Below are 56,319 nucleotides of genomic sequence, written 5' to 3'. Positions count from 1 at the left end.
CGGTCCACAGAGCCGCTCCGCTCAGCATCGGGCGTCTGCGCCGCCGCTCGGTCGACTCGGTCACCGGCCTCTCCTGTCGTCCGCGTCGTCAACGGGTGGCCAGGGAAGGTTGCCCGGCAGGACGGTGACCCCGACTGCTTACAGTGTGAAGTATCTCCGATACGCACGGTGATGAACATCCCTCATGCGGGGGACGCGGCGGCGTCGCGCGGCGGCGACCCGGGAGCTCTCCCCTCCACATCACTACACGTGTGGGTGGTCGTCCTTCGCAGATCGCGCCTCTCCCGTGCCCGTCCCCTCAGGCTTGGACAGCCGACGCGGAAGAGGCGCCCGGTGACGGGAACCCCGGACGCGTCGCGCCACGTCCCCGATTACGCCGGACGCTCCGTCGTGTCCGCGTGGAAGGAAGCAATATGAGCAGCCCGCATCTCCTCCTCGCCGGAGAACGGCTCGCCCTCGGCATCCCCCGTCAGGAGACGCTGACCGAATACCACATCTGGGAGAACGACCCGGCGACCATCCTCGGCCGCGGCAACCGCTTCCCGCAGTCGTGGGAGGTACGCGCGGAAGCCTGGGAGCGTCAGCTCGACGACCGGGACCACGCCACGTTCGAGATCGTGCGCCTGAAGGACAAACAGCCCGTCGGGATGACCACGTTGCGCATCCAGCCACGGCTGCGGGCGGCCGAGTTCACGATCGTCCTCGCCCCCGCCCAGCGCGGCAAGCGCTATGCCGAGGAGGCCACCCGGCTGACCCTGGACTGGGGTTTCCACCTGGGCGCGCTGAGCACGGCGTGGCTGAGGGTCCTGGAGCCGAACCGGGCGGGGATCGCGGCCTTCGCGAAGGCGGGCTTCCGCTTCGCCGGACGCCTGCGGAGGACCGGGCACTGGCTCGGCCAGAGTGTCGACGTCCTGCTGATGGACGCTCTGCCCGAGGACTTCCCGGGTCCGTCCGCGATGTGCGTCGCCCTCGGCAGCTGACGCCTGGGTGCGGGGCCTGGGTGCGGGGCCGCCGCCCGCTCGGGACCGGTGGCCCCGCACCCGCCACCGGCGCCGCGCCGCGGTCCCAAGTCTTCTTCAGCAGTCGAACGGCAGGGCGTTTTCCGACGTTTTCCGGCCGCTGTCCGACGGGTTTCCGTGAGTGAGGCCCTCCGGTGCCGCCGCAGGCCGGCATCCGGGCCGTCGGTCACGGCAGGGCGCCGGCAAGGACGACCATGCCCGTGCGGTGGCCGGCATCCGGCCACCAATTTGATGCGCCCCTGACAATTCACGGCTTCCGTGGGACCCTCCCTCACGCACCTCGTATCCGCACCGCTCGTCTGCCCGGACCGCACCCACGCGGTCCGGCCCCCCACCGCCCGCGCGATCCCTCGCGCGGCCAGGGCAGAAGGAGTACGCGTGAGACGTCCCCGCCGTACCGCCGCCGGAATCCTGCTGGCCGCCGGCGCCCTGCTCACCGCAGGGCTCCAGACCGCCACGGCCCATGCCGCACCGGCCACCGACCACACCGCCGCGACCCACACCGCCGCGACCACCGCCACCGCACAGCAGAAGGCCCGCGCCTTCTGGACCCCGGAGAGGATGCGCACGGCCACCCCGCTCGACCTGCCGGGCATCAACCCCGGTTCCCTCGCGCGGCCGGAGTCCCACGGCGCCCCCGCCGCCGTCGCACCCACCGCCCCCGCCGCCGACGTCAAGGACTTCCCGCAGGCAGGCGGGGCGTGGACCGGCAGCGGCGCCGTCCTGAAGACCACCGGCCGGGTGTTCTTCACCTTCCAGGGCCGTACCGCCTCCTGCTCCGGTGACGCCGTCACCAGCCAGAACGGCAGCACCGTCCTCACCGCCGGACACTGCGTCAAGTACCAGGGCACCTGGCACACCAACTGGGTATTCGCCCCCGCCTACCACGACGGGCAGGCGCCCTACGGGGCCTGGACCGCGTCCAAGACGATGTCCACACCGCAATGGGTCGCCGGCGAGGACATGAACTACGACGTCGGCGCCGCCGTCGTCGCCCCGCTCAACGGCCAGACCCTCACCCAGACCGTCGGCGCCCAGGGCCTCCAGTTCAACGGCGCCTACAACCAGTCCCTGTACGCCTTCGGCTTCCCTGCGGCTTCCCCGTACGACGGGACCAAGCTCATCTACTGCAGCGGGACGTCGTCCAAGGACTTCCTGCTCACCCACGACCACGGGCTGTCCTGCAACATGACCGGTGGGTCCAGTGGCGGACCGTGGTTCGCGAGCTTCGACGAGGCCACCGGCTCCGGGCTCCAGGCCTCCGTGAACAGCTTCGGCTACGTCTTCCTGCCGAACACGATGTTCGGCCCCTACTTCGGCGACGACATCAAGACCCTCTACGAACAGGCGCAGACGACCTGACCGTCGCGGAGAGCGGCAGGGCGGGCAGGGCGCGCACGGCCGTGTCGCGGCGGTGCCCGGCGCGTTGGGCCGGGCATGCGACTCGCTTCCATGGCCTCGAAGTCCCTGACCGTCCTGACCGCTCTCACCGCCCTGGCCCTCCTCGCGAGCGGACAGCAATCCCCCGTCACGGCCGCGGCCATGAGCACGGTGGCGCGCCCGCGGCCGCAGGCCCGTACGGAACCCGGCCCGCCGGAGCGCCTCTTCGGTTCCACGAACCGGAGGATGCGCACCACGGACCGGGTGGTCGCCCTGACGTTCAACGCGGCATGGGACGACGCCGGGGTGGACACGGTCCTCAAGGTGCTGCGCGACCGGCACGTGCCGGCCACGTTCTTCCTGACGGGGGAGTTCGCCGAGCAACAGCCCGCGGCCGCGCGGGCGATGGCGGCGGAGCACGGCATCGGCAACCACTCCTACGACCACCCCTACTTCGCCGACCTCACGCCCGCGCAGGTCGGTGACCAGGTGTTCCGGGCGGACCGCGCGATCCGGAAGGCGACCGGGAAGGCGCCCCTGCCGTTCTTCCGCTTCCCCTACAGCGCCACGACCCCGCAGGGCATCGCGGAGGTCAACGCGCTCGGCTTCGCCGACGTCGAATTCACCGTGGACACCTGGGGATACAAGGGCGACGCCGGTGGAATGACGGTCCGGCGCGCCGTCGACCGGGTGCTGGCACACCTGGTCCCGGGGGAGATCGTGCAGATGCACGTCGGCGCCGACGTGGCCGAAGGGCAGTACTCGCCGCTGGACGCCGAGGCACTGCCGCGGATCATCGACGCCGTCCGTGCCCACGGCTACCGGATCGCCGACCTCCGCACCCTCCTGCTGCCGCACCCCCGTTGAGGCCCGCGCCGCGCCGTCAGCGGCGCCCGAAGAACTCGACCTCGGCGATCGCGAGCCGCCGGTCGGGCCGGGTGCCGAAGTCGGTGCGGTCCGTCAGCCGGACGCGTACGACATCCGAACCGCGGATCCCGAACGTCTGCTGACCCGGCTGGTCCTTGAGGTTGATCTCCTTCGTGCTGCGGTGTCCGTCGGAGGAGACCAGCGTCACGGTGATCTGCGCCGGGCGCGCCGTGGTCAGGAACTCGTCCTGATTGGCCGAACTGCCCGAGGTGATCAGCAGCTCCCGCAGCCGTACGGGTTTGTCGAAGTCGGCCTCCAGATACTGCCCGGTGGCCTGTCCGGTGTCCGCGGGCGCCCAGTAACGGTTGCTGAAACCGTCGAAGGCCGACCCCGCCGGGTGACCGGGAGCCTCGCTGGAGCCGCGGACGTCGGTCGGACGCAGGGCTTCCGGCTTGCTGGTCCGGTCCTGGGTGAACGTGAACACGCCGGGAAGCCCGGAGCGCGCGAACCAGACCGCGCCGATCACGAGCAGCAGGGTCACGGGCAGCGCCAGGCGTGGCCTTCGCCAGGCCCGGCGCCGCGGCCGCGTCCCCGCCGCCAGGGGCCGCTCCGCGCGCCGGAACAGCCGCCGCCACCAAGGGACGCGCGTCCGGCCGGGCGTGGGGGCGGTGTCGAGGAGGGCACCGCAGTTCCGGCACAGGCGACGGCTGCCCGGATTGCGCTTCCGGCACCGCGGGCAGGGGCGACTGTCCGCGCGCGCCCCCTCGTCGACCGCCCGCTCGGGCCCGTCACCGGAATCCTCCGGCCCGCTGTCGGGCCCCCTCGCCGGCCGCTCCCCGGGCCGCCGCGGCCCGGCGGGTGCTCCCACAGGCGGGAAGGAGGGTAGTGGCGGTATGGCGGGTACGGGATCGGGGGTGGGCGCCGAGGCCGGTGGTGAAGCGGGGGCGTGCGGCGGGCGGGACGGTTGTGCGTCAGCGGGCCTTGCGCCGGTGATCGGCTCGGCCGGTGGCGCTCCGGCCGCTCCGGCCCCCGCAGCCGGTGCCGTGGCCGACAGGTCTCCTGTAGGCGCTGCGGGCCTCGGCGTCCCCGTCGCCCGCCGCCCGTCCCCCGATGCCCCGTCCCCCGGCCGTCGTCCGCCCCCTTCTCCCTCCCACTCCAGGAACGCCTGGCACGAGCCGCAGAACCGGGCGTCGGGCGCGTTGTGGTGGCCGCACTCGGGGCAGGTCATGGCGCGGGCTCCTCCGTGGTCGGCAGGATCTCGACCCGGTACGCGACGTGCGCGGGCACCTCGTCGGCGACGAGCTGTTCCAGCCGGGCCAGGTCGTGGCGCTCCGGGTCGCGCACCCGTAGCCGTACCGTCACCCGCGGCACCGCCGAGCCGGGCAGCGCGCCGCCCGGGGCCGGGGACCAGGACGCGCCCCCGCTCTCGTCGATCTCCGGTTCGGCGCCGGTCTCCAGCCGTACCGCCGCGGCCAGCCCCTGCAGTGTGCCGCGCAGCCGGTGCCGGGTGACGGCCTCGGCGACGACCGCGCGCCGCTGGTCCTCGGGGCGCTCGGCGTCGGCCTCCACCGCGAGCCAGCCGGCCAGCCACGCCACGAAGTCGTCGGGCGCGGTGCGCGGGTGCAGATACGCGGGCAGGTTGTCGAGAGTGAGCAGCACCGGCGCGAGCACCTCGTCGAGCGCGCCCAGGAAGCGCTGGAGGAAGTCGTGTTCGAGGTAGAGGGCGGGCAGCCGGTGCAGCAGCGGATGGGGCGTCGGCAGCCCGGGAAGCGGCCCCCGCACGTCAGGACTCCCGGACCCGGAGCCGGTGTTCGTAGCTGAACGCCAGCGCGTGCCGGTCGAGCGCGATCCTCGTGGTCGCCTCGCCGCGCTCCCCGGTCGTCGGGTCGGCGGGGAAGAGGCGTACGTCCTCCACCAGGTCGACGCCCGGCACCTGCTGGAGCACCGCGAACACCTCGCCGGAGTGGATGGGCCGCCCGAACGGCCAGCCCTCACCGGCCGGGCCGCCCGTGAGCGGGTTGAAGTAGCCGTAGAGCGCGGCCAGCGCGGCCTCCCGCAGCCGGTCGACGGCGGCGCCGCGGCCCGCCCGGACCGAGGCGACCACGGTGACGCCCTGGTAGTAGGGGGGTTCGACCACGAGCCGGGTGCCGATCGGGCGCCGCTCGTCGAGATACGAGGCGATCATCGCGAGGGTGCCCGGCGGCGGGTCGAGCTCGTCGAAGTCGATGCGGCCCTGCGCGTCGCTGCGCCCGGCGGGCACCACCAACAGCCGTACGCCGCCGCTCTGTTCGTCCGTCCCCTCGGCGTCGGAGCGCGGGTCGCCGGCCGGTACGCACTTCACGCGAGCCGCGTCCGGCGCGACCTCGCGGGCGAGCTGTTCGTAGTCGTGCGGGACGACGGCCCGGTGCAGGGTGCGCAGGGTCAGCGGGCCGCGGACGCGCGCGTTCTCCACGCTCTCGCCGTCGACGCCGCCGAGTGCCGGACGGCGGTTCTGCACCCGCGCCACGAACGGCAGGGAGCTGCGCAGGATCCGCAGCGCGCCCCGCGCCACGTTCCCCCGGCGCCCGCCCCCGGTGCGGTAGGCGCGGACCCGGACCGGGCAGCCCTTCGGCGGCACCGCGCCGTACAGCCGCAGTCCGCCGCCGTCCTCCCGCACCGCTGGGCCGAAGTCGACCTGCCCGGAGGTGGGGTCAAGGGTGACGTGGCGGTCGGTCACGGTGGAGTGGGCGAAGTCGTCCACCCTCGTCCACTCGACCCAGCCGCTCCCCTCGGCCACCTCGATCACGAACGGTTCCCCGCCCGGCACCACCGGCGGGCGGGCGACGCGGAAACCCTGCCCCGGCACCCCTTCCGACAGGCCGAGGAGCTCTTCCGCGACCGTCTCGGCATGGGCCGCCTCCACCGTGCCGCCGATGGTGAACGCGGTGACCTGCCTTACGGTCGGCGACGCGATGTACGTGGGCTGACCTGCCGTGGCCTCCCGCAGCCGGCAGCGCAGCCAGCCGCCGGAGTGCCGGGCGACGACGGACGCCGTGTGGGTGGCGGGCATGTGGAGGATGACCTCACCGGCCTTGTTGAAGCCGCCGGTGTCGTCCTTGTCGACCTCGCACCCCACCCAGGCGCCGCCGTCCCACGCCTCCCAGACGAGCGGAGGGCGGCGGGGGTCGACGCCCACACCCTCCACCCGGCAGTCCAGGCGCAGCACCAGCGCGCACCCGGGCACCGGCCGGGAAAGGCCGAGGTAGAGGCAGTCGCCGGGCACCGGGGCGGCGGCGAAGCAGGGCACGTCACGGCCGAGGGCCAGCTCCTGCGAGCGGTCCGTGGCGTCGCCGCCGACGGGCCAGGTGACGAGACGGTCGAGGGAACACGGCGGCACCGCAAGGTCCTTGCCCGTGGTGAAGACCACCGCCTCCTCCGTCTCGGTGCGCACGGTGGCGACCTCCGTCCCCCTCCTGATCCGCACCGTGTCCGGCTGCGGCGCGGAGAGCCAGAACGTCACCTCGGTGCGGGCCGCCGTCGGCGGGAAGAGCCGCACCCCGATGAGGTCGAGGAACGCCAGGTAGTTCTTGTCCGGCACCCGGTTCAGCCGGTAGACGAGCTGGTCGACCATGGTGGCGAACGCCTCGATCAGGGTGACGCCCGGATCGGAGACGTTGTGGTCGGTCCACTCCGGGCAGCGCTGTTGCACCAGCCGCTTGGCCTCGTCGACCAGCGCCTGGAACCGCCGGTCGTCCAGGTTGGGGCCGGTGAGCGTCATGCGCCCTCCTCATGCCGGGGGATCACGTAGAACGGGAAGACGAGGTTGCGCGGGTCGTTGGTGCCGCGGATCGCGTAGCCGATGTCGATGTAGAGCACGCCGTCGTCCGCCTCGTCGAAACGGACGGCCACCTCCGCGACCTCGACGCGCGGCTCCCACCGCTCCAGGGCGAGCCGCACCTCGTACGCCAGCTGACCGGCCGTCCCCGCGTCGGCCGGCGCGAAGACGTACTCGCCGAGGGCGCAGCCGAACTCCGGCCGCATCGGCCGCTCCCCGGGCGAGGTGCCCAGGACCAGCCGGATCGACTCCTCGATCTCGCGCTCCCCGCCGACCAGGGCGATGCTGCCGGTGGCGTCCGTACGGGGCGGGAACGCCCAGCCCGCGCCGATGAACTGCTGTGCCACGCTCACCCTCCGATCAGCACGGTCGGGCAGCCGGAGACGATCGGTGACCCGCAGCCCGCCGTGTCGCCGACCCGGGCCGCGGGTCTGCCGCCGATCAGCACGCTCGCGCTGCCGGGCGGAGCGATCGGGGACGCGGTGTGCGCGGCGGGCGAGGCGCACTGGTGCGGTGTGCCCACGGTGGCCGCGGGCCGCCCGCCGATCAGGACCGTGGGTTCGCCGGGCGGCCCGACGGTACCGGGATGTCCCGTGGGGTCGCCCACTCGAGCGGCTGCCGGCATGTGCGGGGTCCACCTCTCTCAATTGATCTTCACCAAGGGGGCGTTGACGGACACCGTGCGGCCGCCCTTGATCTCCGTACGCGCGGAGCCGTTCACCGACACCTGACCGCCCTGCACGTCCAGCGCGCCGGACGTCGCCAGCCGCACCTGACCGCTGCCGCCGTCCACCTGGACGCCGCTGCGGGCCGTCAGCTTCACCGAGCCGCCCGCGAGTTCCAGCGGGCCCGTGCCCGCGTCCAGGGCCACCCCGTTCCCCGCCCTGATCGACACCCGCTCCTTGGCGTCGATCTCCACCGTGCCGTCGCTGTGCAGCACGATCGTGGTGCCCTTGCGGTCGAGCGCGATCTTCAGCTTCCCGTCCCCGGTGACCAGATGGACGCCCTGCGGGCCGTTCGCCGCATCCAGCAGCTCCAGTTTGTTGCCGCTCCGGGAGCCGAAGGCCTTCTTGTTCACGGCACCGCTCGTGGGGTCGACGGCCTCCGCGCCCTGGCCTCCCGACGACGGCCTGTCCTGCCCGTTGTGCAGCGCGGCCAGCACGTACGGCCGGTCCAGGTGCCCGTGCTCGAACCCGACCAGCACCTCGTGCCCGACCTCGGGGATGAACGCCGGACCACCGCCCGTGCCGCCCGCCTGCGCCGTACGCGCCCAGTCGCTCGCGTACTCGTCCGACAGCCACGGGAAACGCACCTTGACCCGCCCCAGCCCCTCGGGGTCCTTGGTGTCCGTGACCGTGCCGTTGACCAGCCCCGAGCAGCGCGAACCGGCACCCGGCCCCTGACCGCCGGAGCCACCCCCGGTCAGCCCGAACAGCGAACGCTCCTGCTGCCCCGACACCGAGATCCACGTCTCATAGCCCCGCACCGCGTCGAAGACGTGCCGCGAGGAGGTCACCGTGTACCGGCCCTCGAACGGCTTGCCCACCCCGGTCAGCGTCACCGCGCCACCCGCCCGTACCGCCGGATTGCCCCGGACGATCGCCTCCAGCTCGGCGAACGACCCGGCGATCCGCTCCGCCAGCGCCCCCGCCGCCTGATCCACCTCCGCCTGTGTGCCGTACGGGGCGTCCGTGACCACGAAGCTCGCCTCGCCGAACGGCGCCGCCACCTGAGCCGCCGTCACCCCCAGCTCCAGCGTCCGGGACTTGCCCGCGGCCGCCCGGCCCACCAGCGGCCGCTTCGCCCGGACGTCCCAGCCGCGCACCTCCACCGACGACACCTGCTCGGCCGCCGACACCCCCGCCCGGCAGCGCAGCAGGTTGTCGCCCATCTCCAGGACGAGGGGATGCCGGTCCGCGCGGACCGACACATCGGGCGCACCGTCCGCCCCGGCCGGCTTCGTGACGTTCAGCGCGCCGTCCGCCACGTACACCTGCGCCCCCGCCTCCTCGGCGAGACCGCGCACGAACTCCCAGTCGCTGACGTTGGGCTGCGCCACATGCTCGAGCACCGGCCCGGCCACGTCGACCTTCCCCGGGCGCAGCCCCGCCCGCTGCGCGACCCGGGCGCAGATGTCGGCGAGCGTCATGTTCTGGTAACTGGCCACCCGGCGGCCGCGGAAGAGGCGGTACGACTCGTCCAGCCCCCGCACGACCGTGAAGGTGCCGGTGTCGTCGATCTCCACCTCCAGCGCGGTGACACCGCCCGTCAGCAGCGGCTGCGGGCCCGGGCCGCCGCCCGCCCTGGCCAGCAGCCGCACCTTCGTCCCGACGGCCAGCCCCGCCTTCTCCAGCAGCACCCGGGCCGGGTCGCGGAAGCGCAGCACGAACAGACCGGGCAGCGTACGGCTGTCGTCCACATAGCCCTCGACCAGGGTGTTGGTCAGGTCCGGTGGCAGCGGACGGCCCGCCACCTCCACCACCAGGGACTTCGCGACGCTCTGCTCGACCACGCCACCTCACCTGCCCCGGACCGTGGTGGTGTCGCGCAGGTGGTCCAGCTCGTCCAGCGCGGGGATCAGCAACTCCCGGCCGGTGGCCAGCCGCATCGGGTCGTCGATGCCGTTGGCCTCGGCGATCACCCGCCAGACCGTGGGATCCCCGTACTCCCGCCAGGCCAGGTGCGGCAGCGTGTCCCCGGTCTGCACCCGGTGCACCCGCCGCGCGTGCAGCGCCCCCGACGTCGGGTTCTGCCCCGGCGTCTCCCCGCTGATCTCCTCCATCGTCACCTGGCACACCGCCCGGATCGGCACCCCGGACGTCGTGAACAGCGTGTACTTCACCTGCACTTGGCTGACGTAGCCGGGAAAGCCTGTGAGCCCGCCCCAGTGGAACACCACCCACGGCGGTGACGACCGCTGCTGCTGACGCGTCTCACTGGTCGGCACACAGCACGCGAACAGCCGCTCCACCGACTTCACGACACTGGTGTCCTGCGTGTCGCTCGCGTCGAAGAACATCTCGACCGTGAGCTTGCTGGGCTGCGGCCCCTGGTACTCGGGCGGCCCCGCGCTCTTCGCCCCCTTGGCCGGGCTCCGCTTCCAGGCCGCCGCCTTCGTCAGGCTCAGCTCCTTGGGGTTGAACTGGAAGTCGATGCGCCCGCACGGCCCGCCGGGCGTCAGACTGCCGCCGTGCGGTGGCGTACGCAGCTCCAGATACGCGTGCTCCAGCTTGGGCCGGGCACCCCCGCTCCGGGGTGCGGCACCCCCGGTGCCCGCCGCGCTGAACGCCACAGGTGTGCTCATCGGGCCTCAGCCCTCCATCACAAAGCCGTGATGGGCGATCTCGATCGTCTCCGTGGCCACCTTGGGCGATTCCGGATTGAACGTCGGCCCGGTCCAGCGCACCGGCACCACCTCCAGCAGCCCCCACTGCGCGACCTTCCGGCCGTCGCCCGTACGGGCCTCGATGTGCGCCGTCCGCCGCCGGAAGCCCGTGGTCATCCCGGCGAACCACTTGGCCACCTTCTCCGTCTCACGGGTCAGCGGCCGGGACAGCTTCACATTGGGGTACTTCAGCCGCGTGGGCAGCTGCCACAGATGACCGTTGTTGCCGCCCTCCTCGCGCTGCTCCAGGACCACCTCGCAGCCGAGGCCCTCGCAGGTGTTGAACGAACCGAGCTCGATGCCGTCGACGGTGACGACGAAGCAGACGCTGACCGCGGGGTCGTCGGTGAGTGCCATGCCCTGACCCGCCTTTCTCTCTTCGGACTTCGGACTCTTCGGAAACGGTCAGTGCCGTGTGTCGATCAGGAATCCGGCCCGCTCGCGCTCCAGCCGCAACTCGGCCTTGAGCAGTCGGCTCAGCGGGGCGAACAGGGCACGCACCAGCTCGTCGGTCACGGCCGGCTTGCCGTCCTTGGGGGCGGTGACAGCGCTGTGGGTCGTCTCGCCGTGGCCCGCGGGCGCGGACGGCGCGGGCTCCGGTTCGGGCCGGGATTCGGGTGAGGGTTCCGGTGGCGGTGGATGTGGGGGCTCGGGCGGTGGTGGCGGGCCCGGTGTCGACGGTCCGTCCGACGCTGCTTCGCGTTGTACGGACTCGCGTTGTACGGCTTTGCGCAGTGCGGCTTCGCGTGGTGGTGGCCGGAAGACCACCGACCCGTCGGCCATCCGCTGGGCGACCCCGGCTGCGACAGCCACCGATCCTGCGTCCGGGACCGTTGTGCGCCGGAGCGGTGCGACCGGGGCCGGCGGTTCGTACGAGGATGTGGGGGCCGGAACGGGGGTCGCGACCGAACGCTGCACGGGCCGCGACCCTTGCGTACTGACCCAACGCACGGGCACGGCGCTCGGCACGGGCGGTGGTGGCGCACTCGGCGGAGGCAGTGCCACGGAGAAGAGCGGTACGGACCGCTGGGCCACCAGCGGCACCACTGGACGCGCCGTCTGCTCGGGCGGTCGCGCGATCGGTGTGCCGTCCGGAGCGGCGCGTTGCAGCGGCACCGGTGGCCTCGCTTCGGAGCCGAGTGGGGTGTCGCCGCCTTGAGGCCGGGGTGTGACCGGATCATGCTGCTCGGCGGTGCGGGGTACGAGCGGGTCGTCACCGAGCAGTGGTTGTACGGGGAGTGGGGCTGGAGTGTCGTCCGATTCCGATTCCGACAGGTGGGGTGGGTCCGGGACGGCGGGTGCCGAGCGGGGACCGTCCACGGCGCGGGCCACGGTCGGTGCGTTCGTACTGGATGTTTCGGAGGAGGCGTCGGAGGCGGCCGGGAGCTCCGCCGGAACCGGGCCGGTGCCGGTGCTCGCCGCCGGTGTGCGCTGGGCGGTCGGCGGCAGCGAGGGGAGGGGCGCGCCCAGCCCGAGTCCGCCGTGCGGCCGCGCCGGTGCGGTCGTACGTTGCACGCTCTCGCGGGGCGCCGGCTCGCCCGGCTCCCGGGAGCTCGGGTCAGGGGCTGTGGTCTCCGGCTGGGGGAGCGGGACCGGCGGGGAGATCCAGGGTTGTACGGACGTCTCCACCGGGCGGGCTGAGACCAGGGATTCGCCCGCCTCGCCGACCGCCCGCTGTACGGGCACGGCCGCGGGCACGGGCACGGCTTCCGCCTGGCTGTCGGCGGCGTGATGGTGCGCAGGTGCTCTCAGAGCCGCTCCGTCGCCGACCGGCTCGCGCACCAGTCGGCTCACGGTCGGCGGGCTGCTCGGCCCGCTGCTCGGCGTGGCCAGACCGTGTGCCAGCCCGGACGGCGCCTCCGAGCTGACCAGATGGCCGAGCGGGGTGGTGAACGAGACGCTCCGCCACGTGCTCAGGGAATCCTGGAAGCCCTCCGGCGCGGACACCAAATGCGGTGCGGCCAGGGTGCGTTGGACCGGTGGCAGCTCCTGCCAGGCGGGTACGGACACCGGTCCGGTGGGCGCGGGGGAGCGGCCGGGGTCGGCGGGCGCCCCGGCGCCCCGCCGCAGCCATGACAGCAGTCCCATCAGTCCTTCGGCCCCCTCGGCGCTCGCGCGTCACCTGCCGGTGAAGCGGGCTATCCGGTCGACGTATCCGAGACGGTCGGCGTGCTCCAGATCGAGGATCTGGTCGAGCGACCAATGGAAGTGAAAGGCGAGGTACGCGACTTCCTCGTGAATGCGGTCCGCCGCGTACGTCACGATTCCCCCAGGCGACCACCACCGGAGAGGTCCACCGCGAAATTCTCCTGGCACGACGGGCAGGTGACGGCGGCGCGGGTGTGCCCCTCGGCATTGATCCGGCGGTAGAAGTCCTGCAGAAAGGCGAGGTCCGAGGCGAAGAGGTCCTCGACGATGCCCGGGTGGATGTCCTCGATCGTGCCGAGCCGGGTGAGCACGCGCGAGATGAGGACGACGGAGAGGTACGCGGAGTTCTCCCGGACCCGGTCGTCCCGCAGCGGGACCAGTTCGTCGCGGGCCGTCGCCAGCCGCATCACACCCGTGCGGTGGACGGTGCCGGAGTCGTCCACGTACCCCCGCGGCAGTTCGAAGGGGAATTCCGTACGCAAGCCCTCCGTACGGTCCGTACCCTCCTCCGTGCGGGGAGCCGCGGCCATGGTGCGGCGCATCACTCGACTTCCAGGCTCTCGTAGGTGATGGCCAGCTTCTCGGTGAGGACGGAGGTGTCGCCCGCCTTGAGCGTGCTGATCTCCAGCGACTTCGGCCAGGCGTTGACCAGCTTGTAGCGCTTGATAGGGATTCCCTCGTAGTCGTACACGATGATCGAGCCGTTGCGGCGGGCGTTGTTCATCCGCCCGAACCGCGAATCCTTTATCCATTTCTCGAAGCTGTGGTCCTCCGTCAGCCCACGGGTGACGGTCACCTCGCCGGCCTTGGGGCGCCCCGGCAGCTTCTTGATCGCGTACTTTCCGTCGGCGGTGTTCTGCTTCAGCTCGATGACGTCCTGCTCCATCTTCAGCCCGGTGACCTCGGTGATCTGCCGGATGAGGACGCTGTCGAATTCCAGCCCGAAGGAATGCCCGACGGAGCTGTCCAGATCGGGGAGTGGCATACCGGCCTCCTTGAATCAGTTGCTTCGGTCCGCGGTCCCGCGGCTACTCGTCGACCGCGCCCGTGCCGCCGGAGAGCTGGGCGAGCCGGAACACCACGAATTCCGCGGGCTTGACGGGGGCCACACCGACCTCGCAGATGACCTGCCCCGCGTCGATGCTCTCCGGAGGGTTGGTCTCGCGGTCGCACTTCACATAGAAGGCGTCGTCCGGTGTCAGCCCGAACAGCGCGCCCCGACGCCACTCGTTGACCAGGAACGCCGAGATCGTACGCCGGACCCGCGCCCACAGCGCGTCGTCGTTCGGCTCGAACACCACCCACTGCGTCCCCGCCAGGATCGACTCCTCCAGGTAATTGAAGAGCCGCCGGACATTGAGATACCGCCAGGCCGGATCGGCGGCGAGCGTACGGGCGCCCCAGACGCGGATGCCCCGGCCCGGGAACGCCCGGATGCAATTGAGCCCGATGGGGTTGAGCAGGTCGTGCTCGCCCTTGGTGATCTGCGTCTGGAGGGCGACGGCGCCCCGTACCACCTCATTGGCCGGTGCCTTGTGCACTCCGCGCGACTCGTCGTTGCGGGCCCATACCCCGGCGATGTGCCCACTGGGCGGGATGAACGCGTTGCGCCCGGCGCCCGGGTCGAAGACCTTGATCCACGGGTAGTAGAGCGTCGCGTACTTCGAATCGAAACCGGCGCTCTCCTGCCGCCAGGAGCGCACCTGCTGCGGGCTCATTCCGGGCGGCGGATCGAGGATGGCGATCCGGTCGCCCATCGCCTCGCAGTGGGCGATCAGACCCTGCTGCACCGAGACCACCGTCTCCAGGTCCAGCACCCCGCGCTCGTAGGCGCTCATCAGGTCCGGCGCCGCCACCATCGTGATCTCCTCGACGGCCTCCAGCCCGCCGAAGCCGGTGCGCTGGTCGGGGTCGCCGACGTACGACTCGGCCGACAGGACCTCCGGCAGCGCGGACCCGGGCGGCGCCTCCTCCCCGGTGCTGCTCTGCGGCGCCGCGACCAGCGTCACCGAATGCGACACCGGCCGCGCGGGCGCGGCGCCCTTGCCCGGCTCCTCCAGCGAGATGAACCGGGAGCGGGCCGCCACCTGCGTGGCGACATTCTCCTTGCTGCGCTTGGTGGTGACGGCCGGATAGGTCTCCACGACCTCGCCGTCACGCTTCACCAGCAGGCGGAAGACGTCCTGCGGCGGATCCTCGCCCTCCGGATCGGTCACCTCGACGGAGATCTCCCCGGAGACCCCCGGCAGGGCGCGCACGACGTACGGACCGAGCTGCGCCCGCGGCGCGTCCTCCGCGTTGCCTCCTGCCGTCGGGGTATCCGTCCCGCCGCCGATCCGCACCACGTAGCAGATTCCACCGCCATTGGCGAAGAAGCCGTAGACGGAGGTGGAGAGATAGGCACCCTCGACGAAGTCGCCGAAGACGCCCACGAACTGGGTCCAGTTCGTGATCAACGTCGGCTCGTGGAACGGCCCTCTCTCGGCGAAACCGACGAAGGCGGCGACCGAGGTCCCGACTCCTTCTATCGGCCGCGACCCGGACTCCATCTCTTCGACATAGACGCCCGGGGACAGGTACGACGGCATACCACTCTCCTTGACCGGGGAAACGGAAGCGATTCTTGTCAGCCGGAAGGATCAACGGAAAGGACTTTGGGCCGCCCTGTCGTGCAGACCCCGTTGCCCTGACGGACATGCCGCCGTGCACGGCATTTCGTGCCCGGGGCCCTCCGTAGGGCCTCTCGGTGCCACGCATCCTGGCTCGCATGTCGGGGACGTACGGACAGGACGTGCGGACAGCGGGCGAGCGGGGCCACCGGGTGAGGCGGTGAAGGCCGCGCCGGAGAAGGAGCATCCCGTACGGAACACGGCGGGTGCCCCGACGCACCCCGCCGTTTCCGAGCCCTCTCCCGTTGCCGGCAGCCGGGCCCTCGACCGGCTTGGCCCGCGCGATATCCAGCGACTGCAAGGGGCGTCCGGAAACGCCGCCGTCTCCCGGTTGGTGGCACAGCGCTATGCCGAAGTGGTGCGGACACCGCCGGCGCAGGCTCCGGGGTTCCACGAGGTCACGGCGGACATCGGCGCGAAGAAGCGGACGGTGGCGCAACACCCCCCGGCGGTCGGCGAGTCGAAGTCCGCGCAGGACGCGGCAGTCGCCCCGCCGGACGACAAACAGGCCCAGGGCAAGGCCGCCCAGGCCGAGAAGATGAACGCGGCGAAGCCGGGTGAATTCGACAAGGCGGCCTTCATCAAGGCGGTCAACGACGCGATCGCCGCGCAGGCGCCGAAGAATCTCGAAGAGGCCGACAAGTTCTCGGATTCCGGCAAGGCCGAGAAGGTCAAGGAACAGGTCGACGGCAAGGTCAAGACCGGCAAGGAGTCCTCGGCCAAGGACATCGGGACCACGACCAAGGCGGCCCCCGACACTTCGGCGGCCAAGGAGAAGCAGGTCGTCCCGATGACCCCGGACCGGCCTCCGGGAAATCCGGGCGCGCCGAACGCGGCCGGGGCGGTGCCGGCGAAACAGCCGGACGCCGTGACGGACTTCTCGGAGGGCCCGAAGGAGAACGACAAGGCGCTCGCCGACGCCGACATCACCGAGCAGCAGTTGGCGAAGGGGAACGAGCCCGAGTTCGACCACGCCCTGTCGGCGAAGAAGAAGGCCGAGGCGGATTCCGCGAAGGCCCCGGCCGAGGGCAGAGCGGCGGAGAACCGCCAACTGACGGACGCGAAAACGAACGCGGCTGCCGCCGGAACCCGGGCCATGGCGACCCTGACCGCCACGCGCGTGGCCGCGGGCAAACACGTCGACGGCGGCAAGGGCGAGACGAAGTCCAAGGACGAGCAGAAGCGCGCCGAGGTGACGGCCAAGCTGCAGAAGGTCTTCGACGCGACGAAGAAGGACGTCGAAGGCACGCTCTCCGGCCTGGACAAGACCGTCGACGAGCAGTTCACCAGAGGAGAGAAGGCGGCGCGGGACGCCTTCATGGCGGACCAGTCACGCCGGATGAAGGCGTACAAGAAGAAGCGCTACTCGGGCTTCACGGGAAAGCTGCGCTGGGTCAAGGACAAGTTCAAGGGCCTGCCCGAATCCGCGAACCAGCTCTACCAGGAGTCCCGCAAGCTCTACGTCCAGCAGATGCAGGGCGTCATCTCCGGTATCGCCGACACCATCGGCACGGAACTGGGCAAGGCGAAGGCCCGGATCGCTCAGGGGCGGGCCGAGCTCAAGGCGGAGGTGGACAGACTCCCCGCCGATCTCAAGAAGTTCGGCGAGGAGGCGGCGAAGGACTTTGCGGGCAAGTTCGACGACCTCGAATCCGAGGTCAACGAGAAGTCGCAGCAGCTCGTCCAGGAACTCGCCACCAAGTACACCCAGGCCCTCAACAAGATCGACGAGGAGATCAAGAAGCTCCAGGAGGCCAACAAGGGCCTGATCGACAAGGCCAAGGACGCGATCGTCGGCGTCATCAAGACGATCATGGAGCTCAAGAACCTCCTGATGGGCATCCTGGCGAAGGCCGCCGGCGCCATCATGAAGATCCTCAAGGACCCCATCGGCTTCCTGGGCCACCTGGTGCAGGCCGTGGGCGCGGGCCTCAACCTCTTCATCGCGAACATCGCCGACCACCTCGAAAAGGGCCTGGTCTCCTGGCTCCTGGGCACCGCGATGAAGGCCGGCCTCCAACTCCCCGCGAAATTCGACCTCAAGGGCATCATCCAGATCATCGGCTCGCTGCTCGGCCTGACCTGGGACAACATCCGCGCCCGCGTCATCCGCAAGGGCGTCCCCGAAAAGGCGATGACCACGGTCGAGAGTCAGGTCCCGGTCGCCCAGGCCATGCAACGCGAGGGCCCCGCGGGCGCCGCCAAAGAAATCTCCGCCGAGACGGGCGACCTCAAGTCCTCAATCCTGACAAAGCTGAAGAGCTATCTGATCCCCACGGTCCTGATAGCCGGCATCACCTGGATCCTCTCCCTCCTGAGCCCGGCCTCGGCGTTCGTCAGAGCGGTCAAGGGAATCATCGACGTCGTCACGTTCGTGGTGACGCAGGGCGCGCAGGTCGCTGATTTCGTGAACGCGGTGCTGGATGCGGTCGTCGCGATAGCGAACGGTGGGCAGGCGGGCGTTCCGAAGATGGTGGAGGGGGCGCTGGCATCGAGCATCCCGTTGCTGATCGGGTTCTTGGCGGCGCTGGTGGGGGTCGGAGGCTTGGCGAACAAGGTCAAGCAGGTATTTCATGCGGTGTCGCGGCCGGTGAATCGGGCGATCGACAAGATCGTCGATTTCATCGCGAAGAAGGGCAAGGCCCTTTGGGTGAAGATCAAGAACAAGATTCAGGGGGGCGACGACTCCCCGACGGGCAAGCAACAGCGGCTCGACAAGGCGATGCGCGCCGCAGTGAGGGCTCTGGGGAAGTTCAAGGATCGCCCCGTCGGTCGTGCGGCGCTGCACCCCATTCTTGCGGGTATTCGGCGCAGGTACGGACTCAAGGGTCTTTCACCCGTGCCGAGTGGACGGTATTGGGCGGTCCGTGGCGAGATTAACCCGATACGGCAGCAGGGTACGTCGGCGCCGGTCGGCGAGCATTCCGACAACGAGAGCAAGAAGGAGCCACTCCCCGAGGACATTGCTCAGGCGATCCCCGAAGCGGGTCGGATATTTATTGCAAATTTCGTTCATCCGGCCTGGTCCCGCGTGATCGCGAAGCCGAGTCTGGGGTCGGGGAAGCTCTGGGATGCCGCCACTCTGAACGGAACCGAGGGAAAGGCGCTGAAGTTCCTCGAGGGTGATGCCGCCTCCCTTGCGAAGAAATTTAGGCAGGATCATCTCAATGCCAAACCGAACAGCTCCTATGATTCCATTTTCTGGCAGTATTTCTTCGGTGTGAAGGGTCGGGCTCGACAGGATGTTCTCCGTCTGGCGGGAGGGAGGGAAGGCGCCCTGCCTCGACTCAAGGCCGTGATGGATAGGGATGAGGTCAGGGCAGATACGGGCCTACTGGCCGTTCTTGACGAAATGGATTTCCACCCCGGTTCCCGCACGCACGCTCCATACGGATACTGGGATCCGTTCCCATCGGCTGAGAAGGATGCGGACGCCAATCTCGTGGAGGCGATCAATGGTCAGGGGAAACCGCGGATCATCAACTTTCTCCGGAAAATGGTTCTGCATGAGAAAGTTGGCAAAGTTGACTGGTCGAAATTCGTCGAGCTCTGGGACAACGACAGTGCGAGTCGAGATTTTGTAAAGAACCGATTCCGCAGCGTGGATGATGGGAAGCACGAGTGGATTCCGACGGACCAGATCAAGGACGTGCTTGAGAGTGCCATCACTCACCACAAGAAGTCCGCTGTGCGCGATGGCACGAACGACGCACTTGCCTGGATCGCGCTACATCATGCGCTTCGGTCGAGTACGAATCGCGTAATCTGGCGAATCGTCGATGGGCAGGGCAACCTTTCGCCCGGCGCGCACGTGGGTACGTTCTACGATGAAAAGGGTAAGGCCGCGTTCACGGACGGCACCGTCGACTTCCATGACAGTCTGCGGAAAATGCACGATGAGCATAAGAGAGGAAAAGCTTCCGACTTCGTGGCGGTTCTTATCGATATTCTTGATCAAGACAAGGAAGCTTTGCCAGGCAGTGTTCGCCTGCTGTGGTCCGGAAATATCACCGGTCTCTCCAGGGGTGAACGGATCGGGGCCCGGTTCAGGGCGGGTCGTGGGAACCTGCAGGAATTAAGCCTGGGTGAGCTTGCCGACCGGCAGGAACGGGCCTTCAATGAGATACGTGCGTCCTTTGTGGCCGTCAAATCGGAGATAGAGAAAATTGAGCAGGAGGGGTGATGGTTGCTGCTCCCGACCCTCAGATCGCGCGGGCTGTTTCGCTGGAGGTGGATTCGCAGAAATCTCCCGGAGCCGCCGATATTTCTTATCTGAAAGTAAGGCATGCGCGGGCGTACGCCGGTCTGGAAGAATGCCGGGCGCTCAGGTTCCTCATCCTGGTCGGATGTGGTGCGTCAACGATTCCCCCGCTTGAGCCGCATCGCAGCCTGATTCAGCTGGCTGTCTCCGATAGTGACCTGCGTACAGTCGGCGGAATCGAGGTGGCGCAGGAACTTCACACCCTGGATCTCCCACGGAACTTCATCGAGGATCTCTCCCCGCTGCTTGGATGCCCGCAGTTGCAGAGTCTCGATGTCAGAGGAAACCCTCTCTCGGATGAGACGTATCGAGACGTCCTGCCGGAACTTCAGCGGCGGGGTGTGAAGATGGTGGTGCCTACAGTTCAGGAGCGCGATCTGATGGTTCGCATGCGAAGCATCAGTCTCCCCTACTCCTATTACCGGATGGAGGAAAGCTACCGCTTGTCCCGGCCAGGCCTGGGCTTGACCGACATGCCGGAAGCGGACCACATTAAGATCGGTCCTGATGAACTGAGTCGGCTGGTGGCAGCCGATCGCGAAGCTCTGGCCAGCATCTTCGAGCGCAAGGACCTCATGCCTACGCTGAGGAATCCATGAAGCCGGTCACGCCACCAAGCTCCGTGCAGGCATGTGTTCAGAGCAGTAGGTTCGCGATGGCGCAGCCGCCAGCAATGCTCGACATTCGAGCCGCGCTGGCAGCGCTCCGCGTCGTGATCGCAGGCAATCAGTCCACCCGCGCCGGCGAACTGGTGCGCTCCCTGAGTCTGCCCGCCGACGCCATCGCCACCTCGGGTGAATGGGGCGTCGCCAAGCCGGACTCCGAGTTCTTCACCCGTGTGATCGAACTTGCGGCGGCAGCGCCTGATCGAACGGTCTACGTGGGGGACTACCCCACCAACGACTGTGCTCCCGCGGCCGCCGCGGGACTGCGTACGGCCCACGTGCGGCGCGGCCCGTTCGGGCACCTATGGGCGGCGAGCCCGGAGGCAGCGGCAGCCGATTGGAGAATCCACTCCCTGACGGAGCTACCCGGCCTCCTCCTCGGCTGAGGACTCCCATGTGCAGAAGCCTGCCAATGACGTCCAGTTGGGGCAGTCCAGCCGCGCGAGTACGGATCGCAGAGGACGCCTCGCAGCACACCCGCGGACGCCGAGCAGGTCCGCGAGGACGCCAGAACTCTCCGATGGCTCAAGCGCGCCGATGCAAGGAGCTCACTGCCTTCGCCTGGCAGCGTCCGACTGAACGGTCTGCGTGGGGGCCGTCCAGCCAACGATTTGTGCCCCCGCGGTGGCCTCCGGGCTGCGCACTGCCCTTCTGCGGCGCGGTCCACTCGCCACCTGTGGGCCGAGAGCCCAGAGGCAGCCGCCGCTGATTGGAGAATCTTGTCCTGATGGAACTCCCCGGCATCGGGCCGACATCCACCTTGCTGGAGCATCACGGCTGGCTGACCATGTGTTTGAAGGGATTTCCACGGCACCGCATTCGGCGCTGTTCTACGCGCATCCATGAGGCATCCATCGCGGTGAGTCTCAGTGGCGACCATGTTCATCGGGCTCCCCACGCGACGGGCCGCATATGTGTGCGACATGGAGATCGGCCCTCTTTTGTGAAAGCATTTGTTAAACTCGGCTCATGGCAGACGAGCAATCGGCACCAGGCATCGGCGAGGGCCCCGCGAAGGCCATCAGCGTCTCGCTTCCTGAAGGCACCGTGCAGGCCCTGCGGGCGAGTGCGGGTGGGCGTGGGGTGTCCGCCATAGTGGCTACGGCCGTCGAGGAACATCTGCGGAATCAGGCGACGCTCGCGTACCTCGATGAGTTCGAGCAGGAGAGCGGTGCCTTCACTGCGGGAGAGAAGCAGGCAGCCGCGGACATCTGGGCGCAGGCCGAGGAGCGGGAGGGGCAGTGGCGCGAGGCCGGCTGACGGGTGGGGGCAGTCTGGTTCTCGACAGCCAGGGACTCTCGCTCTACATCGAGCAGGACCGTGCGGTGATGAACATGGTGCGGTCGGCAGTGGACCGTGGTGCCGATCGAGTAGTCAGCGGCGCGACCCTCATCGAAGCTCAGCACGAGCGGATCAAGCGTGCTCGCTGGAGCTACGTCCTTTCTCAGCTTCGCGTGGAGCCGCTGAGCGTGGGCTGGTCCAAGGAGGCTGCGCTGTTGTTGCAGGATGTAGGGCTGCACGGACACAAGTACGCGATTGACGCGATGGTTGCGGTTACCGCCATGCATCAGCCTGGACCTGTCGTCATGCTCACCTCGGACGTGGACGACATGGCCAAGTTGTGCGGTACGCGGGTGATATTCGTAGCCGTGTGATCGGCGTCCGGCTCACGACAGCGACCCCATGACGGAGGGGGCCCGCTTGTCCGGATGCTGGAACGAAAGTCCCCACCGGCGCGGGTACTTGCCCACCCCTGCTCGGTCAGCCGCAGCCGGTACAGCCTGGTGATCAGCGCACCGCCGCAACGTCCTCGCGGCCCCGCCCCTCGATCAATGCGGGCCACCGCCCGCATCCGCAACGCTTCCTGCGTCGGCGGCGACAAGTGCCGCGCATCCCCTGCCAGATCATTCACGCAGCGATCAACGACTCAGAGCCTCAACCGTTTGATCAATAGAGAGCGCGTTTGCTTGATCAGTCATTGAGGTCGAGAACCATGGAGTCGTACACCGGCGCCTCGTCCCAAGGCTGAGTCCGTCCGATTTTTCTGTATCCCCAGTTCGCGTAGGCCACCTGCGCTGGCGCGGCCTCGGGCTCGGGTCGCATCGTCAACGTAACCCTCTCGGCTTCCAGCCCTTCCAGGAGGCGGGTGTGGAGTTCGGTGGCCATGCCGCGCCGACGCCATGGTTGCCGGACGGCTAACTCGATGATGACGAACGTCCGCTTTCCGGTTTCCTGGGTGAAGTGGTCCGGTTGCGGTTCGAAAAGCCCTTCCCACCATCTGGTGTCCGCAGGGAGGAGGTATCCGAAGGCGAATCCCAAAGTCTCCGTGCCGCCGTCGAGGGCGAGTGCCAGGCGGAATCCAGGGCGTTGGGCCTGGCGGTGGAACCGCTCGATGAACTCGGCGACGTCCCGAGGGCCCTCGCAGTACGGGGGCTCGACGTACACCTCCTCGTAGGCCGACAGAAAGCGGTCGAGCTGGTGGGCTGCCTCTGCCCCGTCCCACCTCTCGTACGTCACCTCGACCATGGTTTTCCCTTCACTGGACGTACTCGGTCAGAGCTGCGGCCGACTCCCTGGCGCTCACGGCGTCTGTGCCGTCGAGCAGATCACGGACCTCGGTGAGGCGGCGCACAACCCGGCCGGATTCGACCTCGGCGAGGTGGTCGAGGCTGGCGACGGCCTCGGCGGCTCCTTCGTCGACTTCGCCCGCCTGCACCAGGCTGCGGGACAGAGTGAGGCGGTACAGAGCGCGGTTGCGGCCGTAGGTCCGGTCCTGGTGAGCCAGAGCGGCGCGTAGGAACGGCACGGCTGCCTTGTGGTGCCCTGCCTCGGTGTAGAGGAGGCCCTGCGTGAACTCCAGCTCGGCGTGCCCGTGGAAGGCCGCCCACTCGGGCGTCGGCCGACCGCTCTGGTCGGCCAGGCGCATGGACTCCGCGAGCCTGCTCCGCGCCGCACCATGGTCCCGCATCCCGGCCAGAGCGCGCGCCTCGCGGGCTGCGATCAGAGAGAGCAGGGCCGGTGATCCCAGAGCAGCGGCGCGGTGACGGGCGGCGCGCGCCAGGTCGTAGCCATCACGCGGCCGGTCATCGTGGATGGCCTGCATACTGAGGCTGGCCAGGACCAAAATCTCCAGGCCGTCGTCGCCCAGGACAGTGGCTGTGGTCAGTGCCTCGCCCCAGTACCGGCGTGCCGTTTCCTGGTCGCCTGCGTCGTAGTACAGCCACGCACATTGCTCCGCGGTTTCCCCCGCGAGGAGTTGGAGCTGACGGCCGATGGTATCCGCGTACGTCCCGGTGTTGATGATGCGGCGGACTCGACGCAGGTGGCGGACCGCCAGAGACCGGACCGCGTCGCCTCCATAGGCGTCGTCGAGGGTGTAGAGCGAGCGCAAGCCCTTACGGAGCTCAGTGATATGCAGCGTACCGATCGCGGTCGACGGGACGAGCGCCAGACCGGCGGCGGTGCCGAGAGCATCAGCGACGAATGCGCGTCGGTCCACACCCACCACCTCCTGACTGCCCGTTGCCTCCACCCTCGCATCCGGCTCCGGCCCTGGAAAGCCCAGTGCGAGGGGGCTCATGCCGAACATCGCATGCAGCACCCGCCAGGCTCGGGCACGTGGTCGCGGTGGGCCGGGCTGACGCCATCGGCGTAATTGCCGGTCAGTGAGGGCCACCTGCTCGCCGACCATACGGGCGGTCTCCCGGAACACCCTCAGGAAGACCGCCGGCTGATCCCACCCCCGAGCCGCGCACTCGCGTGAGAACGGCGTGAGCTGTTCCGTCATCCATACCCCCGATGCGCCTGTCGGTACCGACCGTAGCGACTGAGGCCGGTCCTGGAAGTCCGCTTCGGAGGAAGCCTGTTCAAAAGTCCGGCGCAATGTCCGCCACCTCTCCCGCTCACACGGTTGTCTCGCTATGGGACCTGAGCGAGAGAAGGCGAATGCATGTCCATCACCCAGCACAACAGGGCAGCCGACCAGGTCGGCACCGCCTACCGACTCGTCGGCATTCGCCGAGTCACCGTACGGCCGCCCGGCTGGAAGCTCACGGCCCCACCACTCGGCCGCTACAGAGCCGACCGCACCTGGGTCCTACCGCCCACCGTCCTCCTCGGCGCGCCCTGGACCGCACTCACAGATACCGAGCACCCGCGTGAAGCCCTCCAAGCCACGCAAGCGACAGAGGTGCCGCGGTGTCCGTGACGCGCCCCGCTCGCCCCCACATCGAGCATCACTGCAGGGTCGGCCAGCACAGGAAATGCCCCGGCGTCACGTACATCCGCCGGGTCGGAGCGCCGCCTCACACAGCCCGGACCGAATCCCTCACCTGCACGTGCGCATGCCACCGGAAGACAGGGACGCCATGACCACCACCACTCCACCGTGCGACACGCTGAACGTCGGGGCGATCACCCGAGACATCAGCCGCGGACTCGCACCCCGGGGCGAGCCTGCCTTGCGGGAACTTGAGGATCAGCTCCGCACCCACATCGAAGCCTTGATCCCGTTTGTGGAGGAAGAAGGCAAGAAGAGGGGCGGCAGGTTCGGGGGTGCCGTACAGGAGAGCGCAGCGATGCGCGGCCGTCGGCTCCTGAGCAGTCGGACGATCGATACCGACCCTTCTCCGGCGCCGGAACGGGTCGTTTTCGCGCTTGCCCACGCTGCCCGTTCGCTCCTGCTCTTCGCAGGCCTGCGATGAAGCCCCGATCGAACTGGCCTGCCGTCGACGCGGGCGCCGCGGCCTCCGAGTGGCTGTCCCAGGGGCTGCTCGTCCCCAGCAGGAGGGAATGGCTTCGAGGCGATCCGGCGCAAGTGCTCACCGGGGTACTCTTCGACGCCGTGCAGATCCCCGTTGAGGCGATCCACTCTCAAACCGGTTCGGCCGACCGGGATGCCGTCGAGGCGGTCTTCCGGTCGGCCGCGATCGACAGCGCCGTCATCGTGTACGGCTGGTACTACGCCTTGGTGCCCGCAGGTACCGCGCGGTTCTGGACCGTGCCCTGCGAGTGCCTCGGGCTGTCGCACAGCATCGGCGTACCCGCACCCCACCGCGCGGATCCTCCCGGCGCGTATTGGCTGCTGACGCCTCCAGCCGGCGCGGAAGATCTGTGCGACCCGATCGGCTTGGCGCGGCTGATCACTTCCGCAGCGGACCCGGAAGACGACTTGAGCCCCTCTCACGAGCACGCGCGGGCGGCCGCACGCCTTCATTCCCGTGAAGTGGAGTCGACCGGGCGGGTAGCACCGATCATCAACCCGACTACGAAGGAGCATCCCATGAGCGGACAGCACGGCGGTGGCTCCGACGAGGGCGGCAACACGTCCGACGGCTCCGGCCCCTCGACGGGTAAGTAGGGACACGTGAGCACACGCACAGAAGAGGCGGGCCCTTCGGGGCTCGCCTTCGTGCTCGTTGAAGCGGGCGCGCTGAATTCCGATTGGCTGCCGACGTCCGAGGCGGTGCCACGCGAGCTGTTCGTGCCTGACCGCATCTGGCCGGGCATCGCGGACGGCACCGAGCAGACGGCGTTGGTGGATCGCGCCAAGGACCCGGACGCGTGGTTCAAGGCGGTGTACTCCGACATCCCTCTCACCACGCAGTGGGACGACGGACGGCACACCGGGGACGGGCTGGGAGCCACGCCGACAAGCTCCAGTTCCATGCCGCGCATGGTCTTCTCGACGCTCGCTGACTTGGACGTGGAGGAAGGGCACAGGGTCCTTGAAATCGGCACTGGCACCGGCTGGAACGCGGGTCTTCTCTCGTGCCGGCTCGGCGGCGCGAACGTGGTCAGTGTCGAGTACGACGAGGACGTAGCCAAGGGGGCGGGGGAGAACCTCCGGCACGTTGACCTGTCGCCTCTGGTCATCGTAGGAGATGGGCGCTCGGGCCACGTAGGCGGCGCCCCGTACGACCGGGTCATCGCAACGTGCTCGGTCGGGGAAGTGCCCCGGACCTGGATCGAGCAGACCCGCCCCGGCGGGGTCATCGTCGCCCCGTGGGGAACGGACTACGAGGGCGAGTACATCGTGCGCCTGGTCGTCGCCGACGACGGTACGGCCAACGGTCCCTTCACCCGTTCCAGTGCTTTCATGCGCCTGCGACAGCAGCGCACGGAACGACCGCCCTTCGACGCCTACCTCAAGGGACGGGAGTGGCCCGCAGACGGCACCAGGAGCACGACCGCGCTTTCCCCGGCTGACATCGGCGGGTGGCTCGAACAGTTTGTGATCGGGCTGCGGGTGTCCGGGGCGTTCTGGCGTGCCGAGCGATACGAGGACGGCTCCTACACGCTGTGGACGTACAGCACCGATACCCAGTCGTGGGCGTCGGCCGACTATGAGCCGGGGTCGAGTGAGTACGTGGTGGTCCAGTCCGGCCCGCGCAAGCTGTGGGACGAGACGGAAGCGGCCTACCGCTGGTGGGCGGAGAACGACCGACCCGGCTTCGATCGCTTCGGGCTCACCGTGGACGACGACGGCGAACGGGTCTGGCTCGATTCCCTCGACAACCCGGTACCGCTCCGGAGTGCGTAACTTCTCCCTCTACGGCCCCGGTTGGCGATCTCCCGCGAGCGAAGGGTCCAGTACGGCGGCCTCCCATAGGACCCGGCCGTCGGCGAGGGCCGGGTGAATGTCAGGTCAGGACGCCGACGCGGGCAGCGAGGCCGCGGAGTTCGGTGGTGGTGCGGCCGGAGACCAGTAGGCCCGAGACGAGGGACTTGACCGCCGGACGGGCGTGGGTCTCCTCGGGCGCGTGGTGCTCGGCGGCAAGAAGGGCGCGGATGCAGTCGTCGCGGCGGCCCCACCGTCCGTACGCGGCAGCGATGTCGGTGTAGTAGCGGGCCCGTCGTTCGACGCTGGGCAGGCTCTGCGGGGCGACGGCCCGGGCGGCCACGAGCGCGGTGGCCGGATCACCGGCGGAGTTCTCCGCGGAGATGCGGTGGAGCTGGACGGTGGTGGGGTTGAAACCCCCGCCGTGGTCCCGCAGCAAGATGGTGCCGCCGAGCTCCTTGGCGATGGCAGCGGCTTCGTCGGTCAGCTCCCGCATCCCGGCCGTGTCGCCAGCCCGGGCGGCGGTGTAGGCGGCGGACTGGATCAGCAGCCCCCGCTCAGCAGCATGGTCCGGCCCGCCCCCGCGCAGGCCAGGGTGGTCGGCGGCCGTCAACGCGATGGACATCGCCTGCTCGTGCCAGTCCGCCTTGCGGGCCAGGACCGCGAGCTGGCGGGCCGCCTCGGCGACCAGCAGGGCATCGCCCGCGGCTTCGGCACTCTGGCGTGCGCGGTCGGCGGCCATCCAGCCGAGCTGCTGCTCGTCGAGCTTGATGAGCATGCGGGTGGCCAGCAGGTAGCTCCGTGCCAGCAGCACGCAGTCGTCGCCGCTTGCCGTGCGCGCGTGGCCGGCATGGATGAGTCGGGGCAGGCGGACGGCCAGGCTGCCATAGCGGCAGGTATGGAAGTCGGTAAGCGCGCGGGAGAGATCAGTGCTCAACACGGTCCCCGAGGGGACGGCGATCTCGTGATGCAGGCCGAGCATCGCGTCCCGCAGCCGCGCGACGAGCACCTCGCCGAGCGCCGCTTCGTTCACCGGCGGCTTGCCGCTGGGCAGGATGGGGGCGCTTACGGCTGCGGCGGCCGTGACCGCCAGATTCGTCAGCAACTGCCGTCGCCGCACTGGATCCTCACCGTCCTCCCAACGGCTGCCTTCGCCAGCCTAGAGGCGGGAAGGCGAGGGTATGCGGTGGTTGGCCCGATCGTGCGCCCGTGGCGGGTGTCCGGCTGAGGTGTCAGGCCGAGCGCCTGGGGCGCGATACCGAGCGCGTCGGCGAAAGCCCGCATCACCATGACGTCGGTCAGCGGCGAGATGCCCCGCTCGTATCGGGAGACCTGGGCTGCGGAGTAGCCGGTCAGCTTTCCGAGCTGGGCCAGCGTCAGGCCCTGTTCCTTGCGCGTGCGGCGGACCAGCCCGCTGGGACTCGTCGGCATTCTGCTGCCCGCGTCCATAGCTGTCTCCGCTCGTAGCCGAGAGGCACGCCGCCCTCACCGTAGCCGTGCCCACCGGGCCTGGACAGAGTCTTTGCACCATGTGCAAACCGCTTTGCGGGCTGCGAGAGCGCTCCTTCCGCCGCCGTGGCGGCCGCGGTGTCCTTGAAGGGCAGGTGACCCGCATACGGCGGGCCACCGCCTCGCCTTCGAAGAGGTGTGATCGATGAGCGTGATCAAGAGGGCCGCCGTGGTGGGACTCGGTGGCCAGGCCCACAAGGACCACCTTCCCGGGCTGGCTGACAGCCCGCTCGCCGAGCTTGTCGCGGTCTGCGACGTCGATACAGGCAGGGCTGCCGCCGGGGCCGAGGCCTGGCAGGTGCCCGGCTACACGGACCTGACGGCACTGCTGAACGAGGTACGGCCGGACTTCGTCATCGCCGCAGTGCCGCACCACGTCGGCCGGGAGGTCATCAAGGCGTGCGCCGGGGCGAGGGTGCATGTGATGAAGGAGAAGCCGTTCGCCACCGACCCGCACGAGGCTGCCGAACTGGCCGCGTTGTGTGACAAGACGGGTATCGAGCTGATGGTCACCGTCCAGCGCCGCTTCCACCCCCTCTATGCCGTCGCCCTCCAGCTCCTGGAGCAGATTGGTACCCCGTACCTGGTGGAGGGCCGCTACACCTTCCACTGCCCGGACCCGTCCACCGGCTGGCGCGGCCGCGCGAAGCTCGCCGGGGGTGGTTGCCTGGCGGACATGGGCTACCACCTGATCGACCTGCTGATCTGGTACCTCGGTCTGCCCGACCGCATCCTCGCGGATACTTCGGCCGCCGCCGCGCCCGGTGCGGACTACGACGCCGAGGACACTGCCCTGGTCCACCTCGCCTACGACTCCGGTCTGTACGGCTCGCTGCTGATCTCGCGCTCGGCCGGGCCGAAGAGCGAGCGCCTGGCCGTCACCGGCTCGTACGGCTCCGTAGTCATCGAGCGCGGTGTCGTACGGCGCCTCGACTCATCCGGGCAAGCGGTCGAGTCGCTGGTGCGCGAGCCGGCTTGGCCGGGTAATGCGGCCGCCGCTCGGATCGACCACTTCTGTCGCGTCCTGGACGGCACCCTCCCCAACCCCTCCGGCCCGGCCGAGCACCTGCCGCACGCCGCGTTCCTCGCCGCCGCCTACTCCTCCCGGGCCAGCGCCCGTCCCGCAGATCCGAAGGAGTTCCTCGCATGAATGACTCCCCGCTCGCCCTGCTCGGCGGCGAACCCGCCATCACTGTCCCGGGGCCGCATTTCGAGTGGCCTCCCATTGCCGAGCAGGATCGCGAGGCCGTGGCTGGCCAGTTGGAGGCGGCCGTCTCGATCGCGGACCGCTCCGGCGTCGTCGCCGACCTGGAGGACGCGCTCGCCTCCTACCTCGGCGTCCGGCACGTGGTGACCACCTGCACCGGGACGGCCGCACTGCACTCGATGTACGCTGCGGCCGGGATCGGCCCGGGGGACGAAGTGATCGTGCCCGCGCTCACTTTCCACGCCACCGCCACCCCGCTCTTCCACCTCGGTGCCCACCCTGTCCTCGCCGACGTTGACGACCGCGGGCAGCTCGATCTCGATGCCGCCGCCCGCCGCATCACCGCACGCACGAAGGCCGTAGTCGCCGTCCATCTGTGGGGGCTGCCGGAGGACATGGACGCCTTGGTGTCCTTCGCCGACGAGCACGGCCTGATGCTGATGGAGGATGGATCCCATGCCCATGGCGCCACCTGGAACGGCCAGCGCACCGGCTCGTTCGGCGCCGCGGCTGCGTTCAGCCTCAACGGGCCCAAGCCGCTGTCCGCCGGCGAAGGCGGCTTCGTGGCCACCGACGACAGCGAGCTGTACTACCGGGTGCTGCTGCACGGCCAGTACAACAAGCGGTGCCGCCGCGAGATCCCCGCCACCCACCCGCTCGCGCGCTTCTCGGTCACCGGGATGGGGTTGAAACTGCGGATCCACCCGCTCGCCGCTGCCCTCGCCAATGCCCAGCTGCCTCGCCTGGACGGCTACTTGGCCGGACGTCAGGCCATCGCGGCCCGCATGTGCGCAGCCTTCGACGACGTGCCGGGCGTGCGTGTGCCGCACGTGCTGGTCTCCGCCCTGCCGTCCTGGTACGCGCTGCCGCTGCGATACGAGCCGACCGAGCTCGGCGGGCTGCCGCTCCAACGGTTCCTCGATGCCCTCCACGCCGAAGGCGCAACGGAAGTGGACCGGCCGGGCTCCACCTGCCCGCTTCACACGCATCCGCTGTTCCAGGCCCCCGGGGGCCTGCTGCCTGGCTACGCTGACCGCCAGGGCCCCGCTGCTGGCAACTTCCCGGCAGCCGAGCACGTACACGCCACTACCTTCAAACTGCCGGTCTGGCACGGCCAGGAGGACGTCCCCCTCGCCGACGCCTACGCCGCGGCCATCGCCAAAGTCGCCTCCCATGCGAAGGACATGCTGTGAGTTCCCTCGACACCGCTTTTCTGGAAGACCTCGTCCGCGCCGCCGAACGGGACGGCATCATCAAGACCGTCGTCGGTGCCGTCATCACCGACGACGACGGCAAGGTCCTGCTTCTGCACCGCGCCGCTGATGACTACCTGGGCGGGCTGTGGGAGTTGCCTTCCGGCGGCGTCGACGATGGTGAGGGCCTTATCGAGGCCCTGCGGCGGGAGGTCGCCGAGGAGACCGGGCTGACGGTCACGGCCGTCGGTGGCTACCTCGGTCATTTCGACTACCGTTCCGGCAGCGGACGGGCCACCCGTCAGTTCGACTTCGCTGCGACCGCTGTCGGCGAGACGGTCGAGCTCACTGAGCACGACGCGCACCTGTGGGCGGACCGTACCCAGCAGGGCCAGGTCTCCAGCGCTGTCCAGGCTGTCCTCGGCGCCTGGCGCGACCGGACATCCTGAACGGGCTCCGCGTCAAAACGGGTCCTGGCCGTCACGGCTCACGGAAGGCGGCCGGGGTCCGGGGTCCGGCCGTGGGCTCGCGACATCGACGTCGTACGACAGGACGGCGTCGAATTCTCTCCGGTCGATATCCGGTGGAACAGCTGGGCTGCCGCAATCGGGCAGAAGCCGTTATGGCCTTCGACCTGGCCCATGGCGTACGTTTCGGCGTGATCAACATTTCAGGAGCAAGCAATGTCTCTCTTCATCCCCGACTTCGACGAGACCGTCGTCGTACGCGCCGCTGACGCCGAATTGACAGGCACGGGCAGCCAGGTGACCAACCAGCTGCTCGTCGACAGCCCCGCTACGGGCGGCGCTCTCTCCAGCATGCGTGTCACTCTCGGCAAGGGTGCGAACGGCGCCCGTCCGCACCACCACGGCAAGTCCGCCGAGATGTTCTATGTCCTCGACGGCACCGCCCAGCTGCTGTCCGGCGATCAAGTGGTCACCGCGGAGCGCGGGGACGTGGTCGTCGTACCGCCGGGCACACAGCACGCCTTCGCCGCCGCGCCCGGCGAGATCGCGGACATGCTCGTCATCATCACGCCCGGGGTGGAGCGATTCGAGTACTTCCGCCATCTTGAGCGCATCCGCTACGGCAAGGTCCCGCCGGAGAGCCTTCTCGAAGTCCAGGAGCTGTACGACTCCTACTTCGGGACCAGCGCGGTCTGGGACGCCGCACGCGGATAGTGGTTTCGGCGCCTGACCCATACGGCGCGCGTCCGGCAGTCACGGTGCTGTGGGAGAAACGGCCGCTCTACGCCGCCGTGTCGTACCGCGCCCGTACAGCCTCGATCCACCGCGTGCGCAACTCCTCGTACTCCGCCCGCTCTTCACGCGACAGCGCGCGCCCCCGGCGGGCGACCAGGAACGCGCGGATCTCGGCGTTCAGCGCGTCGGCGTCCCGGCGCGCGGGGTCGGGAGAAGGTGTGGTGGGCATGCGGACAAGCCTAGGGCGGGGCACTGACAATCGGGTGCCCCTATGGATTGACGGAACCCATGGGGGCACCCCTGCGCAGCCGCTATCGCATCGGCTTCGACGCGACGACCAGCGCGTAGCCGATGCCGCGGGTCGCGGCGAACTGTTCCACGACGGCTCGCGCCTGCCCGAGTGCCTCGCTCGCCGCGGCGGTCCGATCGACCTCGGGGATCACGGCTTCGACGAGTCCGGCGCCGACGCATTCAAGGGTCTGGCGGACGCTGTGGCCGGAGACGTCGACGAGCTCGTCCAGGACGAGGCCGCTGTTGGTGATCAGGCCGGGGTAGTCGTCCAGCGGGGCGATCGAGGCGATGCCGGTCATCCGGAGGTACCCCGCGAGGCCCGTCTCCTCGGCTTCCGTGAGGGTGGTCCGCTGCACCAGGTTCGCGATGGCGAGGCGGCCACCGGGCCGCAGGACCGTGGCGATCTGCTTCAGTACGTGCTGCGGATCGGGCATGTGCAGCAGGGATTCGAACAGCCAGGCCGCGTCGAAGGATTCGGGGGCGAAGGGCAGGTCGGTCGCATCGCCGTGCTGGAACGTCACCTGCCCGTGCAGCCCGTCCGTCTCGGCGGCGAGGTTCGCCAGCCGGACCTGTTCGCGGCTGATGGTGACGCCGACGACCTCCGCGCCCGTGGACCGGGCGAGCTGGAGGGCCGGACGGCCGGTGCCGCAGCCGACGTCGAGCACGCGCAGGCCCCGCCGCCCCGCGAGCTTGTCGATCATGAGGTCGGTCATCCGCCCGGACGCCTCGGCCATGGAGCCGGTGTCGGCGGGGTCCTCCCAGTACCCGTAGTGCAGGCTGCCGCCCATGAGGGCGCTCAGTAACTCGGTTCCCTGGTCGTAGAGCTCCCCGACCACTTCGGGCGCGACTCCCTGGTTTTCGACCTGGTTTCCGACCTGGTTCTCGACCTGGTTCTCGACCTGGTTCTCGACAGTCATGGTCCAAGCCTTCCGTGCGGTGGATCACTGGTGCGTCAGTGCACGATCACCGTGGGCACGGGGGCGCCGCAAGTGTTCATGGGGGCGCACGGGGAGCAAGAGGGCGCGCGGCCGGAGCGAGTTGTCGGCTCAGGCCAACAGCCCCACGTACGGGCCGAATTCCGAGGCCAGCGTCAGGCGGCCCAGCTTTTGGTATTCCCTCTGTACCGCGTGTATCAGATCCGGCATCGTCACCGCCGTCCCCGACTCCGCCGCCAGGTAGGCGGCCGTGACCGCCACCGAACGGATATTGCCGCCCGCCAGCTCGAACGACTCCGCGCAGAATTCCAGGTCCAGGCCGGGGGAGCGGGGGAGCACGGGGCCGAGGCAGCGTTCCCACAGCAGCAGGCGCTGGTCCGCGTCGGGGACCGGGAAGTCGATGACCAGGTCCAGGCGGCGGGTGAACGCGTCGTCCAAGTTGGCGCGCAGGTTCGTCGCCAGGATGGCCAGGCCGTCGAAGGATTCCATGCGCTGGAGAAGGTACGCGCTCTCCACATTCGCATAGCGGTCGTGCGCGTCCTTGACCTCCGAGCGTTTGCCGAAAATGGCGTCGGCCTCGTCGAAGAGCAGGACGCCGTTGATACCGGCGGCCTCGGAGAAGATGCGCTCCAGGTTCTTCTCCGTCTCGCCGACGTATTTGTCGATGACGGTGGCCAGGTCCACCGTGTAGAGGTCCAGCCCCAGGTCCGCCGCGATGACCTCCGCCGACATCGTCTTGCCCGTGCCCGAGTCGCCCGCGAACAGTGCGCTCACGCCCCGGCCCCGGCCGCCGCCCGGCCGCATGCCCCACTCGCCCAGGACCCGGTCGCGGTGGCGGGCCCGCGCGGTCAGTTCGCGCAGCTGGGCCAGGGAGTCCGCCGGGAGGACCAGATCGGGCCAGCTCACCGTGGGCTCGATGCGGCGGGCCAGGCGGTCCAGGCCCGCCGCGTTCTGGGCGCGGGCACCGGCGCGGATGTGGTCGGGGCGTACGGGGCCGCCGTCCAGGAGCGCGGCCTGGGCTGAGCCGCGTGCCGCGCGGGCGATCTGGTCGGGGGTGAGGAGGAAGGGGGACAGGAGGCGGCCGAGGTTCACCTCCGCGGGGACGGGGGACGCCGTCGCCCACAGCTCCGCCCGGCCCGCCGGCTCCACCCGCGGCGCGTGGAGCAGCAGCGGAGGCCGCTCCGACCACATCGCGTCCCACGGCACGCGTCCCACCAGGACCACCGGCAATGGTGTGTCCGCGAGCAGCTGGATCATCTCAGGCCTGTCCCGTACGAGGGCGTCTATCGGCCCGCACACCAGCCCCGCACCCGTCAGCCGTGCCTCGCGGGCGAGGACGCGTACGGCCTCGGCCGGTTGCGGGTCGCCCGCGAGGCGTTCGAGGTCCACGCGGAGCACCCCACGGCCCGCGCGGGTGAGCGCGGAGGCGGCCAGGGACGTGCCCGCTCCGCCCTGTTCCTCCCGCAGATACGCCAGGTGGACCCCGCCGTCCAGGGCGCGGGCGAGCGGCGCGGGGTCGCCCACGCCGGCGATGTCGTGCCAGGGAGCGAGCAGGTCGGCGATCCGTGGGTCGGGGGTGTCGTCGCCGAGCAGGTGGGCGGTGACCCGGTCGGGGACGCGCAACGACCGTGCCAGGAAGGGGCGTTCCGCGTCCTCCACCAGCAGCAGGCCGCCCGCTCGCAGCGGCGAGAGGGGACTGAGCCGCGCCCGCGCGCTCGCGTCGGCCGCCGACCGCCCGCACAGCCCGAGTGCCAGCCCGATGGACGGCCGACGGCGCGTCACATCGTCGTGCAGATAGCCGTAGAACGATTCGAAGCGGTCGTCCAGGTCCGGGACGAGGGCGATCAGCAGGACCTCCACATCGAGGTCCGTCAGGCCGAACTCCCCGGCCAGGGTTCGCAGGCGTACGGGTCCCGCCGCGCGCTCCTCCGCCTCGGCCAGCAGCGCCGCCTCCGACGGCGACGGCGCCGCGATCGTCCGGCCGTGCTCCAGCAGCCGCCGCACCGCTTCGTCGCTGAGGTACAGGCCCCGGAACGCGTCGTCCGGATCCGGGTCCGTCGTCTGCCGGGCGGCAACCGCCCGCCGTACGCGCTCCTCGACGATCACCGCGCGGTCGAGGAGGTGCCGCAGGCTCGCGTCCGCGGTCATTCGGTCTCCTCAGCGACACGGGAGGAGATCCCCGGACGCCGGGCGCGTCCGCCCGTGGGCCGTGGTGGCGCACCGGGCCGTATGCCGTAGACCGGCAGCTTCCCCGGGCCGTATGTATCGGAGGGCTCCTCGGGAGCGATGCCGGAGAACCCGAGCCGTACTCCCTCCTCGCCGACCGCGGGCCCCGCCTCGTACACCGGCGACGCCGTGACCGGCACGCTGATGACCAGGTCCAGCGACGGCTTGAGTTCGCCGCCGAGCGCGCTCCACACATCCGCGAACGACCGGTCCTCGGGCGGTGGCAGGGCCACGGTCATCGGGACGGCGACCCCGATCTCCGCCAGGGAGCCGGTGAGCCGTTCGGCCGGCAGCGCCTCGTACCGCAGGAGGCAGGACAGCAGCGAGGACAGCAGACGGTGCTCGTCCTCCGGCCGTTTGGTCCAGGCGGTGATCAGATACGAGAGCTTGAAGTAGCGCGGCGGACGCCTGCGGGCCACGACCGTGCCCTGCTCGTCGTACTCGTTGTGCAGCCCGCGCTCCCGGCGCCGCATGTCCTCGCGGATGTCGTACAGGTACAGATTGACCGTCGGCGCGTTGACCTTCGCCGCCCAGTCGCGGGTGGGCGCGTCGAAGGCGACCGCGATCCGGTCGCCTTCGAGGGCGTCGGTCCGGAACAGCACGCGCAGGGACTCGTCGACCTCATGGATCACTGATGCGCTCCTGGCTCGGCGACTCGTCGGATTGTCGTCACCCGCGGCCCGCGAAGTCCGGCGGGTTCTGATTGCGCTGGACGACGAGGAACGGCCTCTGGAACGGGTCCAGGCCGTCGGCCTGCGCCCGCAGCACGCGCGGCCCCAGCCGGTCCTTGCGCAGCACCAGCACCTGGGCGTCGAACGTGCCGTCACGGCCGACCCGTACGGGGGCGCGGGCCGCGGTGATCCCCGGCTGCCAGGTCAGCCGCACCAGGACGCCGGGCGGGAAGTCCTTGCCGAGCGCCCGCACCACCTGGCCGGGGCGGCCGACCTCCGGGGTGATCGTGAGCTCCGGCCGCAGGACGCGGAGGGGCGCGGTGGCGGTGTTGTTGTCCTGCCGCGGGTCGGGCAGCGAGCCGCGCACGGAGGCCCGTACGTCACCGCCGACCGCGGTCCCGTACACCGCGGACTGCGTCACCGTCACGCGTCCGCCCACCGGGATGCGGCAGGGGTTGTCCTGGGTGCACGCCGAGAGGCGGGTGAGGGAGCGCTTGTCCGGGGTGCCGTCGGGCCACGCGGTGGTGAGGACGACGCCCTCGGCCGTCCTGGGGCCCGTGTTGGCGAGGGTGAAGCGGGCCTGGGTCGTACGGCCGGTGTAGTTCGGTACGGGTCCGACGTTCACGGCCACCGCGAGGTCGGCCATGTCCGGGACGGGGGCCGGGAGGACGGTGAAGGTGGCGGTGGCGCTGCCCTTGTTGCCCGCGGAGTCGGTGGCGGTGCAGGTGACCCGGGTGGTGCCCAGGGGGAAGAGCGAGCCCGACGCGGGGGCGCAGGCGACGGGGAGGTCGCCGTCGACGTCGTCCTTGGCGGTCGCGGTGTAGTCGATCCGCGCGCCGGACTTGTCGGTGGCCGCGACGGTGCGGTCGTCCACCGTCACCTTCGGCGCGGACGCGTCCTGGACGGTGAAGAGGGCCGTGCCGGTGCCCTTGTTGCCCGCGGAGTCGGTGGCGGTGCAGGTGACCCGGGTGGTGCCCAGAGGGAACTGCGCGCCTGACGGCGGGTCGCAGGTGACGGGGAGGTCGCCGTCGACGTTGTCGTTGGCGGTCGCGGTGTAGTCGATCTTCGCGCCGGAGCGGCCGGTGGCCTCGACGGTGCGGCCCTCCACGGTGATCTGCGGGGCGGTCACGTCACGGACCTTGATGGTGATCCGCTCCTGGTAGTCGGAGGCGGGGCCGCCCGGCAGCTTGCCGTCCATGAGGAATTGGACCGTGCACTGGACGGTCCTGCCCTGGGGTGCGTCCTTCGCCGCGGTGACGGTCTCCTTGAAGGTGGCCACGTCGCCACTGGTCACCTGGCGCCTGGGCGGGTCCAGGGCGACGGTGAGGGCGGGGTCGCAGCCGAGCGTTTGATAGCCGACCGTGGTCGGCAAGTTGGTGAGCCCTTTGACGACGTTGTCGGCGACTTGCTTGGGGTCGACGTCCTTGAGGAGGCTGCCGTTGGTGGCCTCGACTACTTTGGTGGCCTCGTTGGGTTCGTGCCGCCCTTCACCGTGATTGCCGCCGCCGCCCGTACCGTCGCCGTTGAGGTCGTCCCCCAGATAGGTCTTGATGTCGACGGCGACCACACGGACACCCTTGCTCTTCAGGGCGTCGATGGCGTCGGTGAGGGTGTGACCGAGGCTCGGGTCGTGGCTGGAGGAGTCGCCGATCAGGACGATGACCGGGTTCGCGCCCTCGCGGAACTGGCCGCTCGCCCCGTTGGCGGTCTGCCACAGGGCGTTGATCCAGTCCTCGGCGGGGCCGGGGCTGTCCAGACCGCGGTCGGAGGTGAGCGCGTTGACGCCGCGGCCCACGGCCGCCAGGTCGTACGTCAGCCCCTGGAGCACCTCGAAGGCCCGCTTGCCGTCCACGACATCGCCGTAGGTGGTCACGGCGAACCGAGAGTCGGGCTGTACGTCGCGGACCCGCTTGGTGATCGATTCGAGCGTGCCCTGGGACTTCAGCTGCTTGATGGTGCCGTCCATGCTGAACGTGCCGTCGACCATCAGCACCACGTCGGGCCGGGGCGGTACGGCGGGCGTGCGCACCTGCTTGTCCACGGGGAGGGACTTGCCCGGCTCCAGGGTCCCGTCGACCGTTTGGGGCATGACCGTCCACCAGGCGGCACTTCTGTCGGCGGCCGCGCCCGGTACGACGGCCATCAGCAGGGTGAGGGCGACGGCGAGGACGGTGATGCGGTGGGTCCTGTCCCTCCCCGTCCCTCCGGCCCAGGAGGCGGCCCGCAGGAGCGATCGTCGCACTCTTCGCACTGGCACACCCCACTCAAGATCGGACCGGGCCCCCACCCTCGCGCGCGGAGGCCCGGGGCGCAGTGGCGTGCGAGCCAACCCTTCGGGTATCGGGCGGTGCCCGAAGGGACACGCGTCAGATCAGGCCCTGGCGGAGCGCGTACGCCACGGCGTGCGAGCGGTTGCGCAGGTTGAGCCGGGTCATCACGGCGTGCAGGACGTTCTTGATCGTGCGCTCGGAGTAGGCGAGTTTCAGGGCGATGTCGGCGGTGTCGTACCCCTCGGCGACCAGGCGCAGCACCTCGATCTCGCGGGCGGACAGGCCGTTGAAGTTGATACCGCGCGGGCCGAGCACCTCGCCCTGCAGGCGGCCGACCTGTTCCAGGAGGCTGCCCAGCAGGTCGGCGGGGACGTGCCCCTGTCCTTTCGCCACGGCCTCTATCACCTGGACGAGGCGTTCGGGGGTGGCGTCGGTGCGCCGCACCACCCCGACGAAGCCGCACTCCGCCGCGCTCACCAGTTGCTGTTCGTCGATGTGGGTGGTGACCAGAACCCCCCGCGCGGTGCTGGTCCGCTGGATCTTGCGCAGGGCGCGCAAGGCCGCCTCGTCGAGCACGTCCACGACCATGACCACGACCTGGGCCGGCTCGGGCCCGTCCTGGTCGACGAGCCGGACCTCGGGGCGGGCGCGCAGCTGGCTCGCCACTCCGGCTTGCGATATCGGGTCCTGCGCTCTCAGGTCGACCATGATGCGGTCCGCTGTCGTCCGGTTCACATCGTTCCCTCCCCTTGTGGCGCCGACTGACGTGAAGTCATGCACCTGTCATATGCCGCCGGTCCGTTCCTCCGTCCCGTTCTCTTCCACTCGCTTCCTTTCCCGTCAACCGCAGTATTCACCGGGGAAACTGACGATGTCTCAGAGGGAGCCTTGATGTGCCCGAAAGTTATTCCTGTGCGGCCGCTGTGGCCCCACGGTGCCGGGACGTACCGTGCGCGCCATGAGTGTTACGGCGAGCCTGGACGATTCTTCCGTCACCGTGGAGCCCGGTGGCGAGGCGGACATCTCCGCACGCGTGCTCAACTCGGGCCCCACGGTCGAGGAGTTCCGGTTCGAGGTGGTCGGCCCGTGCGCCGGCTGGACCACCGTGGAGCCCGAGCGGCTGTCCCTCTACCCCGGCGCGTCGGGGACCGCGGTCCTCAGGCTCCGCCCGCCCCGCGATCCGGCGATCGCCCCCGGCGAGACACCGCTCGGCCTGCGCGTCGTGCCGACCGGCGACGCCGACGGGACGGTGATCCCCGAGCGCGGTGTGACGGTGCTGCCGTTCACCGAGGTCACGTCGGAACTCGTACCCCAGACCTCGCACAGTGCCTGGCGCGGCCGGCACAAGGCGGCCGTGGACAACCGGGGCAATACGCCGGTGACGGTGCTGCTGACCGCCCGGGGAGGCGCCGAGCGGGCCCGGCTTGTCATCGAGCCCGTGGAACTGACCATCCCGCCGGGGCAGGCCAGGTTCGCCCGGCTGAAGGTGCGCCCGGCCAAGTGGATCTGGCGCGGAACACCGGTCACACACACCTTCCAACTGGTCGTGGCACCACGGCCGCCGGAGGGGCGCGAGCCGCGCGAGCCGGAGGTGCTGGACGGCACCTGCGAACAACAGGCGCTCCTGCCACGCTGGCTGCCCCGCGCCCTCGTCGTCACGGCACTGCTCGCGGCGGCGGTGGTCGGCCTCTGGTACTCCGTGCTCCGGCCCACCGTCCGGTCGGCCGCGCGGCAGGCGATCACCCCGGAGGCGGTCGAGAAGGCCGTGAACCAGAAGGACAAGAACGGCACCACCGACCCCTCACAGCAGAACACCGGCGGCGCGAACGGCCAGGGCGGCACTACCGCGGGCACCGCCGGATCATCCGGCGGACCCGGCTCCAAGGACAGACCCGCGTCGGAGAACGGCGCTTCGCAAAGGCCCGGGGAACCGGGCGGGCCCGGGGCGCCGAAGAACGCCCGCGTGCAGGTCCGCGCCGGGGTCGGCGGGGGACCGGTGACCGCCACCGCGATCGAGGTCCCCGAAGGGAAGACCTTCGAACTCACCGACATCGTGCTCCAGAACCCCCAGGGCGACGCGGGCTCCGTGGTCGTCTCCAGCCAGGACCAGGACCTGCTCGAACTGTCCCTGGAGAACTTCCGCGACTCCGACTACCACTTCGTCACCCCCATCGACATTCCCCCGGGCGGCAAGGTCACCATCGCCGTGAGCTGTCGCGAAGTGGGCAGGCCGGTCAAGGCGCCGACGCCGGGCCAGTGCTCGGAATCGCTGCTCCTCGGTGGTTCCCTGCGCGCGGACAAGCAGGGGAACGGGTGAGCGGAGGGTGCACGGACCAGGGGGCCGCGTACGCCCCCTACTCCGGCGTCTCCTCCTCTTCGCCGCCCTGCTCCGCCGACCGCTGGACGAACGACCCCTGGACGTCCGCCGGTTCCTCGTCCTCGTCCGCCGCCTCCCGCTGCACCGACGGCGCCGCGGGGGCGGCGGGTGCCGCGACCGCGGCCCGTTCCACCGGGGGCTGTGCCATGACGCGCTCGGCGTTCGCGGCGGCCTCCCGCTCGAAGCGGTCGGAAGGGTCGCTGACCCGGATCCCGCCCGGAGCCTCCGTGCCCTCCACCGGACCGCTCCGCTGCTGGATGACATGGGTGAGCTCGTGGGCGAGCGTGGTCCGGCCCTCGTGGGAGGACGGGTCGTAGGCGTCGCGCTGGAAGACGACGTCGTTGCCCACGGTGTACGCGCGTGCGCCCACGTCCCGTGCGGACTCGTGCGCCGCGCCGTCCGTGTGCACCCGTACGTCGGAGAAGTCGGCGCCCAGCCGGGCCTCCATGTCGGCGCGGGTGCCGGCGTCCAGGGCCCGGCCGCCGCCCGACGAGATCACGTCGTGGACGGACGAGCGCGGTGTCCCGCCGGATTCCTCCGCTTCGCGCTGGAGCATGCCGCGGACGGCCCTGTTGCCGGCGGTGCGCTGGAGGGTGTGCGCGCCGGAGTGGTCGATCACGTCGGGGCGGTGGGTGGCCGCGGCTCTGAACAGGTACGGGAGCTCCGGTGACGCCTGCGGGGCGGTGGAGGCCTTCTCCTGCGCGTCGTCGCGGTCGTGTCCGTACTCGTGCGCGTGCGTCATGGACCCAGGCTGGCGGGCGCGCGCGGGGCGAGTCCAGACCGCGCGCGGCGGGGAGACGGGCAGGGAGGTCTGCCCTTTCGGGCACGTGGGCGTGGGCCGGGCGACATTCGCCGAGTGAGTGTGAGTGACAACCCGTCAGGACGGCTCTTCCGCGCCCTCGTGGACGATCGCGAACGCCTCGGCCTCCGGCGGCAGTCCGGGCCGGAACAGCGCCGCGCCTGCACCGCGAGGCCGTCACCCGGCCGCCGGGCCGAGGCGATAGAGCCGCCGGGCGGTCCCGGCCGAGATCATCTCGGTGACGCGCCGGGCGTCACCGGCCGTCCAGGCGCCCTCGCGCACCCAGCCGTCGAGGAGGCGGGCCAGGGCGTGGGTGAAGAGACGGGTGGCGGTGACATAGAGCTCGGGGAGACCGTACGCGTCGGTGGAGAACATCAGCTTGCCGAACGGCGCGAGTTCGAGGGTCTCCGCCAGGACTGCCCCGGCGCGGGCCCCGACGTGGGTGAGGGTGAGACCGATGTCGGTGTGGACGTGGGGGAAGGCGTGGGCGAGGTATGCGGCGCCGCGGTGGTACGGATAGGTGTGCAGCAGCACCAGCGGGCAGCCGGTGGGGGCGACGGCGCGGACGAAGTCGGTGAGCAGCAGCGGGTCGCTGCGGTGCAGGCGCAGGTCGGGGTCGCCGAACCCGGTGTGGAGCTGGAGCGGGAGCGCGGTGTCGGCGGCGGTCCACAGCAGGTGGCGCAGGAGCACGGGGTCGCGCAGCCGGTCCCCGGGCTTCCGGGTGGCCAGCCAGCCGTCGGCGGCCCGGCGGACCTCTTCCGGGGCGGGGCGGGCGGGGTCGAAGTCCAGTCCGTGGCGGTAGGCGACGACCGATTTGAACCCGACGGCCGTACGGGCGGCCTCCCGCACCGCGCCGGGCAGTTCGCGGAGGAAGTCCCGGCAGCCGCCGGTGGTGTCGGCGGTGCGCTCGGCGAGGGTCTCCAGGCGGGCGATCTCATGGGCCCGTCCTCCCGCCGCGGCCGCCGTCTCCTCCGGGGTGGTCAGGCCGTCGGACAGGCCGGTGTCCACCAGGAAGTCGGTGATGCCGGTCGAGCCCAGCAGCAGCCGGAGGGTTTCGGCGGTGCCGAGTTCGGCGCGGCGGGCGAGGTAGTCGGCGGGCGGGCAGTGGGCGGGCAGGCCGAGCAGCGGCGGGCACCAGCGGCGCAGCGCGAAGCCGAGCTGGGTGTCGAAGAAGGTGGTGCCGGGCGCCGCGGGGGCGTCGGACTCCGTCAGGTACGCGGCGAACTGCTCGGTGGTGAGCGGGGACCGGGCCACTCCGTGGCAGTGCTGGTCCACCAGGGCGACCGGTGCGGTCACCGGCTCCTCGCGCGTGGTCATCGGCTTCTCCCCGGCGGTCGGCGGTGCGGTCAGTAGCGGTTGCGGAGCGCGGCGGCGAGTGCCTGCGGGGCCAGGTCGCGGGCCAGGTCCGCCTCGCCCTGCCGGACGGCGAGGAGGGAGGCGAAGAGGGGTTCGCCCAGTTCCGTGCGGAGGAGGGACGAGCGGGCGAAGTGTTCGAGCGCGGCGGGGAGCGAGTCGGGCAGCCGGGTGGCGTCGGTGTCCGCGGGGTTGCCGGTGACGGGGGCGGGGAGGGTGCGGCCGCGGTCGAGGCCCCGGAGCCCGGCGGCGATCACGGCGCCGGTGAGGAGGTAGGGGTTGGCGGCGGCGTCGAAGCACTTGAGCTCGGCGTTGGCGGCGTCCGGACTGAGCGGCGGACCGGGGACGAAGCGGAGCGCCGCCTCACGGTTCTCCACTCCCCAGCACTGGTACGGGCCCGCCCACTGGTTGGGCCGCAGGCGCAGATAGCTGGCGGGCAGGGGCGCGCCGATGGCCAGCAGGGCGGGGAGCTCGTCGAGGGCCCCGGCGAGGAACGCCTCGCAGGCGCGGCTCATGCCGTGCGGGCCGTCGCCGCCGCGGCAGAGGTTCTTGCCGTCCCGCCACAGGCTGAGGTGGAGGTGGGCGCCGTTGCCGACGCTGCCCGCCGCGGTGACGGGTGCGAAGGAGGCGGTCAGGCCGTGGTGGAGCGAGACCGCGCGGACGGTCTCGCGGACCAGGACCGTGAGGTCCGCCGCGTGCACCGGCTCGGCGGGGGCGACGGAGACCTCGAACTGGCCCGTCGTGTACTCCGGATGGATCTGGAGCACGTCGACGTCCTGCGCGGCGAGGGCCTCGAGGATGTCGCGCAGATAGCCGGACATCCCGACCAGGCGCGTCATGCCGTACGCCGGGCCCTCGGCGGAGTCCGGCACCCGCGGCCCGGGACCGTCGGCGGACCGGGTGGTGACGGTCCATTCGGTCTCGAAGCCCATGAGGAGCCGGATGTCCTGTGCGGCCGCGCGGGCGGTCATCCGGCGTGCGAACTGCCGCTGGCAGGCGGCGTAGGGAGTGCCGTCCTGCTCGTGGCGGTCGGCCGGGGCCCAGGCCCACCCCGGCTGTGCGGCCAGGACGGTGAGGCGGTCGAGGTCGGGGATCAGGCGGAGGTCGCCGACGGGCCCGCCGATGTGGGTGCTGGTGACACTGGAGTCGTCGGAGAGGAAGACGTCGAAGACGGGGGACATGCCCACGCCCCATTGGGCGGCGTGGGCGAGGTGGGCGGTGGGCACGGCCTTGACGCGGGTCATGCCCGCGTTGTCGACCCAGGTCAGGGCGACGCCGTGGATGTCCTTCGCGGTCAGGCGGGCGGCGTGCTGCCGGGCCTGCGACCCCGCGTGTTCGCGTTCGGTGCTGTCCATGAGCTGGCTCCTCGTGGCCCGCGGCTCCGGACGACGCCACCCCCGGCCGGAGCCGCCGGGCCCCTCCGGGGGTGGGACGTCGCCTTGTGGTCGCTATTAGATCCCACGCCCGCCGGTGTCGGCGGGTGCGGACGCCGGGCGGGTCAGGCGGCTGGTCCGGGCAGGGGGTGGTGAGCGGGGGTGGAGCACTCGGGGCACCAGTAACCGTCGCCGTGGACGTAGGCCCAGCCGAGTTCCTTGATGTGGGGGGTGGCGGTATGGGCGTGGTGGAGGAGGTATCCCCACAGGTCGTCGTCGCGTGACGGGCCGGGGTCGGAGATGACGAGATCGAAGGTGGTGCGGGCGTCACAGCCGCGGTGGTCGCACGCCAGATAGAACCGGACGGGTCCGGGGGTCTTGCCTGCGGTCGTCAAACTCATGCGCTCCACTGTCGGGGAGCCGTCCGCCGGCGAGGGGGGTGATCGCGGGATGTCTCCCCCGCATCGGTGACGCTACGTGTAAGTGCGAGCGGTGCGGGGTAACGATGCGTGTTGGCCCACCGGGGCCCGCGGGGATCATTTTTGACATTCCGTCATAAATGCGAGGCCCCGGGCTCCACTGCCCACCGCGTCCGTCCGCCCGGCCGGGAGTCGTCGGCCGGGCGGACGGACGCGCCCCGACCCCCGTGCGGGGCGCGACGGGGAGCGCGGTCGAGTCTGGATGCGTACCGGGCAACTCCGAGGTCAGTCACGGCTGTTGAAATCCCGATGACAGGCGATGGCTGCGCTGGTGGCGCGGCCGGGAAGCCCGGCCGTGAGCTTCCGGCTACCCCCGGCGCCGGGCGCTCGCGGCGCGCAGCCGGAGCGCGCCGCGGTACTCCCGGGCGAGCACGGCCAGCGCCCGCGGCAGGGACGGGCGCGCGCTGCGGTGGAGGATGCCGCGGCCGCTCGCCCGCGCCGCGTCCGCCGTGAGCGACTCCAGCGCCGTCATGGCCCGTACGAGCGGACGCGCGTCCGGCACGGCCAGGGTTGCCAGGCTCCCGCTCTCCGCCAGGGACCGGCGGGCCCGCGTCAGCAGCTCGTCCAGCATGGCGCGCGTGCCGGGTGTGTCCCGCCCCGCCTCCAGTCCCGCGCGGGTCACCCCGTGCTCCCGCAAGGTCTCCTGAGGGATCGTCAGACGCCCGTCGCGCAGGTCCTCGGCGAGGTCGTTGACGAAGTCCAGCCGCTGGCTGCCGTCGATGTAGAGGCGGCAGGCCGCGCGGTAGGCCGCGGTGTCCGCGCCGTCGGGGGCGAGGAGGCCCGCGATGAGCATGAACGCGGGCAGCGAGTAGGAGTCGACGTATTCCTGATAGTCGGCCTCGGTGGCGAAGCCCGTGAAGTGCAGGTCCGTGGGCGCGGCCGCGAGGAAGTCCTCGATGTGGCCGTGCAGGGCGGGGTGGGCGGCCATGGTGTGCAGTACGGGCCGGAGCACCGGGTGGCGGCTGTGCCCGGCGGCCAGTGCCGACCGTACGTCCTCCTCCCACCGCTTCCACACCTCGTCCCGCCCGGCCACCGGGCCGGTGTCCAGGAGGGTGTCGGTGTGGTGCATGAACGCCGTGAGGGCGATGACCGGCGCGACCAGGCGCGCGGGCAGCAGCAGTCGTACGGCCAGGTAGGCGTGGGGCCGGTAGCGGGCGACCGTGCCGCGCCGGTGGGTGAAGTCCGCGCGCAGCCGCTTGTCGCGTACGCCCGCGGCGTCCAGGACGGTCGCCCATGTGTGCACCGGTGGTCCTCTTTCTCGCGTGCCGGGGAGCGTCGAGCCTACCCGTGCCCGCGCCCCGGCCCGGGGCGGCTACTGCCGGACGGTCCAGTGGTCGTTCGCGCCCGCCTGCAGGAAGCGCAGGGCCGGGCAGAGGAAGTCGCGGCCCTGCGGGGCGGTGTCGGTCCACGGCGAGTCCGCGGGGCGGGCGGGCCGCCAGGCGCCGCCGGCGCGCAGCTGGACGGTGCTGCTGTCGAAGACGGTGGAGCGGGCCTCGGTGCAGTAGTAGCCCGTGCCGGTCGAGGGGTTGGTGCTCGCGTAGATCTCGAACATGTCCCAGCCGTGGTCGAGCCCGCTCCGGTCGCGGCCGGACTGCCGGTAGAGCAGGTCCCAGCCGGAGGTGCGGTAGTTGTAGAGGTACGCGGACCACTGGTTGGCCGACGGGCTGTCCTGGACCATCTGCACGGTGTAGGCGGGACGTCCGGTCGCCGTGGTGGTGTACGTCGCGAGGAAGTCGGCGTTGATCGTGAGCGTCTTGGCGGGGCCGCCGGGGCTGGAGCACCAGTCCCAGGCCCAGATCTCGTCGCCGGTGTTCCAGTAGGCGGTGACCATCTCCATGCAGGAGTTCTGCGCCTTGGTCGTGGGCGCGTAGGTGAAGTTCTCGGCGTCCGACACGCGATAGGCGGGGTCGACGCTGTGGGTGGCCATGATGCCGTCGTGGGTGCCCGGCTGCGGGAAGACGCCCCACCAGTTGTGGGTGAGGCCGGCGTCCTTCGTCAGCCGGCCCGCTGTTCGGGACTGCCGCGCGGCCTGTTCCCGGCGGCCCTCGGAGAAGGCGCGCACGGCCCTGTCCCGGCCCGGTGCGGGGGAGTCTGCGGGGCGGTGCGCGAGGGTGACGGTCCCGCGGTGCGGCGCGTCGGGCGACGGTGTGCGGGCGGCCGCGCGGGAGGCGGCCGGGGGAGCGGTGTGGGCGGTGGCGGAGACGGTGGTGCCCAGCACGGCGCACGCGGTGAACAGGGCCGCGGCCACAGTGGTGCGGTATCTCTTCATGGGGCTCCTCCGGAACCGGACGAAACGGGTACGGCGGGGGGTGGGAGCGCGCGGTCGGGTCCGGTGGTGGGCCGGTCCGGACCAATCGGTGAGAATGTCCATGACAAGCACTGAAGTGTCAAGAGCCACCGCCGCCCCGCGCACCCCGGGGCGTGGAGCGGGCCCTCCGACGGGGACGCGCCCCGCCGGGCGGCATGGCCGGATTGCGCCCGGCAAGGGGGTGCCCGCGGCGGCCCTCTTCCGTCGCCCCGCACGCCCCATGCGCCTCCCGCACGCCGCAAAGGCGACGTCATGCCCCCGGCGGCGCCCTTCCGTTCACCCGGAAGGGGTCCCGGGCACCCGCGCGCGACCTGCGGTTGCGGCCCTATCCTGGATGACTGTCGAGTCCTTCCCGTGGCACCAACCTCTGGGGGTCACCGATGACAGCAGAGACGGACCTCACGGCGGCGAGTCCGGACTGGGGCAAGGCCGATTTCGGCGACATCTACGACTGCCCCGACCCCAGCGCCTACTTCACCACCCTGCGCCCCCTCGGTTATCAGATCCCCCACCACGGCCAGGCCGTATTCCGGACACTGGCGGAGACGCTGCGCACCGGCCGCTGCGGCCACGAACCGCCGGCCGTGGTGGACGTGTGCTGCTCGTACGGCATCAACGCCGCACTGCTCAACCACCAGGTCACCCTCGACGACCTCTACGCCCGCTACACCGGGCGCCCCGCCGAGGCCCCGATCCCGCACCTCGTGGCCGAGGACCGGGCCTTCTTCGCCACCCGGCGGCGCCCCGAGCCCGTGACCGTGACGGGCATCGACGTGGCGCCCCGGGCCGTCGCGTACGCCAGGGCCACCGGCCTCCTCGACCACGCCTTCGCCGAGAACCTCGAGACCACCGACCCCAGCCCCGCCCTGCGCGAGGTCCTGACGGGCACCGACCTCGTCACCGTCACCGGCGGCATCGGCTATGTCTTCACCCGGACCTTCGCCAGGCTCCTCGCCTGCATGCCACGCCCCCCGTGGGTCGCGGCCTTCGTGCTGCGCACGGTGCCGTACCAGCCGGTCGCCGAACTGCTCGGCCGGTCGGGCCTGGTCACGGAGAAGCTGCCCGCCCGCACCTTCCGGCAGCGCCGCTTCGCCGATCCCGCCGAGCGGCACGCCGCGTTCGACGCCCTGGCCGCGCACGGCCTCGGCACGGCGGACAGGGAGGCCGACGGCTATTACCACGCCGACCTCTACGTCTCCCGGCCCGCCGCCGACATCGCCGCGCTGCCCCTCACCGACCTGCTGTGACGCTCTCCTCGACACCGGCCTCCACCAGCGGCTCCTTCCGGACGAAGGCCCGCCGCCGGGCGTGGTACGGCGCGCCGCGGTCGTAGAAGACGGCGCGCATCCGGGCGAGTTCCTCCTCCCGGTGGGCGGCCAGCGGCCGTTGGGCCTCGTCCCGCTCCCGCACGCTCTCCTTGGCCGCGATCCGGGGCCGGACGCCGGGCGAGGAGGCCAGGTCGACGGCCAGGTCGGTGACCCGCGCGCCGAACTCCGCGGGCGCGGCGTCCACCAGCCGGTCCACCAGTCCGAGGCGCTGCCCGGCGGCCGCGCTGACCGGTGCGGCGTCCTCCATCAGCCGCTCGGTCATCTCGGCGCCGACGCGGCGCGGCAGGGAGTACGTCCAGTACTCGGAGCCGTACAGCCCCATCAGCCGGTAGTGCGGGTTGAGCACGACGCCGGTCCTGCACCACACCTCGTCGGCGGCGAGTGCCAGCATCGCCCCGCCCGCCGCGGCGTTGCCGCCCAGCGCCGCGACCACCAGCCGGTCGGTGGTCGTCAGGACGGCCTGGACCAGGTCGTCGAGCGCGTTGACGTTCGCCCAGGACTCCGCGGCCGGATCGGCGGCGGCCTCGATCACATTGAGGTGGATCCCGTGCGAGAAGAAGCCCCGGCCCCCGCACAGGACCAGCACGGACACCGGCCGGGAGCGGGCGTAGCGGTAGGCGGCGAGCAGCCTCCGGCACTGGGTCGTGCTCATCGCGCCGCCGGGGAAGGAGAACCACAGGAAGCCCGCCCGCCCTTCCTCGCTGTAGCGGATGTCGGTCCAGGTGCTCCGGTGCCCGCCCACGTCGAGCGGCGCCTTTGCCTCCGGCAGGCGCGGCAGCAGATCGCCCAGCGCCAGCGTGGCGGGCAGTTTGACCGCCGGCGGTTCCCCCGGCCGGCGCCGTCGGCGCAGCTGCGGGATCCACACCGCGCCGTCGGCGGTCGCCCGGCAGACGGCGCCCGCCCGGGTGGCCAGCAGTTCACCCGGAGTGCCCGTCAGCCGGTCCTCGAAGTGGCCGCCGTGCAGATACCAGTCGCGGCCGAGCAGGGTGTCCAGCACACCGGGCCGGGAGTCCGCGGCGCGCAGCTTGCGCAGGACCGTCCCGGTGGAGTCCGCCTCCCAGTCGATGCGCCGCAGCTCCTGGCGGAAGTACGGGCGCGTGCGCACCAGCACGTCCTCCGCCCCGTCGATCCCGCTCTGCCGGACGGGGAGATAGGTGCCCGAGGCGAAGCGCCGCACCGCCAGCAGCACCGCGGTGAGCGCCGCGTCTGCGATCTCGTTGCGGTACAGATCGCTCTTGGCCACCGCCGGCACGGCACACGGGACCGAGGCCCACACGTCCCCGGCGTCCAGCTCGGCATCGGCCTGGAAGACCGTGACACCCCACTTCCGTACGCCCTCGTGCACCGCCCAGTCCAGCGCGGACGGGCCCCGGTCGCCCACCGGGCCCGGGCGGACGACCAGGCAGGGGCAGGCGGACCACACCTCGCGCGGGATGACCGTCGTGAGCATCGGCGCGAGGACCAGATCGGGGGAGTGGCGGCCCACGATCGCGGCGGGATCGCCCCGCCGGGGCACCCGCTCCACCGCCACCGTGTGTCCGTGGTCGCCCAGCTCGGCGTAGACGCGCTGGGTGAGGCTGTTGAACGCGTCGGCGAGCAGCAGGATGTTCATGGGCGACCTCCGGGCAGATCTCGCGTCGGGCCGAAATTCGAGGCGTGCGGCCCGGGAGCGGGCTGGCGACGGGCCGGAGCGGGGACGAAGCCGTGTGGCGGCTGGGCCTGTCGAGGCGGATGGGGACGGCAGGATGAGAGTTTGATGCGTACGCGTCCCGCCGCGCCCGAGGCGCGTCCGGGATGTCACCCGGACGACGGCTCGCCGGGGCGGATGCCACCCGGAAAAACATTCGAGCGCCGGGTGCCGACTGGCGTACGGTGATCGCATGCCCATGGGAATCCTGTACCTCTGACGCGCTCCTCGGGAGCCGTTCGCCCGCGGTGAGAACCTTCGATGTTCCACCGCCGCGCCGCCCTGCCGTCCGCGATGCCTTCGCGCGGCCCGGGCCCACGCTCCCGTATCGGTCACCTCGTTCGCACCCACACCGAGAATCGAGCCGTCAGCATGACTGCCCTGCCTTCCCACCCCGCCGCCCATGACCCTTTCGCCGATTGGCTCCGTGAGCACGCCATCCCCCTCACCGGCCTCGACCCCGACGCGCCGCTGGACGACCTCGAGCCGCTGCGCGAGCTGCTCGGCACCGCCCGGGTCGTCGCCATCGGTGAGAACTCCCACTTCATCGAGGAGTTCGAGCTCGCCCGCCGACGCCTCCTGCGCTTCCTCGCCGAGCGCTGCGGATTCACCGTCCTCGCCTTCGAGTACGGATTCAGCGAGGGCTTCGCGCTCGACGCCTGGGCCCAGGGCGCCGGCACGGACGACGACCTCGCGCGGCACCTCGACGCGGCGATACCCATGGGGATCGCCGGGCCGCTGCGCCAACTGCGCCGCCACAACCGCACCGCACCCCGGCCCGTACGGTTCGCGGGGGTCGACATCCCCGCGGCGGGCGGCTCGCTGCTGCCCGCGCTGGAGCCGCTCACCGGCTATCTCCGGGACACCGACCCCGACCTCCTGCCGCTCGTCGAGGCCGCGACCGGGATCGCCGGGCGGTTCGCCGCCACCTCCGGCGCGCTGGCCGCGCCCGCCTGGGCCCGGCTGGACACCACCGAGCAGGACGCCCTGACCGCGGCCCTGATGCGCCTGCTCACCCGCTTCCGCTCGCTCCGGCCGCTCTACATCGACCGGAGCGGGCAGTACGCCTACGACGTCGCCCTGTGGCGGGTGGAAGCGGCCTGCCACGCGGACTACACCTTCCGCGCCATGTCCGACCTCTTCGCCGGACGCGGCCTGCCCGGCGACACCTCGGCCCGCGATGTGTACATGGCCCAGTCCGTCCTCTGGCACCTGGAGCACTCCGAACCCGGCACCCGCATGGTCCTCGCCGCCCACAACGCCCACATCCAGAAGACGCCGGTCTCCTTCGACGGCCACCTCACCGGCCTGCCCATGGGCCACCACCTGCAACGCGCGCTCGGCGAGGACTACTTCGCCCTCGGTGTGACCAGCACCGCGGGCCACACCGCGGAGATGCACCTCGACGAGGCCGCCCGGTTCGGCTTCACCGTCGAGAACCGGCCCCTGGACACCCCGGAGCCGGGCAGCGTCGAGGCCGCCTTCGACGCCGCCGGGACGGGGCTGGGCGTCGTCGGTCTCCGCACGGCGCCCAGGCCCCCGTCCGGCGGCCCCGACCGGACCCGCCTGCAGGGGGCCTACCTCCACACCCCCGTGCTCGACGCCTTCGACGGGATGCTCCACGTCCCGTCGTCCACGGTGGCCGAGGACGCGGACCTCTGACGCGGACCCCGGGTCAGGGCGTGCGGTACCAGGGGCCGTCCGGGTCGTCGTAGGCGTCGGCGTACGAGGAGTTGGCCAGCGGAAGGGCCGCCAGGAACGCCTCGGGCAGGTCGAACGCCTCCACCAGCGTCGCCATGTGCGGCGCCAGGGAAGCGGTGAGGTTGTCCACGGCGTCCGGCAGTTCCCACACCTGATCCGTGGTCAGATGACCCTCCACCAGAAGCGCGCCCGTGTGCTGTCCGACCTGGCCGAGCAGGAAGAGCCGGCACAGGTCGGACAGCAGGGCGCGGGCCGTGGGGTTCGCCACGCGCCCGACGGCCGCGAGGAACGCGTCGGCCGCCCGGAGCGCCGCGTGGACGCCGACGGCCTCCAGGGCCGGGTTGACCGCGGCGTTCCAGCGGCTGAGCGAGTCCGGGTGGGGGCCACGGCGCAGCCGCGTACGGGCCCGTCGGCGCCAGGCGGTCTCCACCGCCGCCAGCAGGTCCCGCAGATGGGCCGGGTTCTCCAGCGAGGGCGCCCCGGTCGCCCGGGGCGCGGCCGCCTGATGGTCGAAGATCATTTCGGCGGCGGCCTTGACCCAGACGGCGAGGTTGTCCCCCTCGGCCGTGATCGCCTCCTCGATGTTCAGCGGGAAGTCCGCGATGCCGTTCACGGGGAACAGCCCCTGGGCGCCGCAGCGTTCACGGCACTCGACGGTGATCGCCCGGGCCTGCCAGGTGACCCACGCCTTCGTGATCGCGACGAGCCGCTCGGCCCGCTCCCGCTCGGACTCCTCGTGCGTCGCCCACCCGTGTAAGGTCTCGCGGTGCAGGAAGGTCATCGCATAAGCCGTGGCGAGCGCCTTCAACAGCGGTGCGTGGTGGCTGCGGTGGGCGGCCAGGGGCACCCGCTCGCCGCCGCGGGGGCCGGATATGTACCGGTGGTGGGCATAGCGCACGGCCACCGCCAGCGCCGCCCGGGTGACGCCCACGGCGCCCGCCGACATGCATAGCTTGCCCTGCGTCACCCGCCCGATCGCGTGCAGGAAGCGCTTGCGCCTGCTCCCCGGCCTGCCGGTGAGCAGGCCCTCGGGCGTCAGGCCCTCGTGCTCACCGGCGAGGAGCGCCTCCCACGGCAGCCGCACCCGGTCGAAGGAGGTCAGGCAGTGGTCGACCGGGCTGCCCGTGCGCTCCGGCAGCGCGCGGATGCGGACACCCGGCAGGGCCCCGTTCCCATCGGTCAGCGGTGTGAGGAAGAGGAACACCCCGTGGTCGTGGCCGTCGACCACGAGCCGGGCCGCGACGACCGCGCTCTTCGGACCGCCGGCGACGCTGGTGTTCGGCATGAACTTCTGCGCGCCGACGGCAGGCGTGTGCAGCACGAACCCGCCCCCGGCCCGGTCGAACGTGGCCGTCGTCCGCAACGCGGCCGCGTCGTTGCCGTGCCCCAACTCCGTGCACAGGAACGTGCCGATGCGCCGCAGCGCCGTGAAGTCACCTGTGTCGCACCGCCCCACGGCCCCGTGGTCCAGGAGGCTGCCCAGGAAGAGGTTGTAATGAATGCCCGCCACGGTGAAAAGGGAGCCGTCGGCGATCGCCGTCCACTCGTGCAGGCCGGCCAGCCGGTACGGATCGGCGGCCAGGGCGAAGGGGTCGTCCACCGTCGCGTCGAGCAGGGTCAGCCGCTCGTACGCCAGGCCCACGCGCTGCGCGGGCGACAGACCCGGACGGTATCGGAAGGCGTCGTCCGCGACGAGACGCCGCCAGGGCTCGTGCACCCGTGCGGCATCGCCCTCGAAGAGAGCCTGGGAAAGGGCGCCCACCATGCTGAGCGGGCCGGTCGGGCATAAGTCGGTAGTGATCACATGGTCACCACTATCAGGAACCAAGATCACCGCGCCTCCCGGCCCTCGCTCATCGGCCCAAAACGGCCATGTGGAGGATGAGTTGAACGAGGACCGGACCGGGGCAAGGGGGTGCGAAACCGGCGCGCTGCGCGGCGGTGTCGAGCCCGGCCGGGGTGTCCGCGTTCATATGGGCCGGAGAAGCGGGCGGCCCCTGTCGTGTGCACACGACAGGGGCCGCCCTTGCGTCAGGGGTCCCGTCGGTCAGGACCCGTTCGTGCCGTTGATCGGGGGCTTCACACCGTCGAGTCCGGCGCGGATCTGCTGGGAGAGCGCACCGGTCGCCGGGTCGTCACCGTCGAGGGAGTAGGCCATGACGCCGCCCAGCTTGATCTTCTTCGCATAGGCGGCCTTGTGGTAGGCGAGAGCCGGGTCGTCGTAGGTCCAGAAGACGCGGTCCGCCTTGCTGTACCGCCAGGCGGAGCTCTCCTCGCCCGTGCTGCTCTTCTCGCGGAACACGGGATAGCTCGTGGCGTCGAGCTTGGCGATCTCGCGGTAGTCGTTGACCCCGGGTTCGTACTTGCCGTCCGCCGGACCGGTCGCCGAGTTGCGCAGACCGTTGTCGTGTTCCGTTCCCACTCCCTTCCAGCCGCGGCTGTAGTACGGGATGCCGAAGGTCAGCTTCGACCGGACGCTCTCTCCCGCCGCCTTGATCCAGGCGTTGACCGCGCTCTCCACGGAGAGTCCCTGCGCCGGGGGGTACAGCGCGGACTGCTGGTCGGTGGTCCTGTCCCACGACCCGTGGAAGTCGTACCCCTGGATGTTGCCGAAGTCGAGACACTTCATCACTTCCGGCGCGTCCCAGCCGGCCTTCATGATCTCCGGATCTGCGGGGAGGAAGGCGGTCAGCAGATACTTCCCGCCTCGCGGCGGGTAGTTCTTCACCAGCTCCGGATCGTCCAGCTGCTTGCGGAACTCCTTGAGCAGCTCCACGAAGTTCGCCTTGTCGTGCTGCGGGTCGTACTTGTTCCCGGAAAGCCCCTTGTCGCATCCGGGCCATTCCCAGTCGATGTCGACCCCGTCGAAGATACCGGCCGCCGCCTTGGCGCCGCCGAACACGTTCTGCTCGGCGAGCTTGTGCGTCTGCCAGTCGCTCACCCAGATCCTCTTGGGCAGATTCCCCTTGATGAAGAGGTCGACGCACGAGGAGACCAGGTCCTCCCGCCCCTTCTTGGTCGCCACGGCGAGCGACCAGTTGCGGCTGTACGTCCAACCGCCCAGCGAGACCAGGACCTTGAGCTTCTTGTGCTTCTCCTTGAGCTGCCTGAGCTGGTTGAAGTTCCCCATGAGGGCCTGCGCGCCCCAGCCCGGGTCGTTCGCCCCGATGGGTTCCTTGCCCGAACCCTTGACGAACGGGGTGAGGTAGTCCGCTCCGGCGTCCCCGGAGTTGATCCCCGCGTCGGCACCCTGCTTCGTGTTGTCGAGGGGCCTGACCTCCTCGAAACAGCGATATCCGGTGTATCCCTCGGGATACGCCTCGGATTTCTTCACGTCGCCCGACGTGATGTTCTCGAACGCGTAGTTGAGGATCGTCAGCCGCTCCGCCGTGCCGTTGTCGTGGATGGTCTTGAGGAACTGCTTCCGGTCGTAGATCGCCCACTGCGGGAAATAGCCGATGAACTCCATGTGGACCTCCTTGAGCGCGCACGCGCGGAGCGCTCTCCTGATGGTGGGTGTGCCGACCGAGCCTGCGGTGGAAATGCCGCCCCGGACCCGGGCACGGCCATATCCCACGCTCCGCCGGAATGGCCGCACGCCGTGCCATTCGGCGGCCACCAGCATGCTGCGCGGCATCGTTTCTCCAGAAGGACGGCATCGCGCCCGAGGTGGGGAAAGGGCTGTTCTCCGCCGCCTGTTCAGCTGTCGTCCCCGGACCCGGTCAACGCATTCGCCCCACGGATACCAGGCCGTCCGGCACTCCCTCTTCTCGCGTCCGGCCGTTCACATCAGGCTCTCCCGCCAGAGTGCTCCGCTCTTCATGGGGGGCTCACATTGGCCGGGCCCGGGGTCACCCACTCGATTCCCGGCGCACGTCCGGGCCGACCGCTCACTCACACACGCCCCGGCCCCCGGTGCAGGTAGACCCACCCCACCGTGAGCGCGCACACCCCGTAGAAGCACAGGAAGGCGACGTACGCGCCGTCCCCCCGCCCCGTCGCGAGGAACGACTGGCGGAAGGCGACGTTGACCAGGACCCCGCCGAGGGCGCCGATCGCGCCCGCGAGCCCGATCAGGGCCGTGGCGCGGCGGTGCGCGGCGGCCCTCGCGGCCGACGCGGCCGCCCCGCCTTCGATCGCGTCCCGCGCCCGCGCGTCGTGGATGGCCGGGATCATGCGGTACGTGGAGCCGTTGCCGACGCCGCTGAGGACGAACAGCGCGACGAAACCGGCGAAGAACCCGGCGAGCCAGTGGCGTTGCGATGCCACCAGGATGAGCGTGGCGCACCCGCCCATGGCCACGAACGTCACCAGCGTGACCCGCGCACCGCCGAAGCGGTCCGCCCAGGCCCCGCCCAGCGGGCGCGACAGCGACCCGAGCAGCGGCCCGATGAACGTCAGGTACGCGACCTTCACCGGAGTGTCGAACTGGTCGTGGAACTGCACCTGGAGGACCTGCCCGAAGGCGAAGCCGAAGCCGATGAACGATCCGAACGTGCCGATGTAGAGCAACGACAGCGCCCACGTGTGGCCGTCGCCCGCGATCTCCCGCAGGACGGGGCGGTCGTCGCGCCCGGCCGGGAGGTTGTCCATGCGCAGCGCCGCGAGGAGGGCGGTGCCCAGGATCAGCGGCAGATAGACCA

The 56,319-nt window shown here is 70.8% G+C and carries 52 protein-coding genes and 1 pseudogene (2 of these 53 cut by a window edge); 19 read left to right on the top strand and 34 right to left on the bottom strand.

The features are described 5' to 3' along the window. On the bottom strand, positions 1-64 hold the start of the coding sequence (locus DXZ73_RS06470; RefSeq protein ID WP_116210052.1) for a G1 family glutamic endopeptidase. Its footprint begins 764 nt before the window's first position; the window shows 64 of its 828 coding nt (coding positions 1-64); it begins with the start codon at positions 62-64; its stop codon lies beyond the left edge, outside the window. Between the two features lie 349 nt (positions 65-413). Between DXZ73_RS06470 and DXZ73_RS06465 the strand changes: the two genes are divergently transcribed. The 3 genes from DXZ73_RS06465 (at position 414) to DXZ73_RS06455 (ending at position 3,266) form a co-directional block, all read left to right on the top strand. Next, positions 414-980 carry a GNAT family N-acetyltransferase gene (locus DXZ73_RS06465; RefSeq protein WP_116210051.1) on the top strand — a complete coding sequence of 189 codons (567 nt, stop codon included), beginning with the start codon at positions 414-416 and terminating at the stop codon, positions 978-980. A gap of 417 nt (positions 981-1,397) precedes the next feature. Continuing rightward, a complete protein-coding gene (locus DXZ73_RS06460) occupies positions 1,398-2,381 on the top strand; it encodes a trypsin-like serine peptidase (protein ID WP_116210050.1) in 984 nt (327 codons plus the stop codon). Positions 2,382-2,456: 75 nt separating this feature from the next. Then, positions 2,457-3,266: a polysaccharide deacetylase family protein gene (locus tag DXZ73_RS06455; protein ID WP_240351237.1), complete on the top strand. Its 810-nt coding sequence runs from the start codon at positions 2,457-2,459 to the stop codon at positions 3,264-3,266. 16 nt (positions 3,267-3,282) lie between these two features. Here the strand turns inward: DXZ73_RS06455 and DXZ73_RS06450 are convergent, their stop codons facing one another. From DXZ73_RS06450 to DXZ73_RS06390, 13 genes are all read right to left on the bottom strand, one after another. After that, the gene (locus DXZ73_RS06450) at positions 3,283-3,807 is read right to left on the bottom strand and encodes a discoidin domain-containing protein (RefSeq protein WP_116210048.1); all 525 of its coding nucleotides are present in this window, start codon (positions 3,805-3,807) and stop codon (positions 3,283-3,285) included. 683 nt (positions 3,808-4,490) lie between these two features. Beyond that, positions 4,491-5,048 (bottom strand): phage tail protein, encoded by a 558-nt coding sequence (locus DXZ73_RS06445; protein WP_116210047.1) that lies wholly within the window; start codon positions 5,046-5,048, stop codon positions 4,491-4,493. A 1-nt stretch (position 5,049) separates the two neighbouring features. Further along, on the bottom strand, positions 5,050-7,023 hold the full coding sequence (locus DXZ73_RS06440; protein WP_116210046.1) for a putative baseplate assembly protein: 1,974 nt from the start codon (positions 7,021-7,023) through the stop codon (positions 5,050-5,052). After that, on the bottom strand, positions 7,020-7,427 hold the full coding sequence (locus DXZ73_RS06435) for a GPW/gp25 family protein (RefSeq protein WP_116210045.1): 408 nt from the start codon (positions 7,425-7,427) through the stop codon (positions 7,020-7,022). Before DXZ73_RS06435 ends, DXZ73_RS06440 begins: the two co-directional genes overlap by 4 nt. A 2-nt stretch (positions 7,428-7,429) precedes the next feature. Further along, on the bottom strand, positions 7,430-7,705 hold the full coding sequence (locus tag DXZ73_RS06430; RefSeq protein WP_116210044.1) for a PAAR domain-containing protein: 276 nt from the start codon (positions 7,703-7,705) through the stop codon (positions 7,430-7,432). Positions 7,706-7,723: 18 nt separating this feature from the next. Then, positions 7,724-9,592: a VgrG-related protein gene (locus tag DXZ73_RS06425; RefSeq protein WP_116210043.1), complete on the bottom strand. Its 1,869-nt coding sequence runs from the start codon at positions 9,590-9,592 to the stop codon at positions 7,724-7,726. A 6-nt stretch (positions 9,593-9,598) separates the two neighbouring features. Further along, a complete protein-coding gene (locus tag DXZ73_RS06420; protein WP_116210042.1) occupies positions 9,599-10,384 on the bottom strand; it encodes a LysM peptidoglycan-binding domain-containing protein in 786 nt (261 codons plus the stop codon). A gap of 6 nt (positions 10,385-10,390) precedes the next feature. Next, complete coding sequence (locus tag DXZ73_RS06415; protein ID WP_116210041.1) at positions 10,391-10,822, bottom strand: phage tail protein; 432 nt, start codon at positions 10,820-10,822, stop codon at positions 10,391-10,393. Positions 10,823-10,870: 48 nt separating this feature from the next. Next, complete coding sequence (locus DXZ73_RS06410; RefSeq protein ID WP_116210040.1) at positions 10,871-12,553, bottom strand: hypothetical protein; 1,683 nt, start codon at positions 12,551-12,553, stop codon at positions 10,871-10,873. A gap of 30 nt (positions 12,554-12,583) precedes the next feature. After that, positions 12,584-12,727 carry a DUF6760 family protein gene (locus DXZ73_RS06405; protein ID WP_116210039.1) on the bottom strand — a complete coding sequence of 48 codons (144 nt, stop codon included), beginning with the start codon at positions 12,725-12,727 and terminating at the stop codon, positions 12,584-12,586. Next, positions 12,724-13,155 carry a hypothetical protein gene (locus tag DXZ73_RS06400; protein ID WP_116210038.1) on the bottom strand — a complete coding sequence of 144 codons (432 nt, stop codon included), beginning with the start codon at positions 13,153-13,155 and terminating at the stop codon, positions 12,724-12,726. The genes DXZ73_RS06405 and DXZ73_RS06400 overlap by 4 nt, the downstream gene beginning before the upstream one ends. Next, positions 13,155-13,598 carry a phage tail protein gene (locus DXZ73_RS06395; protein ID WP_116210037.1) on the bottom strand — a complete coding sequence of 148 codons (444 nt, stop codon included), beginning with the start codon at positions 13,596-13,598 and terminating at the stop codon, positions 13,155-13,157. Before DXZ73_RS06395 ends, DXZ73_RS06400 begins: the two co-directional genes overlap by 1 nt. A gap of 43 nt (positions 13,599-13,641) precedes the next feature. Continuing rightward, positions 13,642-15,201 (bottom strand): phage tail sheath family protein, encoded by a 1,560-nt coding sequence (locus DXZ73_RS06390; protein ID WP_116210036.1) that lies wholly within the window; start codon positions 15,199-15,201, stop codon positions 13,642-13,644. Positions 15,202-15,442: 241 nt separating this feature from the next. Here DXZ73_RS06390 and DXZ73_RS06385 point away from each other — a divergent pair, with 241 nt between their 5' ends. The 5 genes and pseudogenes from DXZ73_RS06385 (at position 15,443) to DXZ73_RS06365 (ending at position 21,863) form a co-directional block, all read left to right on the top strand. Then, positions 15,443-19,465, top strand: a complete 4,023-nt coding sequence (locus tag DXZ73_RS06385) for a phage tail protein (protein WP_240351235.1) — start codon at positions 15,443-15,445, stop codon at positions 19,463-19,465. After that, on the top strand, positions 19,465-20,142 hold the full coding sequence (locus tag DXZ73_RS37945) for a leucine-rich repeat domain-containing protein (protein ID WP_162890070.1): 678 nt from the start codon (positions 19,465-19,467) through the stop codon (positions 20,140-20,142). Before DXZ73_RS06385 ends, DXZ73_RS37945 begins: the two co-directional genes overlap by 1 nt. 80 nt (positions 20,143-20,222) lie before the next feature. Beyond that, positions 20,223-20,594 (top strand): annotated as a pseudogene (locus tag DXZ73_RS06375) (HAD family hydrolase); the annotation flags it as partial. Between the two features lie 583 nt (positions 20,595-21,177). Further along, on the top strand, positions 21,178-21,468 hold the full coding sequence (locus DXZ73_RS06370; RefSeq protein ID WP_162890069.1) for a hypothetical protein: 291 nt from the start codon (positions 21,178-21,180) through the stop codon (positions 21,466-21,468). Beyond that, the gene (locus DXZ73_RS06365; protein ID WP_116210032.1) at positions 21,450-21,863 is read left to right on the top strand and encodes a DNA-binding protein; all 414 of its coding nucleotides are present in this window, start codon (positions 21,450-21,452) and stop codon (positions 21,861-21,863) included. The genes DXZ73_RS06370 and DXZ73_RS06365 overlap by 19 nt, the downstream gene beginning before the upstream one ends. 316 nt (positions 21,864-22,179) lie before the next feature. Here DXZ73_RS06365 and DXZ73_RS06355 read toward each other — a convergent pair whose 3' ends face one another. Beyond that, positions 22,180-22,734: a GNAT family N-acetyltransferase gene (locus DXZ73_RS06355; protein WP_116210031.1), complete on the bottom strand. Its 555-nt coding sequence runs from the start codon at positions 22,732-22,734 to the stop codon at positions 22,180-22,182. Between the two features lie 10 nt (positions 22,735-22,744). Beyond that, the gene (locus tag DXZ73_RS06350) at positions 22,745-23,707 is read right to left on the bottom strand and encodes a hypothetical protein (RefSeq protein ID WP_240351233.1); all 963 of its coding nucleotides are present in this window, start codon (positions 23,705-23,707) and stop codon (positions 22,745-22,747) included. Positions 23,708-24,157: 450 nt separating this feature from the next. On the opposite strand from DXZ73_RS06350, the gene DXZ73_RS37940 reads away from it, so the two are divergent. The 4 genes from DXZ73_RS37940 to DXZ73_RS06335 all read left to right on the top strand — a co-directional run bounded on the left by DXZ73_RS37940 (position 24,158) and on the right by DXZ73_RS06335 (position 26,749). Continuing rightward, entirely contained in the window at positions 24,158-24,415 is a 258-nt protein-coding gene (locus DXZ73_RS37940) for a hypothetical protein (RefSeq protein WP_162890068.1), read from the top strand. 160 nt (positions 24,416-24,575) lie between these two features. Then, positions 24,576-24,911 (top strand): hypothetical protein, encoded by a 336-nt coding sequence (locus DXZ73_RS06345; protein ID WP_116210029.1) that lies wholly within the window; start codon positions 24,576-24,578, stop codon positions 24,909-24,911. Positions 24,912-25,024: 113 nt separating this feature from the next. Continuing rightward, complete coding sequence (locus DXZ73_RS06340; RefSeq protein ID WP_116210028.1) at positions 25,025-25,567, top strand: hypothetical protein; 543 nt, start codon at positions 25,025-25,027, stop codon at positions 25,565-25,567. Between the two features lie 6 nt (positions 25,568-25,573). Further along, positions 25,574-26,749, top strand: a complete 1,176-nt coding sequence (locus DXZ73_RS06335) for a protein-L-isoaspartate(D-aspartate) O-methyltransferase (RefSeq protein WP_116210027.1) — start codon at positions 25,574-25,576, stop codon at positions 26,747-26,749. A gap of 100 nt (positions 26,750-26,849) precedes the next feature. On the opposite strand, the gene DXZ73_RS06330 is transcribed toward DXZ73_RS06335, so the two are convergent. Next, complete coding sequence (locus tag DXZ73_RS06330) at positions 26,850-27,872, bottom strand: XRE family transcriptional regulator (RefSeq protein ID WP_240351231.1); 1,023 nt, start codon at positions 27,870-27,872, stop codon at positions 26,850-26,852. Further along, the gene (locus DXZ73_RS38745; protein WP_205519123.1) at positions 27,866-28,216 is read right to left on the bottom strand and encodes a helix-turn-helix domain-containing protein; all 351 of its coding nucleotides are present in this window, start codon (positions 28,214-28,216) and stop codon (positions 27,866-27,868) included. The genes DXZ73_RS06330 and DXZ73_RS38745 overlap by 7 nt, the downstream gene beginning before the upstream one ends. Before the next feature lie 205 nt (positions 28,217-28,421). On the opposite strand from DXZ73_RS38745, the gene DXZ73_RS06325 reads away from it, so the two are divergent. From DXZ73_RS06325 to DXZ73_RS06310, 4 genes are all read left to right on the top strand, one after another. Further along, entirely contained in the window at positions 28,422-29,426 is a 1,005-nt protein-coding gene (locus DXZ73_RS06325; RefSeq protein WP_116210026.1) for a Gfo/Idh/MocA family protein, read from the top strand. Beyond that, positions 29,423-30,676 (top strand): DegT/DnrJ/EryC1/StrS family aminotransferase, encoded by a 1,254-nt coding sequence (locus tag DXZ73_RS06320; RefSeq protein ID WP_116210025.1) that lies wholly within the window; start codon positions 29,423-29,425, stop codon positions 30,674-30,676. Before DXZ73_RS06325 ends, DXZ73_RS06320 begins: the two co-directional genes overlap by 4 nt. Then, on the top strand, positions 30,673-31,125 hold the full coding sequence (locus DXZ73_RS06315) for an NUDIX hydrolase (RefSeq protein ID WP_116210024.1): 453 nt from the start codon (positions 30,673-30,675) through the stop codon (positions 31,123-31,125). The genes DXZ73_RS06320 and DXZ73_RS06315 overlap by 4 nt, the downstream gene beginning before the upstream one ends. Before the next feature lie 234 nt (positions 31,126-31,359). Then, the gene (locus DXZ73_RS06310; RefSeq protein WP_116210023.1) at positions 31,360-31,857 is read left to right on the top strand and encodes a cupin domain-containing protein; all 498 of its coding nucleotides are present in this window, start codon (positions 31,360-31,362) and stop codon (positions 31,855-31,857) included. Positions 31,858-31,924: 67 nt separating this feature from the next. Here DXZ73_RS06310 and DXZ73_RS06305 read toward each other — a convergent pair whose 3' ends face one another. The 6 genes from DXZ73_RS06305 to DXZ73_RS06280 form a co-directional block, all read right to left on the bottom strand. After that, positions 31,925-32,107, bottom strand: a complete 183-nt coding sequence (locus DXZ73_RS06305) for a hypothetical protein (protein WP_116210022.1) — start codon at positions 32,105-32,107, stop codon at positions 31,925-31,927. A gap of 82 nt (positions 32,108-32,189) precedes the next feature. Then, complete coding sequence (locus DXZ73_RS06300) at positions 32,190-33,086, bottom strand: SAM-dependent methyltransferase (RefSeq protein ID WP_116210021.1); 897 nt, start codon at positions 33,084-33,086, stop codon at positions 32,190-32,192. A 129-nt stretch (positions 33,087-33,215) separates the two neighbouring features. Continuing rightward, positions 33,216-35,252, bottom strand: coding sequence for an ATP-binding protein (locus tag DXZ73_RS06295; protein WP_116210020.1), 2,037 nt, complete (start codon positions 35,250-35,252; stop codon positions 33,216-33,218). After that, positions 35,249-35,962: a DUF4255 domain-containing protein gene (locus tag DXZ73_RS06290; RefSeq protein WP_116210019.1), complete on the bottom strand. Its 714-nt coding sequence runs from the start codon at positions 35,960-35,962 to the stop codon at positions 35,249-35,251. The genes DXZ73_RS06295 and DXZ73_RS06290 overlap by 4 nt, the downstream gene beginning before the upstream one ends. A 37-nt stretch (positions 35,963-35,999) precedes the next feature. Then, positions 36,000-38,243 (bottom strand): HYR domain-containing protein, encoded by a 2,244-nt coding sequence (locus DXZ73_RS06285; protein ID WP_240351229.1) that lies wholly within the window; start codon positions 38,241-38,243, stop codon positions 36,000-36,002. Between the two features lie 124 nt (positions 38,244-38,367). Then, positions 38,368-38,979, bottom strand: a complete 612-nt coding sequence (locus DXZ73_RS06280; RefSeq protein WP_162890499.1) for a helix-turn-helix transcriptional regulator — start codon at positions 38,977-38,979, stop codon at positions 38,368-38,370. A 250-nt stretch (positions 38,980-39,229) separates the two neighbouring features. Here DXZ73_RS06280 and DXZ73_RS06275 point away from each other — a divergent pair, with 250 nt between their 5' ends. Continuing rightward, entirely contained in the window at positions 39,230-40,588 is a 1,359-nt protein-coding gene (locus tag DXZ73_RS06275; protein ID WP_205519122.1) for a hypothetical protein, read from the top strand. Between the two features lie 37 nt (positions 40,589-40,625). Here the strand turns inward: DXZ73_RS06275 and DXZ73_RS06270 are convergent, their stop codons facing one another. The 6 genes from DXZ73_RS06270 to DXZ73_RS06245 all read right to left on the bottom strand — a co-directional run bounded on the left by DXZ73_RS06270 (position 40,626) and on the right by DXZ73_RS06245 (position 46,921). Then, the gene (locus DXZ73_RS06270; RefSeq protein ID WP_116210017.1) at positions 40,626-41,390 is read right to left on the bottom strand and encodes a DUF4157 domain-containing protein; all 765 of its coding nucleotides are present in this window, start codon (positions 41,388-41,390) and stop codon (positions 40,626-40,628) included. Positions 41,391-41,624: 234 nt separating this feature from the next. Next, the gene (locus DXZ73_RS06265; RefSeq protein WP_116210016.1) at positions 41,625-42,764 is read right to left on the bottom strand and encodes an amidohydrolase family protein; all 1,140 of its coding nucleotides are present in this window, start codon (positions 42,762-42,764) and stop codon (positions 41,625-41,627) included. 29 nt (positions 42,765-42,793) lie between these two features. After that, entirely contained in the window at positions 42,794-44,155 is a 1,362-nt protein-coding gene (locus DXZ73_RS06260; RefSeq protein ID WP_116210015.1) for a glutamine synthetase family protein, read from the bottom strand. A 143-nt stretch (positions 44,156-44,298) separates the two neighbouring features. After that, a complete protein-coding gene (locus DXZ73_RS06255; RefSeq protein WP_116210014.1) occupies positions 44,299-44,574 on the bottom strand; it encodes a hypothetical protein in 276 nt (91 codons plus the stop codon). 385 nt (positions 44,575-44,959) lie between these two features. Next, a complete protein-coding gene (locus DXZ73_RS06250; protein WP_116210013.1) occupies positions 44,960-45,895 on the bottom strand; it encodes a phytoene/squalene synthase family protein in 936 nt (311 codons plus the stop codon). 69 nt (positions 45,896-45,964) lie between these two features. Then, a complete protein-coding gene (locus tag DXZ73_RS06245; protein WP_205519121.1) occupies positions 45,965-46,921 on the bottom strand; it encodes a carbohydrate-binding protein in 957 nt (318 codons plus the stop codon). Between the two features lie 419 nt (positions 46,922-47,340). On the opposite strand from DXZ73_RS06245, the gene DXZ73_RS06240 reads away from it, so the two are divergent. Next, positions 47,341-48,207 (top strand): hypothetical protein, encoded by an 867-nt coding sequence (locus DXZ73_RS06240; protein WP_116210012.1) that lies wholly within the window; start codon positions 47,341-47,343, stop codon positions 48,205-48,207. Here the strand turns inward: DXZ73_RS06240 and DXZ73_RS06235 are convergent. Beyond that, the gene (locus tag DXZ73_RS06235; protein ID WP_116210011.1) at positions 48,191-49,900 is read right to left on the bottom strand and encodes an enoyl-CoA hydratase-related protein; all 1,710 of its coding nucleotides are present in this window, start codon (positions 49,898-49,900) and stop codon (positions 48,191-48,193) included. The two genes, DXZ73_RS06240 and DXZ73_RS06235, sit on opposite strands and share 17 nt — an antisense overlap. A gap of 447 nt (positions 49,901-50,347) precedes the next feature. Between DXZ73_RS06235 and DXZ73_RS06230 the strand changes: the two genes are divergently transcribed. Beyond that, the gene (locus DXZ73_RS06230) at positions 50,348-51,637 is read left to right on the top strand and encodes an erythromycin esterase family protein (RefSeq protein WP_116215449.1); all 1,290 of its coding nucleotides are present in this window, start codon (positions 50,348-50,350) and stop codon (positions 51,635-51,637) included. Between the two features lie 13 nt (positions 51,638-51,650). Here DXZ73_RS06230 and DXZ73_RS06225 read toward each other — a convergent pair whose 3' ends face one another. From DXZ73_RS06225 to nirD, 3 genes are all read right to left on the bottom strand, one after another. Further along, the gene (locus tag DXZ73_RS06225) at positions 51,651-53,480 is read right to left on the bottom strand and encodes an acyl-CoA dehydrogenase (protein ID WP_338059111.1); all 1,830 of its coding nucleotides are present in this window, start codon (positions 53,478-53,480) and stop codon (positions 51,651-51,653) included. Between the two features lie 243 nt (positions 53,481-53,723). Then, positions 53,724-55,313: a glycoside hydrolase family 18 protein gene (locus DXZ73_RS06220; protein WP_116210009.1), complete on the bottom strand. Its 1,590-nt coding sequence runs from the start codon at positions 55,311-55,313 to the stop codon at positions 53,724-53,726. 257 nt (positions 55,314-55,570) lie between these two features. Beyond that, positions 55,571-56,319, bottom strand: the end of a protein-coding gene (gene nirD, locus DXZ73_RS06215; protein ID WP_116210008.1) for a nitrite reductase small subunit NirD. 985 nt of this gene lie beyond the right edge of the window; the window shows 749 of its 1,734 coding nt (coding positions 986-1,734); its start codon lies off the right edge, out of view; its stop codon occupies positions 55,571-55,573.

The sequence above is a fragment of the Streptoverticillium olivoreticuli subsp. olivoreticuli genome (assembly GCF_003391135.1).
Taxonomy (GTDB): domain Bacteria; phylum Actinomycetota; class Actinomycetes; order Streptomycetales; family Streptomycetaceae; genus Streptomyces; species Streptomyces blastmyceticus.
The sequence above is the reverse complement of the archived record's forward strand: the minus strand, read 5'-3'. Positions and strand labels throughout refer to the sequence as shown.

What these genes read in the sequence shown, in the direction of transcription:
- DXZ73_RS37940 (WP_162890068.1), top strand. Translation starts at nt 24,158, where the DNA reads ATGTCCATCACCCAGCACAACAGGGCAGCCGACCAGGTCGGCACCGCC.
- DXZ73_RS06245 (WP_205519121.1), bottom strand. Translation starts at nt 46,921, where the DNA reads ATGAAGAGATACCGCACCACTGTGGCCGCGGCCCTGTTCACCGCGTGC.
- DXZ73_RS06255 (WP_116210014.1), bottom strand. Translation starts at nt 44,574, where the DNA reads ATGAGTTTGACGACCGCAGGCAAGACCCCCGGACCCGTCCGGTTCTAT.
- DXZ73_RS06325 (WP_116210026.1), top strand. Translation starts at nt 28,422, where the DNA reads ATGAGCGTGATCAAGAGGGCCGCCGTGGTGGGACTCGGTGGCCAGGCC.
- DXZ73_RS06390 (WP_116210036.1), bottom strand. Translation starts at nt 15,201, where the DNA reads ATGCCGTCGTACCTGTCCCCGGGCGTCTATGTCGAAGAGATGGAGTCC.
- DXZ73_RS06260 (WP_116210015.1), bottom strand. Translation starts at nt 44,155, where the DNA reads ATGGACAGCACCGAACGCGAACACGCGGGGTCGCAGGCCCGGCAGCAC.
- DXZ73_RS06265 (WP_116210016.1), bottom strand. Translation starts at nt 42,764, where the DNA reads ATGACCACGCGCGAGGAGCCGGTGACCGCACCGGTCGCCCTGGTGGAC.
- DXZ73_RS06220 (WP_116210009.1), bottom strand. Translation starts at nt 55,313, where the DNA reads ATGCCGCGCAGCATGCTGGTGGCCGCCGAATGGCACGGCGTGCGGCCA.
- DXZ73_RS06455 (WP_240351237.1), top strand. Translation starts at nt 2,457, where the DNA reads ATGCGACTCGCTTCCATGGCCTCGAAGTCCCTGACCGTCCTGACCGCT.
- DXZ73_RS06305 (WP_116210022.1), bottom strand. Translation starts at nt 32,107, where the DNA reads ATGCCCACCACACCTTCTCCCGACCCCGCGCGCCGGGACGCCGACGCG.
- DXZ73_RS06355 (WP_116210031.1), bottom strand. Translation starts at nt 22,734, where the DNA reads ATGGTCGAGGTGACGTACGAGAGGTGGGACGGGGCAGAGGCAGCCCAC.
- DXZ73_RS06400 (WP_116210038.1), bottom strand. Translation starts at nt 13,155, where the DNA reads ATGCGCCGCACCATGGCCGCGGCTCCCCGCACGGAGGAGGGTACGGAC.
- DXZ73_RS06275 (WP_205519122.1), top strand. Translation starts at nt 39,230, where the DNA reads ATGAGTGTTACGGCGAGCCTGGACGATTCTTCCGTCACCGTGGAGCCC.
- DXZ73_RS06295 (WP_116210020.1), bottom strand. Translation starts at nt 35,252, where the DNA reads ATGACCGCGGACGCGAGCCTGCGGCACCTCCTCGACCGCGCGGTGATC.
- DXZ73_RS06235 (WP_116210011.1), bottom strand. Translation starts at nt 49,900, where the DNA reads ATGAACATCCTGCTGCTCGCCGACGCGTTCAACAGCCTCACCCAGCGC.
- DXZ73_RS06440 (WP_116210046.1), bottom strand. Translation starts at nt 7,023, where the DNA reads ATGACGCTCACCGGCCCCAACCTGGACGACCGGCGGTTCCAGGCGCTG.
- DXZ73_RS06345 (WP_116210029.1), top strand. Translation starts at nt 24,576, where the DNA reads ATGACCACCACCACTCCACCGTGCGACACGCTGAACGTCGGGGCGATC.
- DXZ73_RS06240 (WP_116210012.1), top strand. Translation starts at nt 47,341, where the DNA reads ATGACAGCAGAGACGGACCTCACGGCGGCGAGTCCGGACTGGGGCAAG.
- DXZ73_RS06395 (WP_116210037.1), bottom strand. Translation starts at nt 13,598, where the DNA reads ATGCCACTCCCCGATCTGGACAGCTCCGTCGGGCATTCCTTCGGGCTG.
- DXZ73_RS06300 (WP_116210021.1), bottom strand. Translation starts at nt 33,086, where the DNA reads ATGACTGTCGAGAACCAGGTCGAGAACCAGGTCGAGAACCAGGTCGGA.
- DXZ73_RS06410 (WP_116210040.1), bottom strand. Translation starts at nt 12,553, where the DNA reads ATGGGACTGCTGTCATGGCTGCGGCGGGGCGCCGGGGCGCCCGCCGAC.
- DXZ73_RS06430 (WP_116210044.1), bottom strand. Translation starts at nt 7,705, where the DNA reads ATGCCGGCAGCCGCTCGAGTGGGCGACCCCACGGGACATCCCGGTACC.
- DXZ73_RS06420 (WP_116210042.1), bottom strand. Translation starts at nt 10,384, where the DNA reads ATGAGCACACCTGTGGCGTTCAGCGCGGCGGGCACCGGGGGTGCCGCA.
- DXZ73_RS06415 (WP_116210041.1), bottom strand. Translation starts at nt 10,822, where the DNA reads ATGGCACTCACCGACGACCCCGCGGTCAGCGTCTGCTTCGTCGTCACC.
- DXZ73_RS37945 (WP_162890070.1), top strand. Translation starts at nt 19,465, where the DNA reads ATGGTTGCTGCTCCCGACCCTCAGATCGCGCGGGCTGTTTCGCTGGAG.
- DXZ73_RS06465 (WP_116210051.1), top strand. Translation starts at nt 414, where the DNA reads ATGAGCAGCCCGCATCTCCTCCTCGCCGGAGAACGGCTCGCCCTCGGC.
- DXZ73_RS06320 (WP_116210025.1), top strand. Translation starts at nt 29,423, where the DNA reads ATGAATGACTCCCCGCTCGCCCTGCTCGGCGGCGAACCCGCCATCACT.
- DXZ73_RS06230 (WP_116215449.1), top strand. Translation starts at nt 50,348, where the DNA reads ATGACTGCCCTGCCTTCCCACCCCGCCGCCCATGACCCTTTCGCCGAT.
- DXZ73_RS06270 (WP_116210017.1), bottom strand. Translation starts at nt 41,390, where the DNA reads ATGACGCACGCGCACGAGTACGGACACGACCGCGACGACGCGCAGGAG.
- DXZ73_RS06280 (WP_162890499.1), bottom strand. Translation starts at nt 38,979, where the DNA reads ATGGTCGACCTGAGAGCGCAGGACCCGATATCGCAAGCCGGAGTGGCG.
- DXZ73_RS06310 (WP_116210023.1), top strand. Translation starts at nt 31,360, where the DNA reads ATGTCTCTCTTCATCCCCGACTTCGACGAGACCGTCGTCGTACGCGCC.
- DXZ73_RS38745 (WP_205519123.1), bottom strand. Translation starts at nt 28,216, where the DNA reads ATGGACGCGGGCAGCAGAATGCCGACGAGTCCCAGCGGGCTGGTCCGC.
- DXZ73_RS06370 (WP_162890069.1), top strand. Translation starts at nt 21,178, where the DNA reads ATGGCAGACGAGCAATCGGCACCAGGCATCGGCGAGGGCCCCGCGAAG.